This window comes from Pseudomonas sp. GW821-FHT10B02 (assembly GCF_059415665.1).
Genome location: NZ_JBWKNR010000004.1, coordinates 1 through 57,671, shown reverse-complemented (window position 1 = coordinate 57,671; position 57,671 = coordinate 1). Strand labels below are relative to the sequence as shown.

Here is a 57,671-nt window from a genome sequence, read left to right as displayed (position 1 = left end):
CTGGTACTGGCCGTTGGCATTGCCGATCCATTTCGAGGCGCCGACCACCTGATGACCGGTGAGATCGCAGGAAGCCGGTGCCCCTGGCTGCAGGGCGACTTCCGGGGCGCACGGGGCGTCTTTGTAGGACAGGTAACGCACATCGTTGTAGGAGCCGTTGAGGTTCAAGGTCAGGCCGCGGATCGGCACCAGGGTGCTTTCCACTTCAACCCCGCGTGAGCGCACGGAACCTGCGTTGGTCAGGTACTGCACACGGTTGGCTTCGTCGTAGGCGTTGGTCTGGTAGCCATGCACTTCGGTCCAGAACAGGTTGGCGTTGAGCTGCAGACGGCGATCCCAGAGGGTGCTCTTCAAACCCAGCTCAGCGTTGTTGGCGCGCTCGGTACCGACCAGCAACGAGTCAGCACCGGCCACTGGCGCGGTCGCCACCGTCAGGTTGACGCCGCCGGACTTCTCGCCATGGGACAAGGTGGCATAGCCGAGCAGATCATCGGTAAAGCGATAGCTCAGGTTGAGCAGGCCCGAGGGGCTGAAGGTGTACTGGTTCAGATCACCCGAGTCGTACGCCCCCACCCGGCCCTGACGTACAGCGGCCGCAGCGCCGCTGACAGCAGCACCGCCGACGGGGGCTGCGCGATCGACCCAGGCGCTTTTCTCTTCATAAGTGCCACGGATACCGGCGGTGAAGTCCAGGCGCTCGGTCAGGTGCCAGGTGCCTTGGCCGAACAGGGCAAAGCTGTCGGTCTCGATATGGCCCTTGCCGAGCGTGGTGACATTGGCCAGGGCACCAGCCGGGGTGCCATTCCAGATATCCGCCTGGGGGCCGTAATAGACGAACGATTTGTTATCCAGATCGGAGCCGAAGTAATAGGCGCCCAGTACGTAGTCAAAGAAGCCACCGGTGGGTGACGCCAGGCGAAACTCCTGCGAGTACTGCTTGTCGCGCACCGAAACCCCGGAGTTGAACGCCGCAGGCACGTTCAGGCCCTCGTCGTTGCGCGGGGTGAAGTCCCACCAGCGGTAGGAACTGACAGACGTGAGGGTGAAATCGTTGTCCAGGGTCCAGTTGGCCTCAAGCGAGGTCCCGCCCTGGAACACCGTGACCTGTTGATCACTGTCCAGGTTGACCTTGCGCGTGCTGCCATCGATCAGCGTGGCACCTGCCGCCTTGGCCCGGGCTTCGTAGCGATTGACGCCATTGATGGTCGGCCCGGTGCTGTACAGCAAACGCGTGCCGGCACTGGAATCCTCTTCGTTGTAGTCGCCGATCCAGCGCAGGTTGAACTGCTCACTGGGCTTGTACAGCAACTGCCCACGAAAGCCCTGGCGCGAACCGCCATTGAGGGTATGGCCGTCGAACTCGTTCTTGATGTCGCCGTCGCTGCGGGTCCGGTAGGCCGAAATGCGCCCGGCCAAGGTTTCGCTCAAGGGCCCGGACAGGGTGCCCTTGGTCTGGAAGTAGCCATCCTCGCCCACCGAAGTCTCGATGCTGCGCTCGGGGGTAAAGCTCGGCGCCCGGGTGCTGATGTTGATCACCCCGGCGGTGGTGTTCTTGCCGAACAGGGTGCCTTGCGGACCGCGCAGCACTTCCAGTTGTTCGATGTCCATCAGGTCGAACACCGCCATGCCCGGACGGCCGAGGTAGACGTTGTCCAGGTACAGGCCAACGCTGCCTTCCAGGCCATCACTGGCCGGGTTGTTGCCCAGACCGCGAATCGACACGCTGGACTGGCGCGCATGCATGTAGGCGACGTTCACGCTCGGCACCAGTTGCTGCAGGTCTTGTATGCGGTACACGCGCTGGGTTTCCAGCGCCTGGCCATCGATCACACTCATCGGTGTCGGCACGTCCTGGGCACTCTCCTCGCGACGCCGGGCGGTCACGGTGACGGTCTTGAGCTGGCTGTCGCTGGCTTTCACCGCAGTCTGCTGCGGCTCGGCGGCCTGCGCCGGCAACCAGTGCGCACTGCCGGCCAGCAGCAGGGCCAGGGGCAGGCGCTGGAGCCGCCGCGAAGAGAGAGGTGCAAGGCGATGGGTCGGGCTCATGGGCGGCTCCTGGCCAGGAATTCATATTCCTATTGGCTATTTATTTATTAGTTGAAATAGATTTATCGAATAAGAGATGACCTTTATAAGGAGTGCAACGGAGGTAGGGCAAATGCCTTTGGCCGATACTTTTTATGAGAAAAATGCATATGGCGCGCAGGCGCGAACGAGCACCTAGCGCGTGCTAGATGTGGTGTTTGTTGGGGGTTCAGGGAGGGGAAATGCGATCGCGGGGCAAGCCCGCTCCCACAGGTGTTTCACATACCCTGTGGGAGCGGGCTTGCCCCGCGATTGAGGATGACTCAGATATTGGCGACTTTCTGCCAGACCTTGGGCTTGAAGAACAGAGTCTCGCCACGAGCCAACCCGGTCAGGCTGTCATGATCCTTGACCACTTCAGCCTCGATCAGCTCGCTCTGCCCTTCGACCTTAAGGGTCACCCGGGTGGTCGCGCCCAGCGGCCGGATATCACGCACTTCGGCCGCATGGTGCCCCTCAATCTCATGCCGCGACAACGACACTTCATGAGGGCGGAACAGCACGTGGTGACCTTCGCTCAGGTGCAGGCGGTTGGAGTCGCCGAGGAAGTGGTAAACGAAATCGCTGGCCGGGTTCTCGTACACCTCGCCCGGCGAACCGATCTGCTCGATCACGCCTTTGTTCATCACCACGATGCGGTCGGCGACCTCCATCGCCTCTTCCTGGTCGTGGGTCACGAACACCGACGTCAGGTTGATGTCTTCGTGCAGACGCGCCAGCCAGCGGCGCAGCTCTTTACGCACCTTGGCATCGAGGGCGCCGAACGGCTCGTCGAGCAGCAGCACCTTGGGCTCAACGGCCAGGGCGCGCGCCAGGGCGATACGCTGACGCTGACCACCGGAAAGCTGCTCGGGATAACGGTCGCTGAGCCAGTCGAGCTGAACCATGTTCAGCAGCTCATGGACCTTCTCGGCAATCTTGCTCTCGCTCGGCCGCTCGCCCTTGGGCTTCATGCGCAGACCGAAAGCGACGTTGTCGAACACGCTCATGTGACGGAACAAGGCGTAGTGCTGGAACACAAAACCGACGTTGCGATCACGCACGTCGTGCCCGGACACATCCTCACCGTGGAAAACGATATTGCCCTGGTCGGGGGTTTCCAGCCCGGCAATGATCCGCAGCAGAGTAGTTTTGCCGCAGCCGGACGGGCCGAGCAGCGCCACCAGCTCACCGCTGTGGATATCCAGGTTGATGCTGTCCAGAGCCTGGAAAGCGTTGAAGCGCTTGCTGACGTTACGAACTTCGATCGACATGAATTATTCCTCCGCTGCGCTATGGCGCAGACGGTTAATACGGTTCTCGCTCCACTGCTTGAGCAGCAGGATGAAGAGCGCCAGGATCAGCAACAGGCTGGCGACGCTGAAGGCCGCAACGTGGTTGTATTCGTTGTAGAGGATCTCGACGTGCAGCGGCAAGGTGTTGGTCACCCCGCGAATGTGCCCGGAAACCACCGACACCGCACCGAACTCACCCATCGCCCGCGCGGTACACAGCACCACACCGTAGATCAGGCCCCATTTGATGTTGGGCAGGGTCACGTGCCAGAACATCTGCCAGCCATTGGCGCCCAGCAGACGCGCGGCCTCTTCTTCCTGGGTGCCCTGCTCCTGCATCAGCGGGATCAGTTCACGGGCGACGAAGGGCACGGTGACGAAGATGGTCGCCAGGACAATGCCCGGCAAGGCGAAGACGATCTGGATGTCGTGATCCTGCAGCCACGGCCCGAACAGGCCCTGGGCGCCGAACATCAGCACATAGACCAGACCTGCGATCACCGGCGATACCGAGAATGGCAGGTCGATCAGCGTCACCAGGATGCTCTTGCCACGGAAGTTGTACTTGCTCACGCACCAGGCGGCGCTGACACCGAACACCAGGTTCAGTGGCACCGAGATAGCCACAGCGATCAGGGTCAGCTTCAGGGCCGACAAGGCGTCAGCCTCGAAGATCGCTTCGAAGAATGTTCCCAGGCCCATTTTCAGGCCCTGGGACACCACGATAACCAGCGGCAGCAGCAGGAACAGGGCGAAAATCAACCAGCCGAGGCTGATCAGGATCCGCCGCGAGGTCGAGCTGCCACGGCGCGCGGCGTTGGCCGAAGCGGCCGCGCCAAGGGTAGATGCAGACATGGACGTGGCCTCCTTCAAGGGGTTTCGATGCGCCGCTGCAGCAGGTTGATCAGCAGCAACAGGATGAAGGAAACCACCAGCATCAACACGCCGATGGCAGTAGCGCCGGTGTAGTCATACTGGTCGAGTTTGACCATGATCAGCAGCGGCAGGATCTCGGTTTTCATCGGCATGTTGCCAGCGATGAAAATCACCGAGCCGTACTCACCGACACCGCGGGCAAAGGCCAGGGCAAAACCGGTCAGCCAGGCGGGCAACAGCGCTGGCAGCAGTACGTAGCGAAACACCTGCAGCGGTTTGGCGCCCAGGCAGGCCGCGGCTTCTTCGACTTCCCGAGGGATGTCGGCCAGTACCGGCTGCACCGTACGCACCACGAACGGCAAGGTCACGAAGGTCAGCGCCAAAGTGATGCCCAGCGGGGTGTAGGCGATCTTGAAACCCAGGTCGGTGGCGAACTGGCCGACCAGGCCCGCCGGCGCGTACAACGCAGTCAGGGCAATACCGGCCACGGCGGTCGGCAGGGCGAACGGCAGGTCGATCATCGCCTCGATGATCTTGCGCCCCGGGAAGGTGTAGCGCACCAGCACCCAGGCCAGCAACGTACCGATGATGCCGTTGATGATGGCGGCGCAGAGGGCAGTACCGAAGCTCAGCTTGAGTGCGGCGAGGACGCGCGGTGCACTGATGATGGCCCAGAACTGCTCCCAGGTGAGCTGGGCGGCATGCACGAACATGGCCCCCAGCGGTATGAGCACAATCAGACTGAGATACACCAAGGTGTAGCCCAGCGTCAGCCCGAAGCCGGGTATGACGGGGGAGATACGACGTGACATAAAGGTCCCTGGTTGAACGCACGAAGCCCGGGACGAATCCCGGGCCCATGCTGGCTACTGAACGGCGATTATCCTGACGGCCATGGATCACTGGGCCGTGTAGATCTGGTCGAACACACCACCATCATTGAAAAACTTGGGTTGGGCAGTTTTCCAGCCACCGAAGTCTTTGTCGATAGTTACCAGATCCAGTTTCGGGAACTGCTTGGCGTATTCGGCGGCAACTTTTGCGTCACGCGGACGGTAGAAGTTCTCTGCGGCGATTTTCTGCCCGGCCGGGCTGTACAGGTGTTCCAGATAGGCCTTGGCAATCGCTTCGTTGCCCTTCTTCTCGGCATTCTTGTCGACCACGGCCACTGGTGGCTCGGCGAGGATCGACAGCGACGGCACGACGATTTCGAACTTGTCGTTGCCACCGTCTTCCTTGAGGGCCAGGAACGCTTCGTTTTCCCAGGCCAGCAACACGTCACCCTGACCGTTGTTGACGAATGTGATGGTCGAGCCACGGGCGCCGGTATCGAGCACCGGAACGTGCTTGAACAACTCCTTCACGTATTCCTGGGCCTTGGCTTCGCTGCCACCGGCTTTCAGGCCGTAGGCCCAGGCGGCGAGGAAGTTCCAGCGCGCACCGCCGGAGGTTTTCGGGTTCGGGGTGATGACCGAGACGTCTTTCTTGATCAGGTCGCCCCAGTCCTTGATGCCTTTGGGGTTGCCCTTGCGCACCAGGAAGACGATGGTCGAGGTGTACGGGGTGCTGGCTTCCGGCAGGCGGGTCTGCCAGGTGTCCGGCAGGGACTTGCCGAGCTTGGCCACTTCGTCGATGTCGCCGGCCAGGGCCAGGGTCACCACGTCGGCGCGCAGGCCGTCGATCACTGCCCGGGCCTGCTTGCCCGAGCCACCATGGGACTGCTGGATCTTCACTTTGTCATCCGGGTGAGCCTGCTGCCAGTGCTTGATGAACTCGGCGTTGTACTGCTGGTACAGCTCCCGGGTCGGATCGTAGGACACGTTCAGCAACTCGTAGTCCTTGGCGATGGCGGAACCGGCAAACACGGCGCTGGCGAGGGCAGCCAGGGCATAACGGCGGATGGACATGGTGAAGCTCCCGATTGGCTATTTTTTCTAATTAGGGGTATCAGCTGGGCTTGTTGCCGGGGTTCTGCAGGCGGAACTTTTCCTTGCGTTCGATCTGCACGACCTGGGCGTTGTGTACGGTGATTTCCACCGCACCGAAGCGCAGATCGCGCAGAGCGCTCTGGATTTCGCGCAGAATGGTGGCTTCGTCCTGACCGTCAACGCTACGCAGAGATGCGCTCATGCTCGTGCTCCTGTGAATAAGGGATGCCGTGCAGCTGCGTGAAGGGAAGCGACTGCGCCTGGCTTGAAGGCAATCTTAGGGGGCGTTGAATATTCTTAAAAATACTATTTAAGAATTTTTATATAACCAGAATCACAAATCATCGCCGGCAATGCCGGCTCCCACAGAAGGATATTGTGGGAGCCGGCCTTGCCGGCGATGAGGCCCTTAATCCCAGCGCAATTGCTGCGCCGGAACCGGCCGCCCAAACCAGTACCCCTGCCCCAGCTGGCACTCATTTTCGAGCAGAAACTGCGCTTGCTCGGCCTGCTCGATGCCTTCGGCAAGGACCTGCATACCCATGCTTTTACCCAGCGCGACGATCACCCGAACAATCGCCGCATCATCTTCATCCCACGGCAGGCCTGCGACAAAACCCTGATCGATCTTGAGCTTTTGCACCGGCAAACGCTTGAGCCGCAACAGCGACGAGTACCCCGTGCCAAAGTCATCGATAGCCAGGCGCAGCCCCAGTTCACGCAAGCGGTGCAACTGTTCCAGGGCCACTTCAGGGTCTTCCATCACCGCACTTTCAGTCACTTCCAGTTCCAGCATCGCCGGGTCCAGACCGGTCTCATGCAGCACCCTGGACACTTGCTGGTAAAGGTCGCGATGACCAAACAGGCGACTGGAAATGTTCACCGCCACGAACTGCAGCGGCCGCCCGCTGGCCTGCCATTGCACCATCTGTGCACAGGCGTGGTGCAAGACCCAGGTATCGATATCGGCAATCAGGCCGGTGCGTTCGGCAATCGGGATGAACTCACCGGGCGCCACCAGTCCGCGCTGTGGGTGCTGCCAGCGCACCAGCGCCTCGACACCAATCATCGCGCCGCTGTTGAGCTCATGCACCGGCTGGTAATAGACCCGCAGCTCTTCCTGCTCCAGCGCCCGGCGCAGCTCTCCAGCGGTTTCGACCCGCTGCTGGGCATGGGCCGTCAGCTCTTCGGTGTACAACGCGTAACCGGCACGCCCACAGGCCTTGGCCTTGAACAGTGCCGAGTCGGCATTGCGCAGCAGCTGCTCGGCGCTCAGGGCATCGCTGGGGAACAGGCTGATACCAATACTGGCGCTGACGAACAGGCGCTGCTCATCGAACTCGAAGGGTTGCTTCATCGCATCAATGATATTTTGCGCCAGTGCTGCAGCCTGGCCGACCTGCGGGCATTGCTCGGTGAGCACGGCAAACTCGTCGCCACCCAGGCGAGCCAGGGTCACGCCGCTACCGAGCAGCGCCTTGAGACGCTCGCCCACCACTTTGAGCAGTTGATCACCGACATTGTGCCCAAGGCCGTCGTTGATGCTCTGGAAATGGTCCAGGTCCAGCAACAGCAGGGCACAACCGCGCTTGTTGGCCTGGGCCGCGGCCAGCGCCTGTTCGGCGCGGTCGTTGAACAGCAGGCGGTTAGGCAAGTCGGTGAGTGGATCATGGTGGGCCAGGTAGGCCAGCTCGCGCTCGCTGTGCTTGATCGCGCTGATATCGCTGAACACCGCCACATAGTGGCTGAGCTCGCCGCTGTCATCGCGGATCGAGCAGATGGTCTGCCACTGCGGGTACACCTCGCCACTCTTGCGCCGGTTCCAGATCTCGCCGCTCCACTCGCCCTTTTCGGCCAGGGTCGCGTAGATCTCCTGATAGAACACCGGCCCATGCCGCCCGGACTTGAACTTGCTCGGCCGCTGACCGATGACCTCGTCCTTTTCGTACCCGGTGATCTGCATGAACGCCCGGTTCACATGCACGATCACCCCGTCTCGATCAGTCACCAGCACGCCTTCAAGGGTGCTATCGAACACCGCCGCAGCCATGCGCAGACGCTCGCGGTCTTCGCGGCGCAGGCGTGCGCCGACACCGATGAAATTCAACAGGCGGGCTCGGGAAGTGAAGATCAGCAAGGCGCTGCACAGCACCCAGACATAGGCACTGAGCAATTGCCAGCGGGCCAGTTGCTGAGGATTATCGAAAAGACTGCTCAATAATTGATCAGATAGTGCCAGCCAGAGCACAGACAACACCAGATAGAGCGCAGCCATGCGCATGGCGTCTCGAATGGAAGCAGACATAAGGTCCTGACAAGCCCACAAAAAATAATGGGGGATTATAGGGTAGAAACATCCCGTGACCTCCTATCTAAAAGGCCGACTGGTTTTATTTGCCGGTGCAGGGATAATGCTTCCCGCTGTTCCTTATGTTCTAGAGGGCCCTTTCGCCTATGTGGTACCAAGGTTTGCTCAACTTGTCGGCCTGGCAACTGCTGGCAGTTACCCTGGTCATGACCCATGTGACCATCGTCAGTGTCACGGTCTACCTGCACCGCTATTCAGCCCACCGCTCGCTGGAACTGAACGCCGGGCTCAAGCACTTTTTCCGTTTCTGGCTGTGGCTGACCACGGCGCAGAACACCCGCGAGTGGACAGCCATCCACCGCAAGCACCACGCCAAATGCGAGACCGTCGACGATCCGCACAGCCCGGTGATCCTGGGATTGTCCACCGTCCTGCGCAAAGGTGCCGAGCTGTACCGCGAAGAGGCACAAAACCCGGAAACCCTGCGGATCTACGGCAAGAACTGCCCGGAAGACTGGATCGAGCGCAACCTCTACTCGCGCTACAAGCTGGGCGGTATCGCCCTGATGGCGGTCATCGACCTGCTGCTGTTCGGCACCATCGGCATCACCATCTGGGCGGTGCAGATGATGTGGATACCGTTCTGGGCCGCCGGGGTCATCAATGGCCTTGGCCATGCCGTCGGTTATCGCAACTTCGAATGCCGCGACGCCGCTACCAACCTGGTGCCGTGGGGCATCATCGTCGGCGGCGAAGAGCTGCACAACAACCACCACACCTACCCCAACTCGGCCAAGCTGTCGGTCAAGCGCTGGGAGTTCGACATGGGTTGGGCGTGGATCAAGCTGTTCTGCTTCCTGCGTCTGGCCAAGGTGCAGCGCGTCGCGCCGATTGCCCATCGGGTCGAAGGCAAGGGCCAGCTGGACATGGACACCGCCATGGCGATCCTCAACAACCGCTTCCAGATCATGGCCCAGTACCGCAAGCTGGTGATCGCGCCGCTGGTCAAACAGGAACTGGCGCGGGTCGATGACTCGGTGCGCCATCAGTTCCGCCGCGCCAAGCGACTGTTGTCGCGGGAAACCAGCCTGCTGGAAGACCGTCACCACCTGCGCATCCAGACCATGCTCGAACACAGCCAGGCGCTCAAGACCATCTACGAAAAACGCCTGGCCCTGCAACAAATCTGGCTACGCACCAGCGCCAACGGCCACGACATGCTGGCGGCGATGAAAGACTGGGTACACGAGGCCGAAGCCAGCGGTATTCAATCGCTGCGCGACTTCGCGGCGCAGCTGAAAACCTACTCCCTGCGCCCTGCAGTGAGCTGACGCCGTTGATCGGCGCGCTCTTCCCGGGGCGCGCCGTCCGGAACTTCACCGCCTATTCTCACTCTGACAGGCATAACGCCCGCGTGGCGGGCCGGGTCGTGGCCGCCCGCCTCTGTGTGAGAAGTTCCGCGCAAATGGTCAACAAGAAACCGACGTCCCACCCCCACAATGAGCCCCCTGAACTGGCCCAGGCCCTCCTGGCGCTGATGCACGCCCAAGGCGAAGTGGCGCGTCTGAGCGAGCGCGAACAGCTGTTCAGCTCGTTGCTCGATAGCGTCAATGCCGTGCTCTGGGCGTTCGACTGGGAATCACGTCAGGTGCTGTATGTCAGCCCCGCCTACGAGCGAATCTTCGGCCGCCCGGCTCACTTGCTACTGGCCGACTTCAATCAATGGCGCGACAGCATCTACCCCGACGACCTCGACTACGCCGAGCGCAGCCTGGCCGAAGTGCTGGTCAAAGGCGCCGTGGAAGACCGCGAGTACCGCATCATCGATGCCGACGGCAACGTCCGCTGGCTCAGCGACAAGTGTTTTATCAACCAGCAGACCGACAACGAGCATCGGCTGATCGTGGTCGGCATGGCCGAAGACATCACTGAAAAGAAACGCGTCGAAGGCGAGCTGCAGCTGCTGGCAACCACGGATGTCCTGACCCAGAGCAGCAACCGCCGGCACTTCTTCGACTGCGCTCAGGAAGCGTTCGAAGTGGCACGGCGGGAACACACGCCGTTGACCTTCCTGCTGCTCGATATCGATGACTTCAAGCAAATCAACGACACCTATGGTCATCAGGAAGGCGACTATGTGCTGCAGCACATCGCCGACACCGGCAAGGCCGTGTTACGCCATGGCGATCTGTTCGGGCGCATCGGTGGTGAGGAGTTTGCCGCAGTGTTCCCCGGCTGTACGCCACAGGTCGCCGAACAGATCGCCGAGCGCTTGCAGCGGGAAATCCAGCGTCTGCAATTCAGTCATGATCAACAGGTGTTCGGCGTGACCGTGAGCCAGGGGTTGACCGGCATCAGTGAAGTGGATTCATCGCTGGACAGCCTGTTTGCCCGGGCGGATGCGGCGATGTACCAGGCCAAGCGCCAGGGCAAGAATCAGATTGTGATCGGCTAATCGCCGGCAATGCCGGCTCCCACCAGAAGCTCAGTTCAACCCTGTGGGAGCCGGCATTGCCGGCGATTGGCCCTTATGCCTTACGCAACCGCCCAAGCTCCGCCATCCCCACTTTAAGCAACCGCGCCGTCTTGCTCTCGGCCAACGCCTCCAGCCCCTGATCCGCCGGCAACCGCGCCAGTTGCCCGGCCAGGTTCATCACCAGTGCTTCACGCGAATACACCCCACCGCCCAGCTGGTAGATCGCCGCAATCAGCTCGCGCAGCTCCAGCGGCAAGCGCCAGCGAGTGCGTAACGCCGAACCGAACGCCGCACCAAATTCATTCAGCGACAACTCAACGTCGTCCTCATCCAGCTCGCCCCCGGATAAGCGCCACTCCTGCAGGCAACGCAGCAACGCCAGGTCACCCAGACAATGCAGCAGACCGGCGCAGTAACACCGCTCCGGGTCCAGCTCGAGCATCCGCGCCAGCACCCGGGCGTACTCGGCCGCGTGTAGCGACAGCTCCCAGAAGTGCTGGGCCCGCTGCGACAACAACGGGTCACTGAGCTTGGCGCTGCGCTTGAGCGTCAGCCCCAGGATCAGGTTCATGCTCTGCGTGGTCCCGAGCTTGTTCAGCGCCTGCAGCAATGTCTGCACGGCGCCGTCGCGGTGCAGTGCAGCGCTGTTGGCGGCGGCGATCAGCACGGCCGTAACCTGAGGATCGTTGCGGATCTCTTCTTCCAGCGTTTTGAGGTTGAGCCCCTGCGGGTTCAGGCTGCGCTTGATGGCCTGCTGCACATCGGCCAGCAACGGACCGCCATCGGCCGTGGCCCGGCGCCCTTCGAGAAAACGCGTCAGGGTCATACCCGGTTGCAGCGCCGGCACCGGACAGGCGATGTGTTCACCGACCTTGAGCAGCAGCTCCTCCAGGCGATGACGCAAGGCGTCCATGTTCAGGGGCTTGCTCAGGTAAGCCGTAGGTGCGAACGGCAAGGCTTCGCGCACGCTGGCGCTGTCGCTGCGATTACTCATGAGAATGAACGGCAGCGCCGGTTGACGCTGCTTGGCGCGCACATTGCGCAGCAGATCCAGGCCGTCGCCGCCAGGCAGCTCACGCGCGGCAATGATCAGGTCAGGCTGGCACGACAGCGCCGCCAGCGCCTGGGAGCCATCGGCACAGACCTGCACCCGTGCATCGCAACGCACGCTGAGCAGCATCTGGCTGAGCATCTCCCGTACCCAAGGGTCGCCTTCGGCAATCAACACACAAGGTGCTGTAGGTGGGTTGGCAGTGCTCATACTCGACTCTCCGATAATTCACGACACGCAGTCCCGCGTACCTTCCTGGGCGTCTCCTTACTGGCAACCTTAGCCGTCTTGCATTCCTGTAGTCGAAAAAAAACCCGCCGAAGCGGGTTTTTCTTCTACTGCGTCACAGTTTACGCGAGTTCTGCGAAGCACTCTTCGATGATTGCCAGACCTTTGTCCAGTTGCTCATCAGGCGAGGTCAGCGGAACCAGGATACGCAGGACGTTGCCGTAGGTGCCGCACGACAGCAGGATCAGACCCTTGTCACGCGCCTTGGCCACAACCGAAGCAACGGCAGCAGCGTTAGGGGTGTGGGAACCGGCCTTGTCGAACACTTCAACAGCGATCATCGAGCCCAGGGCACGCACGTCACCGATGATCGGGTGCTTGTCCTGGATCTTGCGCAGGCCAGCGACCAGACGCTCGCCAACCGCCTGGCTACGCTCCAGCAGTTTCTCTTCTTCGAACACTTCCATCACGGCCAGGGCCGCGGCGCAAGCGATCGGGCTACCGGCGTAGGTGCCGCCCAGGCCGCCCGGAGCGATAGCGTCCATGTATTCAGCCTTGCCGCAAACACCGGCCAGCGGGAAGCCACCGGCGATGGATTTGGCGAAGGTGGTCAGGTCTGGGGCAACGCCCATCTGCTCCATGGCGAAGAAGGTGCCGGTACGGCCAGCGCCGGTCTGCACTTCGTCAGCGATCAGCAGGATGCCGTGCTGGTCGCACAGGGCGCGCAGACGCTTCATGAACTCTTTAGGCGCAACGTAGAAACCGCCTTCGCCCTGAACTGGCTCGAGGATGATCGCGGCGATGTCGCGTGGCTCGGCGTCGTTCTTGAAGATGCGCTCGATCGAAGCGATCGAGTCGTCAACGCTGACACCGTGCAGTTCGTTCGGGTACAGGGCACGGAAGATGCCGCCTGGCATCAGGCCCATGCCGGCCGAGTAAGGCACGACTTTACCGGTCAGGCCCAGGGTCATCATGGTACGACCGTGGTAGGCGCCGGTGAAGGCGATCACGCCAGCACGGCCAGTGGCGGCACGGGCGATCTTGATGGCGTTCTCAACGGCTTCGGAACCGGTGGTGACCAGCAGGGTTTTCTTGGCGAAGTCGCCAGGCACCTTGGCGTTGATCTTTTCGCACAGCTCGACGTAAGGCTCGTAGGCCAGTACCTGGAAGCAGGTGTGGGTCAGCTTGTGCAGTTGGGCTTCAACGGCAGCGATGATCTTCGGATGCACGTGACCGGTGTTCAGCACCGCGATACCGCCGGCGAAGTCGATGAACTCGCGGCCTTCGACGTCAGTAACGGTGGCGTTTTTTGCCGACTCGGCGAAGATCGGGTGGATCTGGCCAACACCGCGTGGAACAGCGGCGATACGACGTTGCATCAAAGATTCGTTGGTCTTGTTGCTCATAATGTCCTCAATTCGCCACACACAAGGTGGCGCGATTCAAGTCAGAGTGGCCGGTATTCAACTGCTGGCAGCATGCGTTGATCGACTGCTGCAGGGGCCCAGGCCACTGGGTGTACGGTGTAAAAAGGCCAGCGAGACGTCGCTCTCGCGCCTCGCTGGCAGAGGTAAAGCCTTACGCTGCGATCAGATGCTGATGCACAGGTATTTGATTTCCAGGTAGTCCTCAATGCCGTACTTGGAACCTTCGCGGCCCAGGCCCGAGGCCTTGATACCGCCGAACGGCGAGACTTCGTTGGAGATCAGACCGGTGTTGATACCGACCATGCCGTACTCCAGCGCTTCGGCGACACGGAACACACGGCTCATGTCACGGGCATAGAAGTACGAGGCCAGACCAAACTCGGTATCGTTGGACATGGCAATGACTTCAGCCTCGTCCTTGAAACGGAACAGTGGCGCCAGCGGGCCGAAGGTTTCTTCCTTGGCCACTGCCGCGTTGTTCGGCACGTTGACCAGAACGGTCGGCTCGAAGAAGTTGCCTTCGATCAGCTTACCGCCGGTCAGTACCTGAGCGCCTTTGCCGACCGCGTCAGCAATGTGCTCCTGAACCTTGGCGACCGCTTTGCCATCGATCAGCGGACCGGTGGTGGTGCCGTCTTCCAGGCCGTTACCGATTTTCAGCTTGGCCACAGCGGCCTTGAGCTTCTCGGCGAAGGCATCGTAGACGCCGTCCTGAACGTAGATACGGTTGGCGCAGACGCAGGTCTGGCCGTTGTTGCGGTACTTGGAGATGATCGCGCCTTCGACGGCCTTATCCAGGTCAGCGTCGTCGAACACGATGAACGGTGCGTTACCGCCCAGCTCCAGGGAAACTTTCTTGATGTCCTTGGCGCATTCGGCCATCAGTTGGCGACCGATTTCGGTCGAGCCGGTGAACGACAGCTTGCGCACGATCGGGTTGCCGGTCAGCTCGCTGCCGATGTCGCCGGCGCTGCCGGTCACCACGCTCAGCACGCCAGCCGGGATACCGGCGCGGGTGGCCAGCTCAACCAGGGCCAGGGCCGAGTACGGGGTTTGCGAAGCAGGCTTGAGGACCATGGTGCAGCCAGCGGCCAGGGCCGGGCCGGCTTTACGGGTGATCATCGCCGCTGGGAAGTTCCACGGGGTGATCGCCGCAGTTACACCGATTGGCTGCTTGATCACGATCAGGCGCTTGTCTGGCTGGTGGCCAGGAATGGTGTCACCGTAAACGCGCTTGGCTTCTTCAGCGAACCACTCAATAAAGGAAGCGGCGTAGGCGATCTCGCCCTTGGCTTCAGCCAGCGGCTTGCCTTGCTCGGTGGTCATCAGGCGGGCCAGGTCGTCCTGGTGCTCGATCATCAATTCGAACCAACGACGCAGCTTGCCAGCACGCTCTTTGGCGGTCAGTGCACGCCAGGCCGGCAGCGCCTTGTCGGCGGCCTCGATGGCGCGACGGGTTTCGGCCGCGCCCATCTTCGGCACAGTGCCGATGATCTCGCCGGTGGCCGGGTTGTTGACCTTGATGGTCTGACCGTTGTCCGCGTCCAACCACACGCCATCGATGAAGGCTTGCTGGCGGAACAACTGGGCGTCTTTAAGCTGCATGTCGGCTTCCTTAACGGCACCGTACAGACACGGCGCGAATTATTGATTGTAGAAAAAGGATAGCGTTTGAAATCTCAAACGAATCCTAGGAGCAACGAGGAAAAAGGACAATAGGGTGTTCGAAAAAAAGAACAAAAAGCGCTATACGGCGACCTTTTTCGGATCAACGTCACTTATAGACCGGTGTGTGTGCAAAATCGAACACAGCCATTCTGGCGATGGACGCCGACAGTCTAGATGGGTATCATGGCGCCCGCGTTGCACTCGTAGCTCAGCTGGATAGAGTACTGCCCTCCGAAGGCAGGGGTCGTGGGTTCGAATCCCGCCGAGTGCGCCATCTTCCTCTCCCTTTGCTTGCAAAGGTCTGGCGTTTTCGCCACTTCCGCTTACCCAGATTCCAATTCGCCCGGCTGCTCCTGCCAAGCGAACACCCTCCTTTATTACCATCCGCTCTATCCAAATCCCCTGTAAGTCCTGTTGGCTTTACCTCGTTTAAACAATCCGTTTAGAATGATGGCAATATGCCCACCATCAATGGACTGCGGCGCAAGGTTACCCACACCCTCCAGGGAATTTAGGAATGAAAATGCTGAAACACTGTCTGGCTTTGACCGTTGTCGCTTCTCTCGTAGGTTGCCAGGCGACTGGTGAGCAGTATGAATCCGATGTGTTTGACGCCAGCCAGGTGAACACTCAGCAAGAAGCCAAGACCGTGAAAATCCTCACCGTCTCGCCGACCAAGATCAAAGTCAGCAACGAGAAGAACAAAAATGCCGCCATGATGGTTGGCGGTGTTCTCGGTGCATTGGGTGGTGCAGCACTGGGTGCTGGCAAAAACACTGACACCGCTATCGTCGGCGGCGTTGCCGGTGGTGGCGCTGGCGCCCTGGCCGGTTCGATGGTCAACGACACCACCCTGGTTCCAGGCGTGCTGATCGGCTACTCCGAAAGCGGCAAGATCTACACCTCCGCTCAGGTTGGTCGTCCTTGCAACTTCGAAGTCGGTGGCATCTCGCTGATGGTCATGACCATGAGCAACGAGACGCGCATTCAGCCGAATGCTACCTGCCCAGAACCTAAAAAGAGCTGAGGCAACCGGACATGAAGCATATTGTTCTGGGCACCGCCCTCGCGCTGTCTGCCGTGACCGCCTCGGCTGGCCAGTTCGATCAGCTTTACCAGATCGAACAGCAAACCAAGCAGAAAGAAGCAGCCCTGGAAACCGAGCGCCTGCGTCAGGCCGCTGCGGCTCAGCAGCGCGCTGAGTCCCGCGAAGCCGCTGCCCGCCAGCAGCGCGCTGCCTCGCAGCGTGCCGCCGCGCAAGCCGCCGCCGAACGCCAGCAAGCGCAGGCAGCCGAGCACAAGCGCGTGCAGACCCGTGAAGAAGGCTTCGAAGACGAGTTGCGCGCACTGGAGCTGGAAGAGCGTCGCCTGCAGCTGCAAGCGAAAAAAGCTCAGGTTGCACGGGCCAACGACTACATCGATGCCGAGCTGCGCGACAGCGCCGCGCGCACCGACGTGATCCAGTCCAACGCCGACTCCGCACGTAACGTGACCTCGGGCACCAAGTCCTTGCTCGAAGATGCGGGCAAGGCCGAGGTCAATCGCTCCAACAGCCTGTTCGGCAAGTAATCATCACAGGGCTCCCCGGCAGTGATGCCGGGGTCGACCTTTGCGGAGACAACATCATGCTGCGTCTGTTTATGCTGGTAGCGGCTGGCCTGCTGCTGAGCGGTTGTTTCAAGGAAGAAGCCAAGTTTCCCACCGTCGACCTGCATGGTCGCCTGGTGGTTGATCAGGAAATGACCACCTCGCGTCAGGCCCAGGGCATCCAGGGCGAGTACTTCAAGCGCGTGCTCAGCGTTAACGGTCAGGACATGGACTTTGGCGCCTTCGTCCAACAGTACTGCCCAGACAGCAACACCCGTAACGAAACCTGCATCAAGGCCTTCCGCATCAAGAAGATCGATGATGTCAGCGGTGCTACCCGGTTCTTGCCTAACGGGCTTTGATCGGCGCGGCAGTCGCGAAAGGCTCAGGTGAAAACCTGGGCCTTTTTTGTTTGTCTTGGTGTTCCACAGTGTCAGATTTTGTTTCGAACTTTCGAAAATGCTGGCTGATGTGACGTCCTAGGAAATACCCTACCGAGTCTGTCGATACCCGTCTGCTTGTCCATGGGAACTCGTACCTCTAGGCTTCTGCTCGTCACCGAAAACTCGGTGATCGGGCGTGGTAACCCGGGTTGCGATTTATTCTTGTGCAGTCAATGGCGGCTGTACGCGGGAGGCCTTCGGGCCTGCTGGGATAGCTCGCACCCGGTTTACCACCCCGTGTACAGCTGCCACCCATTCGTGTGGTAACGATGCTGGTGTCAGCTCCAACTAGCGAGCATTGACATGAAGAAAATTGTTCCCGATCCACCACTGGATCAATCCATCACCACCGCCCACACCGTCTTTGGCAATTGCGAAGCCGGCCACTCTCCGCTGTTCGCCGTCTGTTCCGGCATCGCCGCTCACGACGCGCTGGTGCACGCCTCTTTATATCTGAGCTGTGCCTACGACACCGGCTACAAAGCCTTCGACAACATCGATCCGGCCAGCAAGAACTTTCTCTGGTCGACCCTGCATTCGGTGGAAATGGCCAAGGGCCTGGTTGATGCGCTGCTTGATGGCATAGAAGATCGACCCACGGGTCAACTCGCCAGATAACACGGTAGGAGCGGGCTTGCCCCGCGATCCGATGTGGCTGACAGCCCGCAATCGCGGGGCAAGCCCGCTCCCACCGGGGTTACAAGTACCATGACGTTTTTCAATCGACTCGATGCCGCTTTCTCCCTTGCTCTGTGGCCATCTGTACACGATTCTGTAGGTATCTGCCGTCATCCACTCCCAGCATCGCAGAGGCGTCTATGAAAACCGTGGCACAGCTCCTGAAAACCAAAGCCCAGCAGCACCATCAGGTTCATACCATTGGCCCGGAGCAGATGGTGCTCGATGCACTGCGGCTGATGGCCGAGAAGAACGTCGGCGCCTTGCCGGTGGTCGAGGGAGGCCAGGTGGTGGGGATCGTCAGTGAGCGCGACTACGCGCGCAAGATGGTGCTCAAGGGTCGCTCGTCAGTAGGCACGCCGGTCAGCGCAATCATGAGCGCGCCGGTGATCACGGTGGGCCCGCAGCAGAACATCGATTACTGCATGAACATGATGACCGACAGTCACCTGCGACATCTGCCGGTAGTGGAGAACGGTGAGTTGCTGGGCTTGCTGTCGATCGGTGACCTGGTCAAGGAGGCCATCGCCGAGCAGGCCAACATGATTGCGCAGCTGGAACAGTACATTCGCGGCGATTGACTCGCCGCGACATCCCTCAGCGGTATTCGGTCTCCAGCTCATCGAGCTGGTGGTCGAAGCTGCGCAGGCGCGCCGACCAGGTGTACACCAGCACTTCCAGATCGCGGTTGAGCACCGCGCCTCCGCGCCCGCTGCTTTGCTGCGAATCGCACAGGTCCAGTTGATAGCGCTCGCGGGCCATGGCGGTGGCCACGGTGGAGAGTTCACGGGCGTTGTCCAGCCAGTGACGGCGCAGGTCGTGGGTTTCCTTGTCGAGCTCGCGGCACTGGCGTTTCAGGGCTTCGAGGCTTTGCTCCAGTGGCGTGCCTTCAAGCTCGCCCATGACTTCCTGGAAGGTCCGCCCCGGTTGCCAGTAGCTGCCCCAGAAGTAGCGGTCGAACACGGTTTCGACCCGGCGCAAGGCAACCTTGGTGTTCCAGATCGCCACCAGTGTGCGACCCTGGGCCAGCTGGCGTTTGCTGACCCGCAACTGCTGCCAGGCAATCCAGGCCAGGGCCGTCAGCGCCAGTGCCCCGATCACGCCAGCGGCGGCGTAGAGAAACACCAGGGCCTGGTTCAGTTGATAGCTTTCTTTGACACCATAGAAATAACCGGCGGTCAGCAGGCCCAAGGCGGTCACGGCACACCAGAAACCGACGGCATAGGGATCTTTCATTGCGCTATCCCCCTGTTGTTTTTTCCTGAGCATAGCAACGCCAAACGCCGGTATCAGTGCCACTCAGCGTTTATTTCGCAAGGCCTCATTGAGCTGGTCGAACATCACCGCCCAGTCGGCATCTTCCTCGATACTGTCCTTGAGAAAGGTCTTTTGCGCGTCCGTCCAGAAGGGGGCATCGACCAGTTTGATCTCGTTCTTGAGCGGTGAATGACTGGTGATGAACTGGTCTATGCCGACAGGATCGTCGGGCAGTCCCAGCTGTTTGAACAATTCCGAAAACTTGTGATTGGGTGCTTCCATGGGTCACTCCTTAGGGCCAGACCGGTCGTCCACGACGCCAGCCTGGCAGTGGGTTGATCATCAGCAAACCTCACGCACTTCGGCGTTCGGCACCAGTTTCAGGTACTGCGTCATGTTCATGTGAATCAGGTGGTCGTGATCGCCGGCCTCGACATAGATATCCCCCTGGCGAGTCAGCGTCGGGTCCACCAGCATTTTGATCGAATACGCATCACCCAGCGCCGGGATGGCGCCACGCTCACAATCGCCGAACAGGTGAGGCAGGTTGCTTTCAATCGTCATGTGCCACTGGCCGGTGGCCTGTACCTTGCTCATGTCCAGGTGACGGTTGGCGGGCAGTACAGCCATCAGGTAGTTGCCATGGCGGTCGTCGAGCATGACCGACTTGGCTACTCTTTCAGCGGGTACCCCGGCCATACGCGCCGACTCAAGGCTGGTGGATGAGTGCGCGTGAGGAACGATGTCATAGTCGCAGCCGGCCTTGTCCAGGCATTGCTGCAGGGTTTTTGCCATACGCATGATGCACCTCCGGATATAGCTCCCCCACTTCTGAAGTTTAGGCCGTGCTGCTGTGGGCAGCGGACTAAACTTATTGGACACGCACAAACCGGGTGAATTCAGGTGATCGCTCGCTGGTGTCGGCATCTGCTCTTGCTGCTCTTGCTCGGCACGCTGCCTGGTGGCCAGGCGGCGCCCGGCCAATCGGTACTGGTGCTGAGTATTAACGACGCCATCGGACCGGCCAGTGCCGATTATCTGATTCGTGGTCTGCATCAGGCCGAAACCGACCAGGCACAACTGGTGGTGATCCGCCTCGACACCCCGGGCGGGCTGGACAGCTCGATGCGCGAGATCATCAAAGCGATCCTGGCCAGCCCTGTGCCGGTAGCCAGTTTCGTCGCCCCTGGCGGCGCCCGGGCGGCCAGCGCCGGCACCTATATTCTTTACGCCAGCCACGTCGCAGCGATGGCCCCGGGCACCAACCTCGGTGCTGCTACCCCGGTGCAGATCGGCGGCCTCCCCGGCACGCCGAAAGACCCTGGCGCTCCCCCGGCAGCACCGACGGGCGACAAGCAACCGGCGCCGAGCGAACAGGACACCTTGACCCGCAAACAGATCAACGACGCCGCCGCCTATATCCGTAGCCTGGCGCAGATGCGCGGGCGCAATGCCGACTGGGCCGAGCAGGCCGTGCGTGAAGCGGTCAGCCTGCCTGCCAACGAGGCTTTGCGCCTGAAGGTGATCGACCGGGTCGCCAACGATCTGCCCGACTTGTTACGCCAGCTCGACGGCAAGTCCCTTGAAGCTGCCGGGAAAACCGTGCAGTTGCAGACTGCCGCCGCGCCGGTGATCGAGCGCCAGCCAGACTGGCGCACGCGCTTGCTGGCGGTGATCACCAATCCCAGCGTTGCGCTGATCCTGATCATGATTGGCATCTACGGCCTGATGTTCGAGTTCATGAGCCCCGGCTCCGGGGTCGGCGGCGTGATCGGCGGCATCTGTCTGTTGCTGGCCCTGTATGCCTTGCAGCTATTACCGGTGAGTTACGCCGGGGTAGCGCTGATTCTGCTCGGCGTGGCTTTCATGATTGCCGAGGCGTTCATGCCCAGCTTTGGTGTGGTCGGTTTTGGCGGCATCGTCGCCTTTGTCGTGGGTGCGGTGATCCTGATGGACACCGATGTACCCGGTTTCGGCATTCCGCTGCCGCTGATCCTGTTCCTCGCGCTGTTCTCGGCACTGCTGCTCGGCGGTGTGCTGGGCATGGCCATGAAAGCGCGCAAGCGCGCGCTGGTCAGTGGCGATGCCGGGCTGGTCGGCAGCCTGGCCACGGTGATGGCGGTCAATGACAGCGATCCGTACATCGGCTCGGTGCAGGTGCAGGGTGAACAGTGGCAGGCCTACAGCCAGACGCCGCTGCAGGTGGGGCAACACGTCCGGGTGATCTCACGCAAGGGCGTACTTCTGGACGTCAGCGCCGCAGCAGACGCTGTGGCGCAAGGAGACTGAAGATGTTTTTCGAACTGGGCATTGGTGCGTTGCTGGCATTTGCTGCCGTGTTGTTACTGTCGGCGTTTCGCATTCTGCGTGAGTACGAACGGGGCGTGGTGTTCCAGCTCGGGCGCTTCTGGCGGGTCAAGGGGCCGGGGTTGGTGCTGCTGATTCCCGGGGTTCAGCAAATGGTCCGGGTCGACCTGCGCACCGTGGTCCTCGATGTGCCGCCGCAAGATGTGATCACCCGCGACAACGTCTCGGTCAAGGTCAATGCCGTGCTGTACTTTCGCGTGCTTGATCCACAGAAGGCGATCATCCAGGTCGAAGACTTTCTCATGGCCACCAGCCAGCTGGCGCAGACCACCTTGCGCGCGGTGCTCGGCAAGCATGAGCTGGATGAACTGCTGGCTGAACGCGAGCGCTTGAACCTGGATATCCGCCAGGTACTGGACGCGCAAACCGACGCCTGGGGCATCAAGGTGGCCAACGTCGAGATCAAGCATGTCGACCTCAATGAATCGATGATCCGCGCCATTGCCCGCCAGGCCGAAGCCGAGCGCGAGCGGCGGGCCAAGGTGATTCACGCCGAAGGGGAGCTGCAGGCCTCGGAGAAACTGATGCAGGCGGCAGAAATGCTCGGGCGCCAATCGGGGGCCATGCAGCTGCGGTATATGCAGACCCTGGGCACGATCGCCGGGGACAAGTCGTCGACGATCGTCTTTCCGTTGCCGATCGAGATGCTCAAGGGGTTTGTGGATAAATGAAACCGGGGCCGTAGCCTATCGCCGGCAAGGCCGGCTCCCACAATATAAGACCACTTGTGGGAACCGGCGTTGCCGGCGATGCAAGGCACAGCCTTGCTATTTCGACCAGCCGCCCCCTAACGCCAGAAACAACCCGATCTGCCCCATCGCCACCTGAGTATTGGCCATGGCCAGTTGCGCACGCATATCGGTATAGGTCCGCGTCGCCTGCAGATCAGCCAGGAACGACTCGCGTCCGGCCTGGTAGAAACGGTGGGTATGATCTGCCGCCTGCTGCGCCGAGCGCTCGGCATCCGCCAAGGCATCACGCCGCTCCAGCAATGCGCTGTACTGCGCCAGGCTGGTCTGGGTTTCGCGGATGGCGTTGAGTACCACTCCGTCGAAATGCGCCAGCGCCGCCTGGGTCGAGGCCTCGGCCTCGCGGATGCGCGCACGCGAACCGTTGGTTGGCACGGTCCAAGTCAGCGCCGGGCCAAAGCCCCAGCGGTTGGTCGCCGGTTCACCGAGGTTTTCCAGAATACCGATGGTGCCGACCTGGGCACCGATGCTGATGTCCGGATAAAGCTGACCGGTAGCCACGCCGATGGTCGCCGTGGCCGCCGCCAGGCTGCGCTCAGCCTGACGGATGTCCGGACGCCGCTTGAGCAGCGCGGCACCATCGCCCACCGGCAACACTTGGGCGATGTGCGGCAACTCGGCGCAATCGGCGGTGCCGGCTGGCAACTGCGCAACCGGTTTGGCCAGCAGCATCGACAGGGTATACAAGCCTGCCTCGCGTGCAGCCTGGTAGCGCGGCAGCTCGGCACGCAGCGACTTGAACTGGGTTTGTGAACGGGTCACCTGGGTTTCATCGCCACGCCCGGCGTCGCGCAGACGCTGGACCAGATTCACGCTCTGCTCCTGCAGATCCAGCGACTCGCGCGCGATGTGGTATTCCTCGTTGGCCGCGCAGACCTGGGTGTAGGCACGCACCACGTCGGCCACCAGGGTAATCCGCGCGGTATCGGCAGCGGCCTGGGTCGCGTCGGCATTGGCCTGGGCAGCTTCGACGCCACGCTTGAGGGTGCCCCAGAGGTCAAACTGGTAGGACGCGCTGATGATGGCTTCGCCGATGTTCGCCACCGGTACCTTCTCCGGCAGCAGGAAGGCTTCACCGGACTCCTGCAAGCGTTGCGCACCCAGTTTCACCCCGCCGTTGAATCCGCCCTGGGCTTGAGCTTCTTCGACCTGAGCACGCGCCCGGGCGATATTGGCCGCCGCAATGCGCAATTCGGTGTTGGCCGCCAGGGCCTGGCTGACCAGCGTGTTCAGACGCTGATCGTGATACAGATGCCACCAGTTCTGCGGCACCGGCGCAGACACCACACTGCTGGCATCCTGACGCAACTCACCCTGCAGGTCGGCGCGCTGCATCGCCGCCTCCTTGGGCAGTGAGTAATCCGGCCCAACCATCTGGCAGGCCGACAACAGCAGGCTCACGCCGAGCAGCGACAGACGTTTCATTGGCCGTTACCGTCAATGATCGACACGGTCGCAGTCCGCCCGGCGATCATGCGAAAGTCCGCCGGCACTTCATCGAAGGCGATCCGCACGGGGATCCGCTGGGCCAGACGCACCCAGCTGAAGGCCGGGTTGACGTTGGGCAGCAGGTTGGCACCGCTGGTGCGGTCACGGTCTTCGATACCCGCCGCAAAGCTTTGCACATGCCCACGCAGGCGGGCGTTGTCGCCCATCACGCGGATATCCACAGCCTGGCCGATGTGGATACCACCGAGCTTGGTTTCTTCGAAATAGCCATCGACGTGATAGGACGCGCTGTCGACCACCGCCAGCACCGGCTTGCCGGCGCTGACAAACTCGTGGGCACGCGGTGCGCGGTCGTTGAGGTAACCATCCACCGGGCTGCGCACCACCGAGCGGTCGAGGTTGAGTTGAGCAGCGTCCACCGCGACCTGGGCTTCGGCCAGCGCCGATTGCGCGCGGGCCTCGCGGGACTGGCTCTCTTCCAGTTGCTCTTGCGCCACCAGGTTGCCCAGGCCACGGTTACGCCGTGCCTCACGCTGAGCCTGGGCCAGGGTTTCCTTGCGCTCGGCCAGGGTCGCCTGGGCGTGGCGCAGCGCCAGCTTGAAACGGTCCTGGTCGATGGTGAACAGCACGTCGCCACGCTTGATCACCTGGTTGTCGCGGACCTCGACCTGCTGGATCAGCCCGGACACGTCCGGGGCGATCTGGATCACATCGGCACGGATATGCCCGTCCCGCGTCCAGGGGGCGAACATGTAATACATGACCATCTGCCAGACCAGTACGGTCGCCAGCGTCACTACCAGCAGGGTCAGGACCACGCGGCCCAGGGTCAACAAGGGTTTTTTCATGGCAGCATCAGGTTTCGGCAAAAGTGGTCGACCGTGCCGAGCAGCACGGCGTAAAGCGCAACGTTGAACAACGCCCGGTGCCAGACCAGACGGTAGAAATGCATACGGGTAAGCACCGCGTGCACCCCGAGAAATAACAAGTAGGTGAGGACCATCATCACCAGCAGCGTGGGCAGGAACACCCCGCTGATATCCAGTTCACCGATCACAGGGGCGCTCCATCGATGCCGTAAGGCAGTTGCGGCTGGTCGTCAGAGGGTTCCAGCACCACCTCGACACCTGGCAGCAGCGCCAGGCGCAAGCCGCTCAAGGCATGCAGCAGGTGCACGCGGGCGTCGGCGCTATCCGCCAGGTCATTGAGGTTCAGGGCGCGGCGCGCGCGCTCCATGCTCTGCAGCAGTACTTCGGGGGCATGCAGGCGGCGACGGGCGTCGAGGCAGGCCTGAAAGTGTTCACCGACCTCCTCCACCACCCGCTCCAGGCGCTGGCGTGGCAGCGCGCCGACCCGTGGCATATAGGCCAGCAGGTCGAGCAGGTTCAGGCCCACACGCAGATCGCGCAAGGCGCTGCCGGTGTCCTGGCCGGTCTGGTTCAGGCGCGGCAGGTGCTGCATCAGGCGGTCGAGCATCTGCACGCCGAGGCGCCGGTGTTCGGCCAGGGTCGCAGGCCGGGTCATGCCGACGATGTCGTGCCAGCTGAAACGCGTCAGGCGCTTGGCCGCCAGCTCGACGCCGAACGGGCGCATCACCAGGGTCCAGATGAAGGCGAACAACAGCCCCACCGGCCCGGCCAGGTTGGAGTTGATGAAGGTCAGGAAGTTAGCGTCGTAGGCGCCCTGGATACTGATGAACGAGGCGGTGTTGACGATGGTCAGCAAGGTGCCGAGGTAGAACTGCGGCTGTACCGTCAGGGTACCGACGCAGATGAAGGGCACGGCAAAGGCCAGCACCAGCATCGGGAAGTCGTGCAGGTTGGGCAGCACCAGAAACAGGTAGAGGCTGGCGAACACCACCGACACCGCCGTCCAGAAAAAGAAGCGGTAAATCTGCGGCGCCGGGTCGTCCATCGCCGCAAAGAAGCTGCAGGCCACGGCCGCCAGAATCACCGCGCTACCGCCGTCGTTCCAGCCCGAGAGAATCCACAGGGTGGTGGCGGCGATGATGGCGGTCACGGTGGAGAATACCGAGTAGAGCATCAGGCCACGGTCGAAGAACGGAGTCAGCCGCCCCAGACGCCAATGCCGGTACACCGCGCGCCAGGGCGACAGGTCTTCATTGCGGATGGCGTGTTGCAGGCTGCAGCAGTCCTGCCACAGATCGACCCACTCGGCCAGGCGGTAGAGCGCGTTGGACAGCAGCAACGCAGCGCGCTCGTCGAGGGCAGCGGCGCTGGGCTGCATCGCTTCGAGCTGTGCCCGCAGGGTTGACCAGCGGCTCGGCGCGGCGTCGCTGGCGGTGCTTTGCAACCATTCACGGGCCTGCTCCAGTAACGGCTGCAGCTGAGAGGCCTGGGCCGGCGCACGCGCTTCGAGGGCCACCAGGGCGTCGTCCAGTGCATCGACCACCGGCAATAGGTGGATCATGCGGCCACGCAGTTCGCGGGCATTTTTCACCGTCTGCGGACGCGCGCCCTCATGGGACAGCTGGCCAATCATCAGCTCCAGCGAGTTGAAGGTGGCAACCATTGCCGCACGCGAGGTGCCGACGCTCTCGGCCGAGACGCTACGGGCCAGGAAGGTGTCGCTGTAGCGAATCGCTTCGTTGAACCAATTGCCGGTGGCCCCCACCAGCACTGGCGTCAGGCGCCGCGGCCAGAAGATCGCCCCGACCACCGCAGCACAGACGATACCCAGGCAGATTTCCTGGGCCCGCGACGAGGCGATGTCGAACACCCTCAGCGGATCGTCGACCACCGGCAAGGCAATCATCGGCAAGGTGTAGCCGGCCAGCATCAGGGCATAGCTGTTGGCAGTGCGCAGGTGCAGCGAGAGAAACAGCAAGGTGCCGGTCCACAGGGCAATGGCCACGGTCAGCAGCACCGGCGTCTGCACCAGCAGCGGCACCATGAACACCGCGCCAGCGGCGCCCAGCAAGGTACCCATGGCGCGGTACAGCGCCTTGGAGCTGGTGGGGCCGACAAACGGGCTGGAGACGATGTACACCGTGGCCATGGCCCAGTAAGGCCGTGGCAGTTGCATGAGCAAGGCGATGTACAGGGCAATCATCGATGCCGCGAAGGTGCGCACGCCGTAAAACCAGTCGCGCGCGGGCGGCATGGAGCTGAAAAAGTCCTTCACGAAGACACTCCCGGGGTGCGCTGTGCGGCCTGTTCGAAGGCCCGCAGCACACGCAGGGTGGCCAGCAGGTCGGCTTCATCGATGCCCTGCAGCACCTCCCGGCGCAAACGCACCAGCTCGCCCTCGATGGTTTCCGCCAGTACCCGGCCACTGCGGGTCAGGCTCAAGGCTTTGGCCCGGCGGTCCACCGGGTCTTCGCTGCGGCAGACAAACCCGGCGTTGCACAGCTGGTCGAGCAGGCGCACCAGCGACGGGCTTTCCAGCCCGGCCGCCTGGGCCACCGCCACCTGATGCACACCGTCGCCCAGGCGCACGATCATCAGCAACGGCATGGCACAGGCTTCGGAAATACCGTAGCCGGCCAAGGTCGCCTGGCAGATCCGCCGCCAGTGCCGACCGGCCACCACCATACCGCTGCTGATGTTCAGGTGCAGTGCATCGAGAGTCATGAAGGGAGGGTCATCGCTATATTCATAGTTTGCTAACTATCAATATTCTTCGATCATCGCCCCCGCCGTCAAGCGCGGCTGACGAGCGCCATGCTCAGGGTTGCAGTTGATCTTCCAGCTTCATGGTCAGGGCCAGCGAACTGCCCATGGCGATGGCCTGGTCACGCCAGAACAGGTAGCGCAACGCGTTCTGCGACACACTGAAGTGCACCGCCAGCTCTTCGGCGGCTTGCATCACCCCGGCCACGGCCGCCAGTTCCAGCCAGTACACACCGGCCTTCTGGTCGGCTGCCACGGTCTGCCCGTGCAGCAGCCGGTAGCCGACTTCAAAACGGCAGCGCGCCTCGCCGCGCTGGGCGCCGCGCAAGAACCAGTGGTAGGCCATGTGCAGGTCGACCTTCCACTCCTGCACGTCGCTGTCGCAGATTTCTTCTTCGTAGAGATCGCCCAAAGCTGCGGCCGCCTGTTCCAGACCGCGCTCGAAGGCTTGCTGGTAATACTCGGCCGCACTGGCATAGGCGACCTCCACACCCTTGCCGAAATAATACTGCTGGCCCAGGTTGAACCAGGCCGGCGCGCTGCCCTGCAACGCCGCCATGCGTAGCAGGTGCCCGGCCAGCGTCGGGTCGGCGCGCCAGTACTTGCCGTTGAGCCAGATCCAGCCCAGGTCGTTGAGTGCCGCGACACTGCCATCCAGGGCCTGGGCCCGCAGATCGCTGTACAGCGCCTGCAGGTCGCTGGCCTCCTCGAGACGGCTGATCAGGATGAAGCTTTCACCCAATGCTGCCCGCTGGCTGGGTATGCCCACACCGGCGTACAACCGCTCCAGTTGGCTGGAACGGCCAGACACCGCAATGATGCGCTCGGGAAGCAGACGCTCGAGCAGTGGGAAAATATTGCTGGCAGCTGACATGTTCATCCTCATTGAACAACCCGCCGAAACGAAGGCAGGAGTAATGAGGCGTGATTCTGCGCAAAGCCACGACAAAACCTGTCGCGAACGATTCGGTTGAGGCAAATCAACTACTTCATCCTTGATTCGATAGATAAATGGCCAATTGCCATATCTTTCCACTAGGAACATGCTACAACCGCAAGCCTAGACAAGGACGCCACACTTTGCCCTCCGCCACGACCCGCGCCACGCTCAGCCGTCAATGGGAGTTATTGCGCCAACTGCCCAGCCGTTCACCCGGTACCACCAGTGCCGAGCTGGTAGCCCGCCTGAAAGACGCCGGCTTTACCATCAGCAAACGCACCATTGAACGCGACTTGAACGAGCTGTCGCTGATTTTCCCGTTGGAGCGCAACGACAAGAGCATTCCCTATGGCTGGCACTGGGCGGCCAATGCCGGTTTTCATCAGTTGCGCGTGCTCAACAACGCCAGCGAAGGCCTGCGCGACTTTGATCTGCAGGCCTATCTGCGCAGCGATGCCCTGCAGTTTGGTGATACCGACAAGATCGAGTTGCAGGCCTGGATCAGTGACAACCTGGCGCGCCTGGTACGTGAAACCCCGCTGTCGGCGGACATGCACGTCACCCAGCTGGAGCACGGCCACTGCCTGCGTGCGACGGTGAGCAACGGTTGGCAACTGCGCTGGTGGTTACTCAGCCAGGGCGACGGCCTGATCGTCGAACAGCCCCTGGCCCTGCGCCAGCAGATCGCCGAAACCCTGAGCAACGCCGCAGCGCAGTACCAGACCGCCTGAGCCGGTCAGCGCTGCATACCCCAGCGGCGCACGGTAATGCGCTCCAGGTTGTTGAACACCAGGCTCTCCACCAGCAGGCCGATCAGGATCACCACGGCCAGCCCGGCGAAGACTTTGTCGGTGTACAGCTCATTGCGGTTCTGAAAGATGTACCAGCCCAGTCCGCCTTTGCCACTGGTGGCGCCGAACACCAGTTCCGCGGCAATCAGAGTGCGCCAGGCGAAGGCCCAGCCGATTTTAAGACCCGAGAGAATCGACGGCAGCGCCGCCGGGATCAGGATGTGCAGCACCAGGCGCAAGCCGCGCAGACCATAGTTGCGCCCGGCCATGCGCAGGGTTTCCGACACACCGAGAAACCCGGCATAGGTGTTCAGGGCCAAGGCCCAGAGCACTGAATGCACCAGGACAAAAATCAGGCTGTTGTCGCCCAGGCCGAACCAGAGCAAGGCCAGCGGCAGCAGGGCAATGGCCGGCAACGGGTTGAACATCGAGGTCAAGGTGCTGAGCAGGTCACGGCCGAACTGGGTCGAGACCGCCAGGGTGGTCAGGCCGAACGCGAGGACAATACCCAGCAGATACCCCTTGAGCAGCACCACCAGGGAAACGCCGACCTTGGCCGGCAATTCGCCGGTGATCAGGCCGTCGTACAGGGCCACTGCGGTCTGCAGGAAGCTGGGCAGCAGCAGGTCGTTAGCCTGGTAGCGAGCGATAGCTTCCCAGGCCACCGCCAGCAGCACCAGGATCAGCCCCTTGCGCAGCCAGGCCTGTTGCCACAAGCGCTGGCCCAGAGGTAGCTCACGCTCGATCGGCACGCTGAGCAGCGGCTCGAGAACGACTTCGTATTCCTGACGCGGCGTAACAGATGTGGTCATGGCAATTCTCCCGGTCAGTAGGCAATACGAATGTCGGCAAAATCCACTGCCGGGTCGTGCTCGGCATGCGCGTCATCGTTGAACAGCAAGCGATGGATGCGTCGCGCCGAGGCCTGAAAATCATTGGCGCCGAGGCTCTGCAGGTCGTACTGGTGACTGTGGATTTCGGCGCGTACCCGCCCGGGATGAGGCGACAGCAAAAGGATGCGATTGCCCACCACCAGTGCTTCTTCAATCGAGTGGGTGACGAACAGCAAGGTGAAACGCACCTCTTCCCAAAGCAGCAGCAGCTCTTCCTGCATCTTGCGCCGGGTCAGGGCGTCGAGGGCGGCGAAAGGTTCGTCCATCAACAGGATTTTCGGCTGCATGGCCAATGCGCGAGCTATCGCCACTCGGGCTTTCATGCCGCCTGACAAGGTATGCGGGTAGGCATCGGCAAAACCGCCGAGGCCGACTTTATCCAGGTAATGCAAGGCACGCGCTTCGGCCTCCTTGCGCTTGAGCGTGGCGGACGCCAGCAACGGGAACATCACGTTCTGTTTAACGGTTTTCCACGGTGGCAGTTGATCGAACTCCTGGAACACCACGATCCGGTCCGGGCCCGGGCCATGCACCGCCTGCCCCTGCAGACGGATCTGCCCTTCCTGCGGCGCGATAAAACCGGCGACCGCCTTGAGCAGCGTCGACTTGCCGCAACCGGAGGGGCCGAGCAGGACAAAGCGATCAGCCTTGTCCACTTCGAAACTGACCTGGTGCGTGGCCCGCACCACGCGTTGCGCGGTGCGGTACTCCAGGCTGACGTTATCCACCTGCAGCAGCGGCGGCGTGGCGACGCTGCTCAACTTGCTGACCGTGTGGCCTTGCAATGGGGTGTTCATGCGCTTCAGCTCCCTTGCAGCGGTTTCTCGTCCTGGAAGAAGTAGTCTTTCCAGGAGTCGGGTTTGTGCTTGATCGCGCCCACGCGGTAGAGGAACTCGGCCAGCGGGTAGGTGTTTTTCGGCGTGACGCTGAACTCGTACTGCGGGTTGTCGATGATCTTGAGCAGCGCTTCGCGGTCGATCTTGGCCTTGGTCACGCGGATGTAGGTATCGGCCGCGGCCGCCTTGTCGTTCTGGGCGAAATCCGCGGCCTCGGCCAGGGCGTCGACAAAGGCCTTGTAGGTTTTCGGGTTGTCCTTGCGGAATTTCTCGGTGGCGAACAACACGGTTGGCGAGTTCGGCCCGAGCAAGTCGTAGGTGTTGAGCACGACGTGCACGTCCTTGTTGGCCAGTACCTGGTCCTGGAACGGCGGGTTGGAGAAGTGCGCGTTGAGCTCGGTACCACCGGCCAGCAAGGCGGCGGTAGCGTCAGGGTGTGGAACGGCCAGGGTGTACTTGTCGAGGCGGTTGTACTCCTTGTCCCCCCACTGCTTGGCCGCAGCGTACTGGAGGAAACGCGACTGTACCGAGACCCCCACAGCCGGCAGCGCAATACGGTCCTTCTCGCTGAAGTCGGCGATGGTCTTTACATTGGGATTGTTGCTGACCAGGTAGTAGGGAAAGTTACCCAGCGACGCCACGGCCTTGACGTTCTGCCGCCCCTGGGTGCGGTCCCAGATGGTCAGCAGCGGGCCGACCCCGGCACCGGCGATATCGATCGAGCCGGACAGCAAGGCATCGTTGATCGCGGCGCCGCCGGACAGTTGCGTCCAGTCGACCTTGATGTCGATGCCCTGCTCCTTGCCGTGTTTCTCGATCAGGCTCTGATCGCGAACCACGTTGAGCAGCAGATAAACGATGCCGAACTGTTCGGCGATACGGATTTCACCTTCGGCCTGGGCGGTTGCCGGGGCTACCAGGCTGCCGGCGAGCAGGCTGACACCCAGACCGATACTGGCCGCCAGGCGGCTGATTGACTTGCGCATGCTGTACTCCTCGATACGTGTCAGAACGGGGCATCGCCCTGGATGGTGGTGCGGTACAGCTTGCGGCGCAGGTGCGCAGGGCAGCCGGCGGCCAGGTGGATCAGCGAACGGTTGTCCCAGAACACCAGGTCACGTGGCTGCCACTGGTGGCGGTAGATGTTCTGCTCCAGCACGCTGTGGGCATGGAGTTCGGCGAGGATCTGCCGGCTTTCGTCTTCGGGCAGGCCAACGATGCGGGTGGTAAAGCCTTCACTGACGAACAGGGCCTTGCGGCCGTTCTCCGGGTGCGTGCGCACCACCGGGTGAATCACTTCCTGCACTTGGGCCAGTTGCTCGGCCGTCAGCGTCGGGCGCCAGTTGCCTTCGAATTTTGTTTCGCTGTAGCGCGCGGTGTAGGAGTGCGCCGCGCTACGATCTTGCACGGCGGTGCGCAGGGCTTCAGGCAAGCCGTCCCAGGCCTTGTGCATGTCGGCGAACAGGGTGTCGCCACCTTCGCTCGGCAGCTCCTGGGCATGCAGCATCGAGCCCAGGCTCGGCAGTTCCTTGTACGACAGGTCCGAGTGCCAGAACTTGCCGGCATCGCCCAGGCCGATGTTCTGGCCGTTCTCGACAATGTTGGAGACGATGAGGATTTCCGGGTGTCCGGCCAGCAGGAACTGCTTGAGCACATGGATCTGCAGCACACCGAAGCGGCGGCTGAAGGCAATCTGTTGTTCCGGGCTGATGTGCTGGTCGCGAAACACCAGCACATGGTGGTCGAGGTGCGCGCGGTGAATCCGGGCGAAGTCTTCGGTGGTGACTGCACGGGACAGGTCCAGGCCGATGATTTCGGCACCGACGGCACCGGAGAAAGGACGAATTTCGAAGCGTTGTTGTTGTGCGCTGTCGACAGGTGACAAGACGCTGGAGGCCGCTGACATGATTCACTCCCACGCAGAGCGCGCCCAAAGGTGCGCGCATCGATCAGAAACTCACGGGGTTCCGTGTTGGTTCGGTCGTGCGGCGCGCCGATTGGTCGGCAGGTACGCAGGGAAGTGACTATAAAGTCATAAGAGTGATAATTTAAATATCTTTATTGAATAAGCATATGGTGGGCTTCGGGCCCTCATCGCGGGGCAAGCCCGGCTCCTACAGCGTGGGAGCCGGCCTTGCCGGCGATGGCAACAACGCGGTGCCGGATCAACGCTCGCGCAGCGCTTCGGCCCGGGCACGAATGATCGGCTTGAGCAGGTAGCTCAGCACGCTCTTCTTGCCAGTGATGATATCCACCGAGGCGACCATGCCCGGAATGATCAACAACGGATTTTCATCCGTGCCCAGGTGACTGCGATCGGTACGCAGCTTGATCACGTAGAAGGTGTTGTTGTCTTCATCGGTAATGGTGTCGGCGCCGATCTGTTCCAGCTTGGCTTTCAGGCCGCCATAGATGGTGAAGTCATAGGCAGTGAACTTGACCATGGCTTCCTGGCCGGGATGCAGGAAAGCGATGTCTTGCGGGCGGATACGCGCTTCAACCAGCAGGGTGTCATCCAGCGGTACGATTTCGACCAGGTCGCTGCCCGGCTGAATCACACCGCCGACAGTGTTGACCAGCAGCTGCTTGACGATACCGCGCACCGGTGAGGTGACCAGGGTCCGGTTGACCCGGTCATCCAGGGCCTTGCCAGTGGCTTGCGCCTTGCTCAGGTCGGTGCGCGCCTCGTTGAGCTGAGTGAGGGCATCGCTGCGAAACTTGCCACGGGTCTCATCGATCTTGCGCTCGACTTCCTTGATCGCCGATTCGGCCCGCGGGATGGCCAGCGAGGTGGCATCGAGCTGACCGCGGTTTTCCACCTCGGCACGCTTGAGGCGCAGTACTTCAACCTGCGAGATTGCGCCCTGGGCCACCAGCGGCTCGGACATGCTGATTTCCTGACGCAGCAACTGCAGGCTGTTGCGGTACTGGGCTTGCTTGGAGCTGAACTCGCGCAGTTCCTGCTGGCGCTGCACCAGTTGCTCCTGCAAGCCACCAATTTCGCTCTGCAATTGCTGACGACGGCTCTGGTACAAGGCGTCTTCGTTGGCCGCCTGGCTAGGCGCAGCCTTGCGAATCTCTTCGTCGATCTTCAGCGGACGGTCTTCGACCTCGGCACTCAGGCGCTCTACACGCAAGGCCATGGCCAGGCGATCCGCCTCGGTCTCGCCGACATTGGATACGAAACGGGTATCGTCCAGACGCAGCAAAGGGTCGCCCGCTTCGACGATCTGGCCTTCTTTGGCAAAGATCTGCGCAACGATGCCGCCTTCCAGGTTCTGGATTTTCTGCAGCTTGGACGACGGAATCGCCTTGCCCTCACCACGGGTGACTTCGTCGATGATCGCGAAGTTGGCCCATATTCCAAGGAACAGGAAGAACGCGATTACGCCCCAGATGGTCATGCGTACGATGCGCGGCGCATCCTCGATGAGGGCCTTGTTGACCTCGGGCAGTGGCTGGCCATTGAGCGACTCGGAGCCTTTGAAGTACTTGCGCAGGCTGTTCTTGACCTGGCCCATATCGATCTTATGCAACACTGATCTGCCCCTTCTTCAGCGCATCCATGACGGCGGCTTTCGGGCCATCCGCAACAATCTGTCCGCGGTCGACGACGATCAAGCGATCGACCAGAGACAACAACGATGCCCGGTGGGTGACCAGGACCACGGTCTTGCTTTCAATGACGGCTTGCAGGCGCTGCTTGAGGCGCTCTTCGCCGGTGTTGTCCATGGAGCTGGTAGGCTCGTCGAGCAGCAGGATCTGTGGGTTGAGCAACAGCGCCCGGCCCAGGGCAACGTTCTGGCGCTGACCGCCCGAGAGGTTCTGGCCGCGCTCGCCGACCTGCAATTCATAGCCTTGCGGATGCAAGCGGGCGAATTCATGGACACCTGACAGTTCCGCGGCCTGCAGGACCATTTCGTCCTCGACGTAACGCGCACCGCTGACCAGGTTGTCACGCAGGGTGCCGGCCATCAGCTGGATATCCTGGGGCACATAGCCGATGTTGTGGCGCAGTTCACTGACGTCGATCTGGCGGATGTCCACGCCGTCGACCAGCAGCGAACCGCCGTCGGCTTCGTACAGGCCGACGATCAACTTGGCCAGCGAGCTCTTGCCCGAGCCGCTTCGGCCGATGATGCCGATTTTCTCACCCGGCCGGATGCTCAGGCTGACGCCTTTGAGCGCCAGGTTCTGCTGGTTCGGGTAGGTGAAATCAATGTTGCGGAACTCGATTGCACCCTGCAGCACCTGGCGGCTCAACGGGCGCTCTTCGAAGTTGCGCTCTTGCGGCAGTTCCATCATCTGATCGGTCGAAACCATGGTGACCTTGGCCTGCTGGTAGCGGGTCAGCAAACCGGACAGTTGCGCCAGCGGGCCGAGGGCACGGCCACTGAGCATGTAGCAGGCAATCAGGCCACCCATGCTGAGGTTGCCGGCAATGATCTGGTAAACACCGGCACAGATCAGCGCCACCCCGGCCAGTTGCTGGATCAGCAAAGTGATGTTCATCGCCAGGCCCGACAGCACCTTGACCCGCAGCTCCAGACGGCTGAGGGTGCCGATGGTCTGCTCCCACATGTACTGGCGTTCGCTTTCGGCGTTGTTGACCTTGACCGCATCAAGACCGGCCAGGGTTTCGATCAGGCTCGACTGGCGTTCGGACGCCAGGGCCATGGTCCGCTCCAGCGTCGCCACCAGGGGCTTCTGCAAGGCGTAGCCAATGCCCAGGGCGAGCGGGAAGGCAATGATCGGAATCCACACCAGATGGCCGCCGATGATAGCGATCACCAGCAGGATCAGCAGGGTAAACGGCAGGTCGATCAGGCTGGTCAGGGTCAGCGAGGCGAGGAAATCGCGCAGGCCCTGGAATTCGTGGATGTTCTGGGCAAAGCTGCCGACCCGCGCCGGGCGGTATTTCATCGCCATGCCGACGATACGCTCGAACAGCGTGGCGGAGATGATCAGGTCGGTCTTTTTCCCGGCAAGGTCAAGGCACAGGCTGCGCAGACCCTTGAGGATCAGGTCGAAGATATAGGCGCCGCAGATACCGACAGCCAGCACCCACAGGGTCGCGGTCGCCTGGTTGGGCACCACGCGGTCGTAGACGTTCATGACGAACAGCGGCGCGGCCAGGGCGATCAGGTTGATCACCAGGCTGGCGGCGATGGCGTCGATGTACAGCCAGCGGCTGCGCTTGAGCGTGTCGCGGAACCACGAGCGGGCGCGGGGAATCAGGTTGCCGTGGTTGACGTCGAACTTGTGCTGCGGCTGCGCGAAGAACACCCGCCCACTGTAGTCACTCTGCAACGCCTCGCGACTGACATGCACCTCGCCGCCATCGCTCTCGCTGAGCAACAGCCGCGCGGTGTCGTCATTTTCCCAACCGAGCAGTACCGTGCTGCGACCGTCCTTGAGCAGCAGCATCGCCGGCATGGCGATGCCCGGAATCTGCTCCAGCTTGCGTTGCAACAGACGCCCCTGCAGACCGGCACGGGCCGCCGCACGCGGCAGCAGCTCCGGGCTCAGGCGCTGGGCCGGCAACGGCAGGCCGGTGGTCAGCATCGCCCGGCTGGCGGGCTTCTGGTGCAACACGCAGAGGGACAGCAGGCTGTCCAGCAACGGATCATCGTGCTGACTGCGTGGATCATGGCTGAGTTGGACTCGACTGACTTCTGATTCCACGCGGTTTCTCTTGATGATTGCGGTTGGAGATTAAGGTGAACCTCAGTTCATGCCTGGCAGGCTGACCTTCGGTTTCATATCGTTTTGCACAACGGAGGCCATCGGCGCGACAACGCCCTGGCTCTTGAGCAGCTGGCCAATGGTCGCCTTGATTCGATATTGAGTAAACACTTGGCTGTTCTTCACCTCGGCCAGGCGACGCTGGGCGGTGAAGAGCTCGTTTTCACTATCGAGCAAGTCGAGCAACGTCCGCTCGCCCAGGCTGAATTGCTTCTGGTAGGCGCTGCGCACGTTGTTGCTGTAGTCGACGTATTGCTGGGCAATAGGCAATTGCGCGTTGGCGTTGTCCATAGCATTCCATGCCAGGCCTAATTCTTCATTGAGCTGGCGCAAGGCATTGTTACGAATGTCCAGCGCCTGGTTGGTCTGGTACGACTTGGATTCCAGATCGGCCTTGTTACTTCCACCGTTATACAGGTTGAAGCTCATACGCAGCATAGCCTGCCATTCGTTGTTGTGGCCGTTCATGCCATCAATATCGTTATCGGCCGTCCGTCCGAGTTCTGCATCGAAACGTGGATAGAACGTAGACTTTGCCGCCTCGTATTGTTTTTCCGCCGCCGCGATATCGGACTCCGCCGAACGCAGGATCGGGCTGCTTTCGACCATTTGTTGCCGGGCTTCGTCGAGGTTGGCTGGCAGCAGGTCGATAAACGGCGCAGGAGCGCTCAGCTCATCCGGCATCTGGCCAACCACGCTCAGGTAGTTGGTCTTGGCGTCTGCCAGGTTGGTCTGCTCGGTAATCAGGTTGTTACGGGCCTGGGCCAGACGCGCTTCGGCCTGGTCGAGGTCAGCCAGACGCCCCACGCCGCGGGCAGTACGCAGCTTGATCTGGTCGTAGATGCGTTCGTGACTGCGCAGGTTGTCTTCAGCCAGGCGCACCATTTCGCGACGGGTGAGGACGTCGAGGTAAACCTGGGCGACGGTCAGCGCGGTGCGCTCGGAGGCACCGAGCAAGGAGTAAGCGCGCGAGTTAACGGTGGCTTGTTGACGCCCTACTTCGCTGGAGGTGGCAAAACCGTCAAAAACCATTTGCCGCAGACGCAGGCTGGATTCACCACGGTTGAGGGTTTCCCAACGGTTGCCCGTGCTCGGACTGTCGGTCCCTTCGCGCCCGTAACCTGCCAGCACATCGACCTTCGGCAGATAGCCGCCCTTGGCAGCACGCAGCTGGTAGTCGGCCGCAATACGGCTGTTGACCCCGGCCTGGATTTCCGGATGCACCTCAAGGGCTTTTTGCATGGCTTCAGGCAGGCTTTGTGCTTGAACGAAACTGGCAGCAAGGGCGAAAGGAAGAGCAGTGAACAATGACGCGCGCATGAGACGTTTTTCCTAGGGACCTCTTGTCCCAGATCACAGCAAAAGGACGTTGCTGCATTCGAAAATGGCAACCAGCTTGACGTTCTGTCGGAAACTTCCGGAGGGGTACTCGAGCGTACGTAGGAAGGGTGGCAGCCGCTTAAATATCAATGTGACATTACGGTGTTGATTGTTTAGGATGGCGGCAGGAAGGTCAATAGTTTGGCATAAAGTTAATAGCCAAAAAATATAGACAAATATTTGACGGATGTAGCGTCAAAATAACATTTGAATCATTTCCATCGGAAAGCGGCAAATCAGCGCCGACTGGGCATGGAAGCCAACTGAACGGGTATTCGGAGAGTCCAATGAGCAGCGTTGTTGCCATCGTCAAAAGCATTGTTGGTCAAGTCATCGCCGTATCCCCGGAAGGGGCTCGGCGCGTCCTCATCGAAGGTGACCGCCTGCTTGCTGGCGAGCAGGTGCTGACCGGCCTGGCGGGCGCTGTAACCCTGGAGTTGGCCGACGGCCGCACGCTGGACCTGGGGCGCGATACGCAATGGAGCGCCGATGCGCCAGACAGCAGCACCGACCTTTCGGCTGCCACCGCGCAGGCCGCGCCTTCGGTTGAAGAATTGCAACAAGCTATTGCTGCTGGTGCCGACCCGACCACCGAACTGGAAGCCACCGCGGCCGGCCCTTCGGCTGCAGGCTCTGGTGGTGCTGCCGGTGGTGGCCACAGCTTCGTCATGCTGGATGCCACGGCAGGCTCGGTTGATCCGACCATTGGCTTCCCGACTGCCCCTATCGGTTTTGCCACAGATGACAACCGCCTGGATCTGGGCGGCCTGGACGATGCCAATAACGCGAACACCACCACGCCTACGCGCGAATCCGGCCTGACCCTGACCGCCACGCCGTCGATCACCGAGGCCGGTGGTGTGATCATCTACACCGCTACGTTGGGCCAGCCGCCGCTGACTGACCTGACCGTGACCCTGTCGAACGGCCAGGTCATCGTCATCAGCGCCGGGCAGACCACCGGCAGCGTCAGCGTGACCATTGCACCAAACGACACCGTGTACGTGGATGGCAGCGAGATTTCTGCGACCATTACCGGCACCAGCGGTGGCGCCGGCCTGATCATCACCCCGGACACCACCCCGGCGGTTACCCAGATCACCGACACCGTCGACACCACCACGGTCACCCTGAGCGCGAACCCGAGTATCACCGAAGGTGGCGTGATCACCTACACCGCCACCCTGACCAACCCGGCCCAGACGCCGGTGACCGTCACCCTGTCCAACGGCACCACCATCACCATCGGCGCGGGCCAGACCAGCGGCACCGTCGATGTCCAAACGCCAGCGAACGACGTCTACAACAACGGCAGCAGCGTCAGCACTACCATCACCGGGGCCACGGGTGGCAACTTCGAAAGCCTGGTGCCGGACCCGAACCCGGCCGTTACCACCATCACCGACTCGCTCGACAACACCGGCCTGAGCCTGACGGCCACCGGCACCGTCGCCGAGGGCGGTCAGATCATCTACACCGCGACCCTGACCAACCCGGCCGGCACCCCGGTAACGGTGACCCTGAGCAACGGCGCGGTGATCACCATTGCCGCTGGCCAGACCGAAGGCAGCGTCAGCGTAGCGGCACCTGGCGACGACGTGTACATCGATGCCGGCAGTGTTGGCGTGACCATCGACAAGGCCGATGGCGGCAACTTTGAGAACCTGGTGGTCAGCGAAGTACCGGCGGTAACCGAGGTCACCGACACCATCAACACCTCAACCGTCACCCTCACCGCGACCCCGAGCGTCGCTGAAGGCGGCGTGGTGACCTACACCGCTTCGGTGACCGCACCGGTTACCGGTTCGGCACTGGTCATCAACCTGGCCAATGGTCAGCAAATCACTATTCCCGTTGGCCAAAGCAGCGGTTCGGTCGAGTTCGTTGCACCCGACAACGTCCACACCACCAACCCGGACCTGACCAACAGCATCACTGGCACCACTGGCGGCAACTTCGAGAAGCTGGAAACCACCGGCAATCCGGTGACCACTGTGACCGATGGTCCGGATACCGAGGCGTCTACCGGTCTGTCCCTGAGCGCTACTGGCAACGTTGAGGAAGGCGGCCAGATCACCTACACCGCGACGCTGACCAACCCGGCTGGCACGGCCATGACCGTGACCCTGAGCAACGGGGCGGTCATCGAGATCAAGGCCGGCGAGACCAGCGGCACCGTCACTGTCGATGCGCCTACCGACGACGTCTACCTCGACGCCGGCAAGGTCGAAGCCACCATCGAGAGCACCGACGGCGGTGACTTCGAAAACCTGGTGGTAGACACCACTCCAGCCGTGACCGATGTCGCGGACACCTACGACACCTCGACGGTCAAACTGACCGCCGACGTCACCACCATCGGCGAAGGCGGCGTAATCACCTACACCGCCACCGTCAGCTCTCCGGTTACCGGCACCCCGCTGGTGATCACCCTGGCCAACGGTCAGAGCATCACCATCCCGGTTAATGCCACCTCCGGTACCGTGCAGTACACCGCGCCGGATAACGTGCACACCAGTAACGCCGACCTGACCAACAGCATCACCGGCACCAGTGGCGGCAACTTCGAGAAGCTGGAAACCTCGGGTGAAACCACCATCACCGTGACCGATAGCCCGGACACTCAGAACGAGACCGGTCTGTCCCTGAGCGCTACTGGCAACGTTGAGGAAGGCGGCCAGATCACCTACACCGCGACCCTGACCCACAAGGCCGGCACCGACATGACCATCACCCTGGATAACGGGGCGGTCATCGAGATCAAGGCCGGCGAAACCCAGGGCAGTGTGCTCTTCGATGCACCGACGGACGACGTCTACCTCGATGCCGGCAAGGTCGAAGCAACGATCGAGAGCACCGATGGCGGTGACTTCGAGAACCTGGTGGTAGATACCACTCCAGCCGTGACCGATGTCGCTGACACCTACGACACCTCGACGGTCAAACTGACTGCCGACGTGACCACCATCGGCGAAGGCGGCGTGATCACCTACACCGCCACCGTCAGCTCTCCGGTTACCGGCACCCCGCTGGTGATCACTCTGGCCAACGGCCAGAGCATCACCATCCCGGTCAATGCCACCTCCGGTACCGTGCAATACACCGCACCGGATAACGTCCACACCAGTAACCTGGACCTGACCAACAGCATCACCGGCACCAGTGGCGGTAACTTCGAGAAGCTGGAAACCTCGGGTGAAACCACCATCACCGTGACCGATAGCCCGGACACTCAGAACGAGACCGGTCTGTCCCTGAGCGCGTCCAAGTCGGTCGAGGAAGGCGGCCAGATCACTTACACCGCCACCTTGACCAACAAGGCTGGCACCGACATGACCATCACCCTGGACAACGGGGCGGTCATCGAGATCAAGGCCGGCGAAACCCAGGGCAGCGTGCTCTTCGACGCACCGACGGATGACGTCTACCTCGACGCTGGTAAAGTCGAAGCTGTGATCGAGAGCACTGATGGCGGTGATTTCGAGAAGCTGGTGGTGGACGCCACTCCAGCCGTTACCGATGTCGCTGACACCTACGACACCTCGACGGTCAAACTCACTGCCGACGTGACCACCGTGGGCGAAGGCGGCGTGATCACCTACACCGCCACCGTCAGTTCCCCGGTTACCGGCACCCCGCTGGTGATCACTCTGGCCAACGGCCAGAGCATCACCATCCCGGTCAACGCCACCTCCGGCACCGTGCAGTACACCGCACCGGATAACGTCCACACCAGCAACCTGGACCTGACCAACAGCATCACCGGCACCAGCGGCGGCAACTTCGAGAAGCTGGAAACCTCGGGTGAGACCACGGTTACCGTGACCGACGGTCCAGGCACCGAAGACACCACAGGTTTGTCCCTGACCGCGACGCTAAATGTCGATGAAGGCGGCCAGATCACCTACACCGCGACCCTGACCCACAAGGCCGGCACCGACATGACCATCACCCTGGACAACGGGGCAGTCATCGAGATCAAGGCCGGCGAAACCCAGGGCAGTGTGCTCTTCGATGCACCGACGGACGACGTCTACCTCGACGCCGGCAAGGTCGAAGCCACGATCGAGAGCACCGATGGCGGTGACTTCGAGAACCTGGTGGTAGATACCACTCCAGCCGTGACCGATGTCGCGGACACCTACGACACCTCGACGGTCAAACTGACCGCCGACGTGACCACCATCGGTGAAGGCGGTGTGATTACTTACACCGCCACCGTCAGCGCCCCGGTTACCGGCACTCCGCTGGTGATCACCCTGGCCAACGGCCAGAGCATCACCATCCCGGTCAATGCCACCTCCGGTACCGTGCAATACACCGCACCGGATAACGTGCACACCAGCAACCTGGACCTGAGCAACAGCATCACCGGCACCACTGGCGGCAACTTCGAGAAGCTGGAAACCTCGGGTGAAACCACCATCACTGTGACCGATAGCCCGGACACTCAGAACGAGACCGGTCTGTCCCTGAGCGCTACTGGCAACGTCGAGGAAGGCGGCCAGATCACTTACACCGCCACCTTGACCAACAAGGCTGGCACCGACATGACCATCACCCTGGACAACGGGGCGGTCATCGAGATCAAGGCAGGCGAGACCCAGGGCAGCGTGCTCTTCGACGCACCGACGGATGACGTCTACCTCGACGCTGGTAAAGTCGAAGCTGTGATCGAGAGCACTGATGGCGGTGATTTCGAGAAGCTGGTGGTGGACGCCACTCCAGCCGTTACCGATGTCGCTGACACCTACGACACTTCGACGGTCAAATTGACTGCTGATGTGACCACCATCGGTGAAGGCGGCGTGATTACCTACACCGCCACCGTCAGTTCCCCGGTTACCGGCTCACCGCTGGTGATCACCCTGGCCAACGGCCAGAGCATCACCATCCCGGTCAATGCCACCTCCGGTACCGTGCAATACACCGCACCGGACAACGTCCACACCAGCAACCTGGACCTGACCAACAGCATTACCGGCACCACTGGCGGCAACTTCGAGAAGCTGGAAACCTCGGGTGAAACCACGATCACCGTGACCGATAGCCCTGCCACCCAGAACGACACCGGTCTGAAATTGACCGCAACCACGTCGGTCGACGAAGGCGGCAAGATCACCTACACCGCCACCTTGACCAACAAGGCCGGCACCGACATGACCGTCTCCCTGGACAATGGCAAGACCATTACCATCAAGGCGGGCGAGACCACCGGTACCGTCACCATTGATGCGCCAGGCGATGACGTCTACCTCGATGAGGGGAATGTCGGCGCGAAGATCACTGGCACCAACGGCGGAGACTTCGAGAGCCTGGTAGTCGACGGTTCCACTGCGGTCACCAAGGTAACTGATACCATCGACACCACCACCCTGAAACTGACGGCAACCCCGTCGGTCGATGAAGGTGGCAAGATCACCTACACCGCCACCCTGAGCAACCCGGCAGGCACCCCGGTTACCGTGACCTTGAGCAACGGCAAGACCATCATCATCGCCGCCGACAAGACCTCCGGCAGCATCACCATTGATGCGCCAAGCGACGATGTGTACATCGATGCAGGCGACGTCAGTGCGACCATCACCGGTGCCAACGGTGGCAATTTCGAAAAACTGGAGATCAGCGACAAGCCCGCTGTCACCCACGTGGCCGATACCACCAACACCACTACGGTCGGCATCACCGGCACTACCTCGGTTGCCGAAGGTGAGTCCGCCAACTACACCCTGACGCTGTCCAGCAAGGCTGAAACTGACGTCACCATCACGCTGCGCTACACCGGTACCGCCAAAGATGGCTCGGACTTCACCGGCGTGGCCACCGTGACGATTCCGAAAGGCAGCAATACCGGCACCTTCAGTGTGCCGATCCTGCGTGACGGCATCGCCGAAGGCGCTGAGTCCTTCAATGTGCAGATCAGTTCGGCTACCGGTGGCAACTTCGAAAACCTGGTGGTTGGCGACAATGGCAGTGTGACCACCACCATTGTCAGCAACGAAGCGCCAGTCGCCGCCGGCGGCGCCGTGACCGGCACCGAGGATACCGACCTGGTGCTGACCTGGGCCAACTTCGGCATCACCGATGCCGACACCCCGGCCGCCAATCTGGGCCTGACCATCACCAAACTGCCTGCCGATGGCGTGCTGCAGTACAAGGATGGCGATGTCTGGAAAACCCTGACCAAGGCCGATGTCGACGCTGCCAAGACCTTCAGCAAAGCCGACATCGATGCCGGCAAACTGAAGTTCGTACCGGATCACAACGAGTCGGGCATCAACGCCAACGGCGGCAACGGTGTGGGTGACCAGAAGGCTGACTACGCACAGATCCAGTTCAAGCCAACCGACGGTCAGGGCATGGGCAACGAATCGACCCTCAAGGTCGATATCACCCCGGTCGCCGACGCGCCAAGCCTGATCATCGGCAGCAACAACGTCAACTCGATCGGTCTGGTCAAGGAAACCTGGAACAGCCTGAAAGGTCTGGGTACCAACGGTAACGGCATCACCGGTGATGCGTTGAAGACTGTCTTCGATAACGCCGGCAACCCGAATAGCAGCTCGACGGTGACCAACGCCCAGTCCAATGGCAGTGTGACCGGCGGTTCGGGTTCGAAGACCTCCGGCCTGATCTTCCTGGAAGCCGGCAAGACCTACAGCTTCAGCGGTGTCGGTGACGACAGCCTGCTGATCACTATCGGCGGCAAGAATGTGGCGTCGGCCACCTGGGGTGCCGGTGGCGGTATCAGCGGCTCATTCACGCCGAGCATCAGCGGTTACTACACTCTGGACATCTATCACGCCAACCAGAGCGGCCCTGGCAGCTATGACGTCAACCTGTCGGTCAATGGCGGCACGCCGGTCGACCTGAGCAACAGCAACATCCCGATGTACCCGAACGCCAACGAGCTGAGCAATGCTGGCGTTACCGTCGGCGAGCTGCACGGCGACAATGGCGAAGGTTACTACCAGGGCTACAAGCTCAACGAAGGCGCTGAGAACGGCACCGTCAAGCTGGTGGGTATTTCCACCGGCCTGACCGATACCGACGGATCGGAAAAGCTCAGCATCAAGCTGGGTGGTATTCCGGAAGGTTCGATCCTCAGCGATGGCGCTGGTCACACGGTTACCGTCGGCAAGACGGAGGTGGATGTCACCGGCTGGAACCTGAACGGCCTGAGCATCAAACCACCGGCCTACTACCATGGCCAGTTCGACGTCACCGTCACCTCGACTGCAACCGAGAAGGCCAATAACGACACCGCCTCCACCCCGGGCACGATCACGGTTACCGTCTACCCGGATACCTACCTCCCCGGCAACCTGACGGCGGAGAACGACAACAAGACCCTGGGCACCGAGAACGACATCGTGGTTGCCGACGTCAACGGCCTGCATGTAGTACCAGGGCAGGACTACAACCTGGCGTTCATTGTCGATACCTCGGGCAGTATGGAGAAGTCGGGCGTCGACGCGGCGAGAAAATCCCTGGAGTCGGTGTTCAAGACTCTGGCCAACAGCGTCAATGGTGCGCAGTCCGGTACGGTGAATATCCTGTTGGTGGACTTCTCCGAGAAGGTCAACACCACCGTCTCGATCGATCTTGCCGACAAGGACGCCCTGAAGACGCTGCAAAAAGCGCTCGACAACCTCAAGGCCGGCGGCAGTACCAACTACGAAGATGCATTCAAGACCACGGCCAACTGGTTCCAGAATCTCAAAGATGCCGGCAGCACCGGTAGCAACCAGACGTTCTTCATCACCGATGGCGAACCGAACGTGTATCAGCGGGGTGAGAAGACCAACCCGACATTCGCGTACTCCAACTACACGATGGATGATGCACTCAGGGACCTCAAGTACAAATCGGGCGACGTAATCAGAGATTACAAGGTGGGTGATGACAACCGGATCAGCATCGACAAATCCGGGTACCTCACCGCCGAGTATCGCTCTGGCAAATACTGGTACACCGATTACAACGCCTCTGGAAAACTCAATGCGCAAGGCGATGGCACCTTTGAGCTGTCCTATGCGGAATCGGGCTCCTATTGGGCCGGCGTCAACGCCAAAGAGGCATTCCTGCTGCTGGCCAATCTCTCGAGCGTTGAAGCGATCGGTCTGAATAACGGCGTCAACGCCAACGCCCTGCGGCCATACGACACCGACGGCAAACCGCAGACCAACATCGACCCGAGCAAACTGGCCGAGGCCATTCTCGGCCATACCGAGGCCACCAAACCGGGCAACGATGCGCTCGCGGGTGGCGATGGCAACGACATTCTGTTCGGTGACCTGGTCAGCTTCGACGGCATCGCCGGTAACGGCGTTGAAGCCATGCAGGCTTATGTGGCCGGCAAGCTGGGTGTGAATCTGGGCGATGTCGACGGCCGGGTGCTGCATCAGTACATCACCGAGCACGTCAGCGAGTTCGATGTGTCACGCGCCAATGATGGTGCCGACACCCTGCTGGGCGGCGACGGCAATGACATCCTCTTCGGCCAGGGTGGCGACGACTACCTCGATGGCGGCAAGGGCAATGACATTCTGCTCGGTGGCAATGGCAGCGACACCTTGCTCGGCGAAGAGGGCAACGACTTGCTGTTTGGCGGTGAAGGTAAGGACTTCCTGACCGGCGGCAAGGGTGATGACATCCTCACCGGTGGCAGCGGCGCTGATACCTTCATCTGGAAAGCCGGCGACACGGGCAAAGATGTCATCAAGGACTTCAAGCCTGCCGAAGGTGACCGTCTGGACCTGAGCGACCTGCTGCAGGGCGAGAAGGCCAGCACCATCGACAACTTCCTGAAGATCACTACGGTCAATGGCGAGTCGACCTTGCAGGTCAGCTCCGAAGGCAAGCTCAACTCCGCCGGTGGCCTGGCCAACGCCGATGTGACGATCAAGCTGGAAGGCGTCAACTGGGCCAACACCACGATCAACTCGCTGGTGACCGGTGCCGACCCGACCATCAAGATCGACCACTCCAACAGTTGATCCATAGCCTGCGCCAGCCGCTGTCCGGCTGGCGCAACGCTGCGGACTTTCCCTGTACCGTGTCACAGCGCATACTCGCTGGCCGGGCTTCACGCCCGGCCAGCTTGGCCTATGCTGCTGACTGCGGATACGGACTGACACTTCAGAGGGATACCCCATGTTCTACGTGCAACGCGATGCACAGGGCCAGCTAGTCCGGGTAGAGGCCGCACCCTACGCCGAGTACACAGAGATGCTGCCGGCCGACCATGCCGAGGTTCAGGACTGGTTTGCCGACGACGTGGTCGAGAACAGCCTCAAGCAACTCAAGCAAAGCGACCTGGACATGATCCGGGTGCTTGAAGACCTGATTGAAGTACTGACCACCAAAGGCGTGATCAGCATCACTGACCTGCCACCCGGTGCTCAGGCCAAGTTGCTCAGCCGCTCAAATGCCCGCCAGGTGCTGGGCGGGCTGACCAACCTGATCGATGACAGCGAAGAGAACGGCGGCCTGATCTGAACAGTGCAGGCCCGCTGCGGGCCTGCAGCCACTTGCCTCAACGCCAGGGTGCCGGCTCGCCCACCAGACGTCCCTGAACGCCCTGGATGCCCATCTCGCGCAATACTTTCAGCTCACCTTCGGTTTCGACCCGCTCGGCAATCAGCGGCAGGTCGATGCTGTGTGCTGCGCGCTGGATCGCTTCGATGAACAGGCGCTTGTGGCGCTCCTGGTCGATAGCGCGAATGTAGCTGCCGTCGATCTTCAGGTACGCCAGCCCCAGATGAGCCAGGTTGCCGATCATGCTGAAGCGTCCGCCAAAGCGTTGCAGGCTCAGGCTGAAGCCAAGCGCACGCAAGCGCCGGGTCAGTTGCTCCAGCACGGCCTGATCGGGCAGCTGCTCTTCGCCGAGTTCCAGCGTCAGGCGCGGCCCCAGTGCCGGATGCTGGCCGAGCAGCTCATAAACCCGCTGCAATGCACCCGGATCGGCCAGGGTGGCTGCCGACAGGTTCAAGGCCAATGATTCGGTGTGGTTCTGCATGTGCTTGAGCACCTGCTCAAGCATCAGCACATCAAGCCGCGCCGACCAGCCGAAGCGCTCCAGCCAGGGCAGGAAACGTCCGGCGGCAATCGCCTGCCCCTGAGCATCCAGTACCCGCGAAATGACCTTGTAGTGCAACACCTTCTCCGGCGCATCGCTGGCCACCACTGGCTGGAAGAACAGCTGAAAGCGCCCTTGCTGCAGCGCTTCATCGAGCAGTTGGTGCCAGGCATGGTGCGTATCGCCCGCCTGCGGCGCAGTACCTTGCTCCAGGCAGACCCAGCCCGGCTCTACCTGGTTCTCGGCCCGGGCCAGGGCCTCGTCTGCGAGTTTCAGCAGGGCCTGAGGTGCATCACCCGGACTGTAGGGCGCCATGCCGATGCAGGCCACCGGCGTGACGTCGGTGGCGCCGGTGTCGGCCAGGCTCTGCAGGGTCACTTCCAGGGCCTGGGCCAGCTGCACCGCTTCTTCGTGCACCAGGCCGGGCGCCAGCACGGCGAACTCACCACCACGGCTGCGGGTGATCAGGTTGTTGGTTTCCGGATAGTTGGCGCAGGTGCGCTGCAACTGCTGGCCGACGGCCTGAAGCAATTGATCGGTGCGTTGACCGCCAAGGCGCTGGTTGAGCCCGGCCAGGTCCTTGACCCGTAGCAACAACAGGTAACCCGGCCGGGCCTCTTCGATATTGCTGACCTGGGCGTTGAGCTGCATCTCGAAATAGCGCCGGTTGGCCAGGCCGGTCAGGCTGTCCTGATAAGACTCGACCCGCAGTTTTTCACTGCGCTCGGCCTGTTCCTTGAACAACGCCTTGAGCTTCTCGACCATCTGGTTCATGGCCTGGACTACCCGCCGCAGTTCAGGGGTGCTCGGCAGATCGGGCAGGCTGAGGAACTCACGGCGGGCAATGGCGTGAGACTGCGCCACCATGTAGTCCAGCGGCTTGAGCTGGCGACGCAGCAGCAGGGCACCGAGCACCGCGCTCAAGGCACCACACAACAGCAACCAGCCCAGGCTGCCCAGGGCGCTCTGCCACAGCTTGGCCAGGGCGAACATCGGATGGCTGACCACCTCAACCCGCGCCGCCTGCTGCCAGCCACGGCTGACAATCGCATCGCCACCGGCAGCTTCAAGGCCGATCAGGCGAATGAACCACGCCGGTACACCGTTGGCATCAGCCTCGGCATGCCGCTCCACCAGCACGGCACTGGAGCCCAGGTCGATGACCTTGATGCTCGAGTAGTAGCCGCTGTCGAAAATCGAACTGACCATCAGCTCGACCATCGCCGGATCATCGATGTTCGGTGTCAGCGACAGCGCCAGCGCCGTGGCCGCATCCTGGGCGTGCGAGCGCAGCTGGTTGACATACTGGCTACGCGAACTTTCCAGGCTGACCATGAAGCTGCCGCTGAACGCGACTACCAGGAACAGGCAGATGGCAAGCAGCAATTGTTTGAACAGTGACATCTGTGCTCCTTTAGTAAACCGGTTCGGCCGGGAAACCTTCGGCCTGCATCTTTTTCAATAGATCCTGCCAACGCGACAAGCGTTTGGTGTCGCCGACTTTCTTATTGCCCGCAGCACCGGTCAGCCACAGGCCTTCACCGTTGAAGGAATAGACCGGCAACAAGTCGGCACGCTCATTGGCGGGCTTGATCGCGTCCATCAGGCTGTCGAGCACCAGTGGCATGGCATTGGGGCTCGAGTAGTAGGTCAGGACCATGTGCGCGCGATTCTGGCGCAGCGCCTTGACGTAGGTGATGCGCAGTTTTTCCGCCGGGACCCCCATGCGTCGCAGGCTGAAGTACTTGGCGATAGCATAGTCCTCGCAATCGCCCTGGCCCTTGATCAAGGCCTGTATCGGCGTTGCCCAGTAATCGACCTCACGCCACAGATCGATGTCTTCGACATAGCGCAACTGGTGATTGAAGAACAGGTTGACCCGTTTGAGCTGCTCGGCATCGCTGCCCTGCTTTTCTGTCGCCAGCATGTTCTGCCAAGCATCGATACGGCCTTGTCCCGCGCCTAGCGGCCCGTACAGCGACTGGGCACGCCGGCTGATCTGGGAAAAATCCCAATCGGCCTGCAGGCTGCCCAACAGCAGGCAGCCGAACACCACGGCAAGGCCCAGCCGACGCATGGTCAAGTGAACAGCCCAACGTATCGCCAATGCGAAAACCTGCGCAGACCTGTGGAAAAGTATCGATGGTGCGGCCTTGCCCATTAAAAAACAATGGCACCTTGCAATCACCGCAATATCAACCAGCCTGTCTATTGGCAGCCTCCCGGCCCCAGTACGTCGGCTCGACTTCCCTTGGAGAAAAACTTCATTCACGATAGCAACTACTGCCGCAGTAGCGCGGTTTGACAAGGGCTCCTGCGCTAACTAGGGTGATTGGATCCAATGATCAAAGCAATTAGACATCAAGGACAATGTAAAGCGTGACCGAAAAATCCAGACCTCTGAGCGAAATACTGGGCAGCGAGCAAGTGCCGCCGCACCTGGCTCGTAGTGTGATTGAAGAGCGGTTGCGCAGCGCCATTCTCGATGGCCGCCTGCCACCCGGTCGGGCCCTGCGCCAGCAGGAGCTGGCGACGTTGTTCGGGGTCAGCCGCATGCCGGTGCGTGAAGCGCTGCGCCAGCTTGAAGCGCAATCGCTGCTGCAGGTAGTGGCGCACAAGGGCGCCGTGGTCGCGCCGCTGATCGGTGAAGATGCCGTAGACACCTATGCGTTGCGAGTGCTGCTGGAATCCGAAGCACTGCGTCAGTCGATTCCTCTGCTCGATGCTGACGATATCGCCCTCGCCCGCAGCTACATCAGTCAACTGGAAAACGAAACCCGGCACGCTGAAATCGGCCGCCTGAACCGCCTGTTCCACATGAGTCTGTACAGCAAGGCCTCGAACAAGAAGCTGCTGCACCTGATTGAAGTCGAGCTCAACGAAGAAGAACGCTTCCTGCGCTTTCACCTGTCCTCGATGGGCCTGGGTAAACTGACCCAGGACGACCACAACGGCTTGGTCGATGCGGCCAACGACAAGTCGGTCGATGATGCCATCAGGGTGCTTGAGCGCCATCTGAACACCGCAGCAAAAACCATCAAAGCCTACCTGAACAGTCGACCGGTAGAGTGATCCCGAGCCTCTGAGCTACGGACGGGCAGCCATCATCCTGGTGTGATGGCTGCCCAGACCTTCTGTCTTTCCCCCTGCCCCTTCAGCCAGACATGGCAGCGTCCGCGTTTTCGGCACACTCTAGTTCGCGCAACGACCGCTGATCGCCTTTCAGGCGGGCCAGGCCGTTTGCTCGTCCAGAACATGCAGAAGGAGCCAGTCGCCGGGCAAGGACCGATACCGATCAGCTGCCCACCGAACCAACACCCCGATAGCCCTGCCCCAGTAGTGCTCCGAGTGAGGCATTCGCTCATGCTGTTTTAATTCTGACCCTTAATTGTCGGAAGGAGCACTTACATACCAATAAAACCTTCACGGAGAGTTTTATACAACACACTTATATTTAAAAAACATACAGCGCAAATATATTCAACAAACTTATTGCGCCAAACTCGAAAGTTGTTCTAACTTTTAAATCGCCAGCCACAAGCGAGCCACAACCAGCTTGCGCACCCTGTAAACACCTGCCGTCATGGGCCCTGGCAAAACACCCGAAGCATTTTTATCGACTTTGCAATCGAGACACCTGCTCGACTGGAAATAGATAAAGCGCTGTAACAAATAAACAGCCGGGTACTTACCAAGTACTGATGAGGGAACATTATGACCACGTTTGAATCGACACTGGCGCATTACAAAGAACAACTTTCCAGCCATCCGATTTTTGCCGAGATCCATTCATTACCGGTACTTCAACGGTTCATGGAAACCCATGTGTTTGCCGTCTGGGACTTCATGTCACTGACCAAGCGCTTGCAACAGGAACTGACCTGCGTTGCTCTGCCCTGGCTCCCCCCGCAAGACCCGAAAGCCGCACGCCTGATCAATGAGATTGTACTGGGCGAAGAATCTGATGAGCGCCTCGAACAGGGTCATTACAGCCACTTCGAGCTGTATCTGGACGCCATGCGCGAAGTAGGCGCCAGCACCCAGGCCATCGAACGCTTCGTCAGCCTGCAACGTGAAGGCATCGGCTACGCCAGCGCGTTGCAACAGGCCGGAGCCAGCGATGCAGCCCGGCAGTTTGTCTGCCACACCCTCGACATCGCCCTCAATGCTCCGGCGCACAGCGTGGCCGCAGCGTTCCTGCACGGGCGGGAAAGCGTCATCCCGGGGATGTTCCAGCGCATCCTTGATGACTGGGGCATCAGTGGCGAACAGGCACCGACTTTTCGCTACTACCTGCAACGGCATATCGAAGTGGATGCCGAAGACCACGGCCCGGCCGCCGAGCAATTGCTCGCCCGTCTGGTCCAGGACGATCCACAACGTAAGCAGCAGGTGTACCAGGCGGCCATTGCGGCGGTGCAAAGCCGTATTGCCCTGTGGGATCGCTTGCTTCTGTCGATGCGCACTCTCCAGGTCGAGGTGAGTGTATGAACGCCTCTGACTATCAGTCCTTCGCCGAGACCTGGGAGAACCGGGCAACCATCCGCACCCGGCCCAGACGCATGGTCGAAGATGATCAGCGCCTGATCTACCCGCTCAGCCGCCAGCCGCTGGTGCTGACGGCGAGTTTTCTGCGTGAATGCCCGCAGTTGCGCGACCTGGCCCTGGTGCACAGCCTCTACAAGTTCATCAACGATGTGGTGATCTTCGAAACCGAAATCGTTGATCGCACCGCCCGCCGAATCGCCAAGGACCGCTTCGCCATCCGCTTTCCCTTCGCCTGTCGCTATGACGCGATGACAGTGGTTGTCGATGAGGACTACCACGCCTTGGTGGCGATGGACTTCATGCAACAGACCATTGCCCTGACCGGCATTGAACCGATCAGCCTGCCCGATGAAATCGAACTCAGCCGCGCCATCCCGGCGGCACTGGCCCTGGCGCCAGCCCACCTGCGCGACGCTCTGGAGCTGATCTGTGTCGGCATTGCCGAGAACACCCTGACCGACGACGTGGCCGCCTTCGCCCGCGATGACACGGTCAAGCCCTCGGTCAAAGGGCTAATGGCCGACCACCTGCTCGATGAAGGACGTCATTCGATGTTCTGGGCACGCTTGACGCGGATCTATTGGCAAAGCGCCGCAGAGCAAGATCGCCGGTGCATCGCCGAAATCCTTCCGGTGTTTCTCGAGCAGTACCTGACCAACGAGATCCAGAAAGCCTTCGACTTCACCCTGATCGATCACCTGCCCGTAGCTCCTTCGATACGCCAGGCGTTGCGTGTGGAAGTGCTCGCCATGGCCTACCCGATCAATCACCAGCATCCGCTGCTGGGCAACATCCTGCGCTTTCTGCGCAGCAGCTCGATGCTCGATTCGCCTTGCGTGCAGCGCGCACTGGCGCACTACCTGCCCGAGCCAAGGAGGGACTCATGAGACGTCTCGAAATTCTGTTGGTCGGCGCCAGCCCGGCGCTGACCCGTGTCTGCCAAGCGTTGGAACAACAGGGCCATGGCGTCTCCCAGGCCAGCAGCGCCCAGGCGTTGGCGCAGCACACAGGGCAGCCTGGACTGGTCATCGAAGATGGCAGCCTGACGCTTGATTCAGCCGCCTGGCGCAACCTGCACGTGTGCGCGCTACTGAGTCTGCGCCTGGGTGCCAGCCAGTTGCCCGGTCATGAGCTACCGCGGCTCGATTTGTTGTGCTGGACCGGCAGCGCCACCACCCAGCGCCTGATCGAACGTCAGGCACTGACAACTGACCCGTCGGGCAACGGCCAGCAATTACGTGTGCAAGCAATGGACGCCCTGCAGGCGTTGATCGCCCTGCATGTCAGCCGGTTCGCCCGTAACCCTGAGCATCTGCTTGAAGCCACAGCCATCACCTCAGGCCAGCATGACTGCGAGCACAGCCTGGACTGGCTGGAGCAGCTGGCGTTGTTTCACCGCTTCAACCAGACCACGGACCTGGCGCTGCTGGAGCAAGCCGAAGTCTCGCTGATCGAACAGCTGGAGCGCAGCCTATGTAGCCATGCGCACAAGCCCGCACTGAACCTGGATGGCCAGCGCATCAACTATCGGCAACTGCACACGCAAGCCGCCGCCATCCAGCAACAGCTGCTGCGTATGCTACCTGCCGCTGCCGACCCGCATCACAGCAGCGTGATTGGTGTCTGCCTGGGCAAGTCGTCAGCGCTCTACGCCAGCCTGCTCGCCGTGCTTGGTTGTGCCGCGGTGTATCTGCCGCTGGACCCAAGCCAACCGGCGCAACGTCTGAGGCACATTCTGCGCGACGCCAGGGCCAGTGCGTTGCTGCATGATGGCCAGTTCGATGCTGATGACCCCTGTCTGCCGACGCTGAACGTGCATCAGTTGCCTATCGATCTGCAAAGCCTCCCACCGCCGCTGATGCGCCAGCGCCCGGCCATGGATGCCCCCTGCGCGGCGATCTATACCTCGGGCACCTCCGGCCAGCCCAAGGGCGTACTGCTTAGCCAGCGCAACCTCAGCCACTTCCAGGCCTGGTATGCCGCGCATGTTCAGCTCAACCAGCACAGCCGGGTGCTGCAATTCTCGACCATAGGCTTCGATGCTTCGCTGCTGGATGTTCTGCCGACGTTGATTTGCGGCGCCGAGCTGGTGGCCCCCAGCGAAGACCAGCGACGTGACCCGCAGCAACTGCTGACGCTGATCCGCCAGCAAGAGGTCAGCCATGCCTTCCTGCCGCCCGCGCTGTTGAGCATCCTGCCACTCGACCAGCCGCTGGGCCTGAGCCACTTGATCACCGGTGGCGATGTCTGTGAACCAGCGGTGATCGCTCAACTGGCCGGACAGTGTCAGTTGCACAACATCTACGGGCCGACCGAAGCCACGGTGCTGGCGACCACCCGGGTCTTCCAGGCAGGCGATAACCCCCGCAACCTGGGGCGTCCCATCGCCAACACCCAAGTGTTGATCCTGGACCAGGACCTACAACCCGTTCTCGAGCAACAGCCCGGTGAGCTGTACATCGATGGCCTCGGCGTCGGCCTGGGCTATCTCAACAACCCCGCCTTGAGCGACGAGTGTTTTCTGCAGCTGACATTGGCCGACGGCATCAGCCGGCGTCTGTACCGCACCGGTGATATCGGCAAATGGAGCGCTGATGGCATCGAACTGTGTGGCCGTCGCGACAATCAGGTGAAGATCCGCGGCTTTCGCGTCGAGCCCGAAGAGATCGAGCATTGTCTGCGCAACAGTGGGCTGTTCCGCCAGTTGGCAGTGGTCATCGATGATCAACGGCGAATCCTGGTCTTCGCCGCCCAACCCCAGAGCACGCCGGATGATGTCGCCTTACGCGAATATGCCGAACTTCATCTGCCCGACTACATGCGTCCGGCTTTCTACCAGCTGCTAGCGCAGATGCCCTACACCGCCAACGGCAAAGTCGATCGCCAGGCGCTGCTGAAGCTGCCTCGGGGGTTACTACAGACCGAACAACGTCTGCCCCCGAGCAACCCCACCGAAACACGTCTGCGGGCCTTGTGGAGCGAGCTGCTGGGCTTGTCCGAAGCGGAAATCGCTACCGTCGACAGTTTTTTCAATCTGGGCGGCCATTCCATCCTGCTGTCGCGCTTGTTGCTGGAGGTGCGCGAACAGTTCGGCTGCGGTATCCCGATCAACCGCTTTATCGAGATGCCGACCGTGCAACGCCTCGCGCAGCTGGTCAGCCCGCAAGCACCGATCAGCAGCGCTCTCGATCCCCGGGCCGAACGCGATGCCCGTCGTGAGCTGCAACTGGTCGTTCAACCCATGGCGCGACTGGGCGATGTGCACAAGGTGATTGTCACCGGCGCCAATAGCTTTCTCGGTGTTCACCTGGTCGAAGCCTTACTGCAATGGGGTGCCAGCGAAGTCGCCTGCCTGGTCCGGCGCAATGAGCAGCAATCAGCCCATGAGCGCTTCCTTCAGGCCCTGGAAGAAAACCGGCTAAGTTCACTGGACCTGAGTCGGGTGAAGGTATTCGACGCCGACTTGCGCCTGCCGCAACTGGGCCTGAGCGATAGCGATTACGACTACCTCGACAGCCAGTACGGTGCCCTGCTGCACAACGCAGCGCAGGTCAACCATGTGCTCGACTACCAGACCCTGGCCGCCGACAACATCGAGCCGCTGTTCGAATGCCTGCGCCTGTGCGAAGGCCGGCGCAAGAAGATCTTCAACTTTATCTCGACTTTGTCGGCCTGCAGTGCCATCGACAGCGACGGTCAGGTACTGGAACAAGAACCGGCGCAAACGCCGCCCATCTACCTGCGCAACGGTTACAACCTGAGCAAATGGGTCGGCGAACGCATTCTCCAGCGCGCTCGCGCCGAGGGCGTGTGGGTCAACCTGTATCGCCCCGGGAACATCAGTTTCAACAGCCGTACCGGCGTCTGCCAACCCCAGCGCAATCGCCTGATGTTGATGCTCAAAGGATCGTTGCAACTGGGCCAGGTCCCGGCGCTGGAGCTGAACTTCGACCTGATGCCAGTGGATTTCCTCGCTCGTTTCATCGCCTTCCACAGCAGCCGCTACCAGGCCGGCCACGCCGTGTTCAACCTGCACAATCCCGAGCCGCTCAGCTGGTGCGACTACGTTCAGGCCTTTCGCGAGCACACACCCCCCTTCGAGCTGGTCAGCGTGGCGCAGTGGCAACGCCAGCTGCGGCGAGTCGATCGGGACAACGCGTTGTTCGACGTACTGGGCTTTTACCTCGACGGCTTCGGCGACGACATCGGCGATATCTCCAACATCCAGCACCGCAACGCCCGCGCCGGCGTCGAGCGCATGGGCGCCCGCTACCCGGCCAAGTCGCCAGAACTACTGCAGCGCGGCTGCCAGTACCTACGCGACATCCGTTTCATCTGACCCCTTCAACCCACGCAGGAGATCCACAGCATGCAAGTACTTCAACCCGATACCTTGATCCGCAATCCGCACGGCTGCCAGGTAGTTGCCAGCGTCGAGATCGCCGCGGACGCCGCCAGCGTCTGGAACATCGTCGGCAACTTTGCCGGCTTCCCGGTGTTCATCCCGGCGCTTGCCCACATCGACATGACCGGTAGCGGCGTACGCTCGGTGCGCAAAAAGCTGTTCAAGGACGGCAACGTGGTCATCGAGCAGCTCAATGCCCGCGACGAGCAGGCCATGTACATGACCTGGAGCCTGATTTACACCAGCCTGAACATCGGTAATCTTTGGGCGGCCATGCAGGTCGAGGCGGTGGATGAGCGCCGTGCCCGCGCTACCTGGACCATCCAGGCTGAGCCTTACACAGGTGGTAGCGACGCCCTGCCGGGGTTTCAGGCGTTTCTTCAGGGCTTTGCCGATGACGCGCTGAACAATGTACGCAACCTGCTGAGCTGAAGCTGTAGGCCAGAAATGACAAAACCCCTGTCTGCAATGCAGACAGGGGTTCTGGAATTGAATCTTGACGATGACCTACTCTCACATGGGGAAACCCCACACTACCATCGGCGATGCATCGTTTCACTGCTGAGTTC

At 61.4% G+C, this 57,671-nt stretch carries 45 protein-coding genes, 1 tRNA gene and 1 rRNA gene (1 of these 47 running past the window's edge); 18 read left to right on the top strand and 29 right to left on the bottom strand.

The window, feature by feature from the left end:
• The 7 genes from AC07OF_RS08075 to dibA form a co-directional block, all read right to left on the bottom strand.
• Window positions 1-2,046: the 5' portion of a TonB-dependent receptor gene (locus tag AC07OF_RS08075; RefSeq protein WP_495072744.1), read on the bottom strand. Its footprint begins 297 nt before the window's first position; only the first 2,046 of its 2,343 coding nucleotides appear in the window; it begins with the start codon at window positions 2,044-2,046; its stop codon lies off the left edge, out of view.
• 302 nt (window positions 2,047-2,348) lie between these two features.
• Window positions 2,349-3,338, bottom strand: coding sequence for a sulfate/molybdate ABC transporter ATP-binding protein (locus AC07OF_RS08070; protein ID WP_157190731.1), 990 nt, complete (start codon window positions 3,336-3,338; stop codon window positions 2,349-2,351).
• A 3-nt stretch (window positions 3,339-3,341) separates the two neighbouring features.
• Window positions 3,342-4,214, bottom strand: coding sequence for a sulfate ABC transporter permease subunit CysW (gene cysW / locus AC07OF_RS08065; protein WP_038605430.1), 873 nt, complete (start codon window positions 4,212-4,214; stop codon window positions 3,342-3,344).
• Between the two features lie 14 nt (window positions 4,215-4,228).
• Window positions 4,229-5,047 carry a sulfate ABC transporter permease subunit CysT gene (cysT, locus tag AC07OF_RS08060; RefSeq protein WP_038605428.1) on the bottom strand — a complete coding sequence of 273 codons (819 nt, stop codon included), beginning with the start codon at window positions 5,045-5,047 and terminating at the stop codon, window positions 4,229-4,231.
• Between the two features lie 87 nt (window positions 5,048-5,134).
• Window positions 5,135-6,142: a sulfate ABC transporter substrate-binding protein gene (locus AC07OF_RS08055; protein WP_157190730.1), complete on the bottom strand. Its 1,008-nt coding sequence runs from the start codon at window positions 6,140-6,142 to the stop codon at window positions 5,135-5,137.
• Between the two features lie 40 nt (window positions 6,143-6,182).
• Window positions 6,183-6,365 (bottom strand): sulfur starvation response protein OscA, encoded by a 183-nt coding sequence (oscA, locus tag AC07OF_RS08050; protein WP_007941032.1) that lies wholly within the window; start codon window positions 6,363-6,365, stop codon window positions 6,183-6,185.
• Between the two features lie 207 nt (window positions 6,366-6,572).
• A complete protein-coding gene (gene dibA, locus AC07OF_RS08045) occupies window positions 6,573-8,468 on the bottom strand; it encodes a phosphodiesterase DibA (protein ID WP_157190729.1) in 1,896 nt (631 codons plus the stop codon).
• A 149-nt stretch (window positions 8,469-8,617) separates the two neighbouring features.
• Here dibA and desA point away from each other — a divergent pair, with 149 nt between their 5' ends.
• Both desA and AC07OF_RS08035 read left to right on the top strand, forming a co-directional pair.
• Complete coding sequence (desA, locus tag AC07OF_RS08040; protein ID WP_157190728.1) at window positions 8,618-9,802, top strand: delta-9 fatty acid desaturase DesA; 1,185 nt, start codon at window positions 8,618-8,620, stop codon at window positions 9,800-9,802.
• Window positions 9,803-9,936: 134 nt separating this feature from the next.
• Complete coding sequence (locus AC07OF_RS08035) at window positions 9,937-10,926, top strand: GGDEF domain-containing protein (protein ID WP_157190727.1); 990 nt, start codon at window positions 9,937-9,939, stop codon at window positions 10,924-10,926.
• A 73-nt stretch (window positions 10,927-10,999) separates the two neighbouring features.
• Here the strand turns inward: AC07OF_RS08035 and AC07OF_RS08030 are convergent, their stop codons facing one another.
• From AC07OF_RS08030 to gabD, 3 genes are all read right to left on the bottom strand, one after another.
• Complete coding sequence (locus AC07OF_RS08030) at window positions 11,000-12,208, bottom strand: response regulator (protein WP_157190726.1); 1,209 nt, start codon at window positions 12,206-12,208, stop codon at window positions 11,000-11,002.
• 140 nt (window positions 12,209-12,348) lie between these two features.
• Complete coding sequence (gene gabT / locus AC07OF_RS08025) at window positions 12,349-13,632, bottom strand: 4-aminobutyrate--2-oxoglutarate transaminase (RefSeq protein WP_038605410.1); 1,284 nt, start codon at window positions 13,630-13,632, stop codon at window positions 12,349-12,351.
• A 183-nt stretch (window positions 13,633-13,815) separates the two neighbouring features.
• A complete protein-coding gene (gene gabD / locus AC07OF_RS08020) occupies window positions 13,816-15,258 on the bottom strand; it encodes an NADP-dependent succinate-semialdehyde dehydrogenase (protein ID WP_038605409.1) in 1,443 nt (480 codons plus the stop codon).
• A 260-nt stretch (window positions 15,259-15,518) separates the two neighbouring features.
• On the opposite strand from gabD, the gene AC07OF_RS08015 reads away from it, so the two are divergent.
• The 6 genes from AC07OF_RS08015 to AC07OF_RS07990 all read left to right on the top strand — a co-directional run bounded on the left by AC07OF_RS08015 (window position 15,519) and on the right by AC07OF_RS07990 (window position 18,610).
• Window positions 15,519-15,595 (top strand) — tRNA-Arg (locus AC07OF_RS08015).
• A 243-nt stretch (window positions 15,596-15,838) separates the two neighbouring features.
• Window positions 15,839-16,348, top strand: a complete 510-nt coding sequence (locus AC07OF_RS08010; protein ID WP_045181170.1) for a hypothetical protein — start codon at window positions 15,839-15,841, stop codon at window positions 16,346-16,348.
• 11 nt (window positions 16,349-16,359) lie between these two features.
• Complete coding sequence (locus tag AC07OF_RS08005; protein ID WP_495072743.1) at window positions 16,360-16,890, top strand: DUF5384 family protein; 531 nt, start codon at window positions 16,360-16,362, stop codon at window positions 16,888-16,890.
• 56 nt (window positions 16,891-16,946) lie between these two features.
• Window positions 16,947-17,270 (top strand): hypothetical protein, encoded by a 324-nt coding sequence (locus AC07OF_RS08000; RefSeq protein WP_157190724.1) that lies wholly within the window; start codon window positions 16,947-16,949, stop codon window positions 17,268-17,270.
• 384 nt (window positions 17,271-17,654) lie between these two features.
• Window positions 17,655-17,969, top strand: a complete 315-nt coding sequence (locus AC07OF_RS07995; RefSeq protein WP_157190723.1) for a DUF3077 domain-containing protein — start codon at window positions 17,655-17,657, stop codon at window positions 17,967-17,969.
• A 200-nt stretch (window positions 17,970-18,169) separates the two neighbouring features.
• Window positions 18,170-18,610 carry a CBS domain-containing protein gene (locus AC07OF_RS07990; protein WP_157190722.1) on the top strand — a complete coding sequence of 147 codons (441 nt, stop codon included), beginning with the start codon at window positions 18,170-18,172 and terminating at the stop codon, window positions 18,608-18,610.
• A 16-nt stretch (window positions 18,611-18,626) separates the two neighbouring features.
• Here the strand turns inward: AC07OF_RS07990 and AC07OF_RS07985 are convergent, their stop codons facing one another.
• From AC07OF_RS07985 to AC07OF_RS07975, 3 genes are all read right to left on the bottom strand, one after another.
• A complete protein-coding gene (locus AC07OF_RS07985) occupies window positions 18,627-19,265 on the bottom strand; it encodes an NADH:ubiquinone oxidoreductase subunit N (RefSeq protein ID WP_157190721.1) in 639 nt (212 codons plus the stop codon).
• A gap of 63 nt (window positions 19,266-19,328) precedes the next feature.
• The gene (locus tag AC07OF_RS07980) at window positions 19,329-19,568 is read right to left on the bottom strand and encodes a DUF2789 domain-containing protein (protein ID WP_157190720.1); all 240 of its coding nucleotides are present in this window, start codon (window positions 19,566-19,568) and stop codon (window positions 19,329-19,331) included.
• A gap of 60 nt (window positions 19,569-19,628) precedes the next feature.
• On the bottom strand, window positions 19,629-20,087 hold the full coding sequence (locus tag AC07OF_RS07975) for an aminoacyl-tRNA deacylase (RefSeq protein ID WP_038605387.1): 459 nt from the start codon (window positions 20,085-20,087) through the stop codon (window positions 19,629-19,631).
• Window positions 20,088-20,189: 102 nt separating this feature from the next.
• Here AC07OF_RS07975 and AC07OF_RS07970 point away from each other — a divergent pair, with 102 nt between their 5' ends.
• Window positions 20,190-21,575, top strand: coding sequence for an NfeD family protein (locus AC07OF_RS07970; RefSeq protein WP_157190719.1), 1,386 nt, complete (start codon window positions 20,190-20,192; stop codon window positions 21,573-21,575).
• Between the two features lie 2 nt (window positions 21,576-21,577).
• On the top strand, window positions 21,578-22,324 hold the full coding sequence (locus AC07OF_RS07965) for a slipin family protein (protein ID WP_157190718.1): 747 nt from the start codon (window positions 21,578-21,580) through the stop codon (window positions 22,322-22,324).
• A 96-nt stretch (window positions 22,325-22,420) separates the two neighbouring features.
• Here AC07OF_RS07965 and AC07OF_RS07960 read toward each other — a convergent pair whose 3' ends face one another.
• From AC07OF_RS07960 to AC07OF_RS07935, 6 genes are all read right to left on the bottom strand, one after another.
• Window positions 22,421-23,827 carry an efflux transporter outer membrane subunit gene (locus AC07OF_RS07960; protein WP_157190717.1) on the bottom strand — a complete coding sequence of 469 codons (1,407 nt, stop codon included), beginning with the start codon at window positions 23,825-23,827 and terminating at the stop codon, window positions 22,421-22,423.
• Entirely contained in the window at window positions 23,824-24,699 is an 876-nt protein-coding gene (locus tag AC07OF_RS07955; protein ID WP_038605378.1) for an efflux RND transporter periplasmic adaptor subunit, read from the bottom strand. The genes AC07OF_RS07960 and AC07OF_RS07955 overlap by 4 nt, the downstream gene beginning before the upstream one ends.
• Entirely contained in the window at window positions 24,696-24,908 is a 213-nt protein-coding gene (locus AC07OF_RS07950; protein ID WP_157190716.1) for a DUF1656 domain-containing protein, read from the bottom strand. Before AC07OF_RS07950 ends, AC07OF_RS07955 begins: the two co-directional genes overlap by 4 nt.
• On the bottom strand, window positions 24,905-26,995 hold the full coding sequence (locus AC07OF_RS07945; RefSeq protein WP_157190715.1) for an FUSC family protein: 2,091 nt from the start codon (window positions 26,993-26,995) through the stop codon (window positions 24,905-24,907). The genes AC07OF_RS07950 and AC07OF_RS07945 overlap by 4 nt, the downstream gene beginning before the upstream one ends.
• Window positions 26,992-27,444, bottom strand: a complete 453-nt coding sequence (locus AC07OF_RS07940) for a MarR family winged helix-turn-helix transcriptional regulator (RefSeq protein WP_157190714.1) — start codon at window positions 27,442-27,444, stop codon at window positions 26,992-26,994. The genes AC07OF_RS07945 and AC07OF_RS07940 overlap by 4 nt, the downstream gene beginning before the upstream one ends.
• Before the next feature lie 94 nt (window positions 27,445-27,538).
• On the bottom strand, window positions 27,539-28,357 hold the full coding sequence (locus AC07OF_RS07935) for a tetratricopeptide repeat protein (RefSeq protein ID WP_157190713.1): 819 nt from the start codon (window positions 28,355-28,357) through the stop codon (window positions 27,539-27,541).
• Window positions 28,358-28,563: 206 nt separating this feature from the next.
• Here AC07OF_RS07935 and AC07OF_RS07930 point away from each other — a divergent pair, with 206 nt between their 5' ends.
• Complete coding sequence (locus AC07OF_RS07930) at window positions 28,564-29,154, top strand: WCX domain-containing protein (RefSeq protein ID WP_157190712.1); 591 nt, start codon at window positions 28,564-28,566, stop codon at window positions 29,152-29,154.
• Between the two features lie 5 nt (window positions 29,155-29,159).
• On the opposite strand, the gene AC07OF_RS07925 is transcribed toward AC07OF_RS07930, so the two are convergent.
• The 7 genes from AC07OF_RS07925 to AC07OF_RS07895 form a co-directional block, all read right to left on the bottom strand.
• Entirely contained in the window at window positions 29,160-30,026 is an 867-nt protein-coding gene (locus AC07OF_RS07925; RefSeq protein WP_157190711.1) for an ABC transporter permease, read from the bottom strand.
• A gap of 14 nt (window positions 30,027-30,040) precedes the next feature.
• The gene (locus AC07OF_RS07920) at window positions 30,041-30,904 is read right to left on the bottom strand and encodes an ABC transporter ATP-binding protein (protein ID WP_476446344.1); all 864 of its coding nucleotides are present in this window, start codon (window positions 30,902-30,904) and stop codon (window positions 30,041-30,043) included.
• 5 nt (window positions 30,905-30,909) lie between these two features.
• Window positions 30,910-31,929 (bottom strand): ABC transporter substrate-binding protein, encoded by a 1,020-nt coding sequence (locus tag AC07OF_RS07915; RefSeq protein WP_157190709.1) that lies wholly within the window; start codon window positions 31,927-31,929, stop codon window positions 30,910-30,912.
• 20 nt (window positions 31,930-31,949) lie between these two features.
• On the bottom strand, window positions 31,950-32,849 hold the full coding sequence (locus tag AC07OF_RS07910; RefSeq protein ID WP_157190708.1) for a TauD/TfdA dioxygenase family protein: 900 nt from the start codon (window positions 32,847-32,849) through the stop codon (window positions 31,950-31,952).
• Window positions 32,850-33,108: 259 nt separating this feature from the next.
• Window positions 33,109-34,464, bottom strand: a complete 1,356-nt coding sequence (locus AC07OF_RS07905) for an HlyD family type I secretion periplasmic adaptor subunit (RefSeq protein ID WP_198325420.1) — start codon at window positions 34,462-34,464, stop codon at window positions 33,109-33,111.
• A 7-nt stretch (window positions 34,465-34,471) separates the two neighbouring features.
• Entirely contained in the window at window positions 34,472-36,628 is a 2,157-nt protein-coding gene (locus AC07OF_RS07900; protein ID WP_157190706.1) for a type I secretion system permease/ATPase, read from the bottom strand.
• 42 nt (window positions 36,629-36,670) lie between these two features.
• Window positions 36,671-38,008 carry a TolC family outer membrane protein gene (locus AC07OF_RS07895; protein WP_157190705.1) on the bottom strand — a complete coding sequence of 446 codons (1,338 nt, stop codon included), beginning with the start codon at window positions 38,006-38,008 and terminating at the stop codon, window positions 36,671-36,673.
• 347 nt (window positions 38,009-38,355) lie between these two features.
• Between AC07OF_RS07895 and AC07OF_RS07890 the strand changes: the two genes are divergently transcribed.
• Both AC07OF_RS07890 and AC07OF_RS07885 read left to right on the top strand, forming a co-directional pair.
• Window positions 38,356-47,067 (top strand): retention module-containing protein, encoded by an 8,712-nt coding sequence (locus AC07OF_RS07890; protein WP_495072742.1) that lies wholly within the window; start codon window positions 38,356-38,358, stop codon window positions 47,065-47,067.
• Window positions 47,068-47,224: 157 nt separating this feature from the next.
• Window positions 47,225-47,569 carry a hypothetical protein gene (locus AC07OF_RS07885; RefSeq protein ID WP_038605348.1) on the top strand — a complete coding sequence of 115 codons (345 nt, stop codon included), beginning with the start codon at window positions 47,225-47,227 and terminating at the stop codon, window positions 47,567-47,569.
• Between the two features lie 37 nt (window positions 47,570-47,606).
• Here AC07OF_RS07885 and lapD read toward each other — a convergent pair whose 3' ends face one another.
• Complete coding sequence (gene lapD, locus AC07OF_RS07880; RefSeq protein ID WP_157190704.1) at window positions 47,607-49,553, bottom strand: cyclic di-GMP receptor LapD; 1,947 nt, start codon at window positions 49,551-49,553, stop codon at window positions 47,607-47,609.
• 10 nt (window positions 49,554-49,563) lie between these two features.
• Window positions 49,564-50,226, bottom strand: coding sequence for a cysteine protease LapG (gene lapG, locus AC07OF_RS07875; protein WP_408635414.1), 663 nt, complete (start codon window positions 50,224-50,226; stop codon window positions 49,564-49,566).
• A gap of 302 nt (window positions 50,227-50,528) precedes the next feature.
• Here lapG and AC07OF_RS07870 point away from each other — a divergent pair, with 302 nt between their 5' ends.
• The 5 genes from AC07OF_RS07870 to AC07OF_RS07850 all read left to right on the top strand — a co-directional run bounded on the left by AC07OF_RS07870 (window position 50,529) and on the right by AC07OF_RS07850 (window position 57,534).
• Complete coding sequence (locus AC07OF_RS07870; protein ID WP_038605341.1) at window positions 50,529-51,221, top strand: GntR family transcriptional regulator; 693 nt, start codon at window positions 50,529-50,531, stop codon at window positions 51,219-51,221.
• A 642-nt stretch (window positions 51,222-51,863) separates the two neighbouring features.
• Window positions 51,864-52,640 carry a DUF3050 domain-containing protein gene (locus AC07OF_RS07865; RefSeq protein WP_495072741.1) on the top strand — a complete coding sequence of 259 codons (777 nt, stop codon included), beginning with the start codon at window positions 51,864-51,866 and terminating at the stop codon, window positions 52,638-52,640.
• Window positions 52,637-53,584: a diiron oxygenase gene (locus AC07OF_RS07860; protein ID WP_495072740.1), complete on the top strand. Its 948-nt coding sequence runs from the start codon at window positions 52,637-52,639 to the stop codon at window positions 53,582-53,584. The genes AC07OF_RS07865 and AC07OF_RS07860 overlap by 4 nt, the downstream gene beginning before the upstream one ends.
• A complete protein-coding gene (locus AC07OF_RS07855) occupies window positions 53,581-57,036 on the top strand; it encodes an amino acid adenylation domain-containing protein (RefSeq protein ID WP_495072739.1) in 3,456 nt (1,151 codons plus the stop codon). The genes AC07OF_RS07860 and AC07OF_RS07855 overlap by 4 nt, the downstream gene beginning before the upstream one ends.
• A 30-nt stretch (window positions 57,037-57,066) precedes the next feature.
• A complete protein-coding gene (locus tag AC07OF_RS07850; RefSeq protein WP_495072738.1) occupies window positions 57,067-57,534 on the top strand; it encodes an SRPBCC family protein in 468 nt (155 codons plus the stop codon).
• A 62-nt stretch (window positions 57,535-57,596) separates the two neighbouring features.
• Here the strand turns inward: AC07OF_RS07850 and rrf are convergent.
• Window positions 57,597-57,671, bottom strand: a 5S ribosomal RNA gene (gene rrf, locus AC07OF_RS07845); the annotation flags it as partial.

What these genes read in the sequence shown, in the direction of transcription:
- AC07OF_RS07990 (WP_157190722.1), top strand. Translation starts at nt 18,170, where the DNA reads ATGAAAACCGTGGCACAGCTCCTGAAAACCAAAGCCCAGCAGCACCAT.
- lapD (WP_157190704.1), bottom strand. Translation starts at nt 49,553, where the DNA reads ATGTCACTGTTCAAACAATTGCTGCTTGCCATCTGCCTGTTCCTGGTA.
- AC07OF_RS08030 (WP_157190726.1), bottom strand. Translation starts at nt 12,208, where the DNA reads ATGAGCACTGCCAACCCACCTACAGCACCTTGTGTGTTGATTGCCGAA.
- AC07OF_RS07850 (WP_495072738.1), top strand. Translation starts at nt 57,067, where the DNA reads ATGCAAGTACTTCAACCCGATACCTTGATCCGCAATCCGCACGGCTGC.
- lapG (WP_408635414.1), bottom strand. Translation starts at nt 50,226, where the DNA reads ATGCGTCGGCTGGGCCTTGCCGTGGTGTTCGGCTGCCTGCTGTTGGGC.
- AC07OF_RS07915 (WP_157190709.1), bottom strand. Translation starts at nt 31,929, where the DNA reads ATGCGCAAGTCAATCAGCCGCCTGGCGGCCAGTATCGGTCTGGGTGTC.
- AC07OF_RS08055 (WP_157190730.1), bottom strand. Translation starts at nt 6,142, where the DNA reads ATGTCCATCCGCCGTTATGCCCTGGCTGCCCTCGCCAGCGCCGTGTTT.
- AC07OF_RS08000 (WP_157190724.1), top strand. Translation starts at nt 16,947, where the DNA reads ATGCTGCGTCTGTTTATGCTGGTAGCGGCTGGCCTGCTGCTGAGCGGT.
- cysT (WP_038605428.1), bottom strand. Translation starts at nt 5,047, where the DNA reads ATGTCACGTCGTATCTCCCCCGTCATACCCGGCTTCGGGCTGACGCTG.
- AC07OF_RS07860 (WP_495072740.1), top strand. Translation starts at nt 52,637, where the DNA reads ATGAACGCCTCTGACTATCAGTCCTTCGCCGAGACCTGGGAGAACCGG.
- AC07OF_RS07920 (WP_476446344.1), bottom strand. Translation starts at nt 30,904, where the DNA reads ATGAACACCCCATTGCAAGGCCACACGGTCAGCAAGTTGAGCAGCGTC.
- AC07OF_RS07865 (WP_495072741.1), top strand. Translation starts at nt 51,864, where the DNA reads ATGACCACGTTTGAATCGACACTGGCGCATTACAAAGAACAACTTTCC.
- cysW (WP_038605430.1), bottom strand. Translation starts at nt 4,214, where the DNA reads ATGTCTGCATCTACCCTTGGCGCGGCCGCTTCGGCCAACGCCGCGCGC.
- AC07OF_RS07935 (WP_157190713.1), bottom strand. Translation starts at nt 28,357, where the DNA reads ATGTCAGCTGCCAGCAATATTTTCCCACTGCTCGAGCGTCTGCTTCCC.
- AC07OF_RS07955 (WP_038605378.1), bottom strand. Translation starts at nt 24,699, where the DNA reads ATGAAAAAACCCTTGTTGACCCTGGGCCGCGTGGTCCTGACCCTGCTG.
- AC07OF_RS07975 (WP_038605387.1), bottom strand. Translation starts at nt 20,087, where the DNA reads ATGCGTATGGCAAAAACCCTGCAGCAATGCCTGGACAAGGCCGGCTGC.
- desA (WP_157190728.1), top strand. Translation starts at nt 8,618, where the DNA reads ATGTGGTACCAAGGTTTGCTCAACTTGTCGGCCTGGCAACTGCTGGCA.
- AC07OF_RS07925 (WP_157190711.1), bottom strand. Translation starts at nt 30,026, where the DNA reads ATGACCACATCTGTTACGCCGCGTCAGGAATACGAAGTCGTTCTCGAG.
- dibA (WP_157190729.1), bottom strand. Translation starts at nt 8,468, where the DNA reads ATGTCTGCTTCCATTCGAGACGCCATGCGCATGGCTGCGCTCTATCTG.
- AC07OF_RS07980 (WP_157190720.1), bottom strand. Translation starts at nt 19,568, where the DNA reads ATGGAAGCACCCAATCACAAGTTTTCGGAATTGTTCAAACAGCTGGGA.
- AC07OF_RS07895 (WP_157190705.1), bottom strand. Translation starts at nt 38,008, where the DNA reads ATGCGCGCGTCATTGTTCACTGCTCTTCCTTTCGCCCTTGCTGCCAGT.
- AC07OF_RS07910 (WP_157190708.1), bottom strand. Translation starts at nt 32,849, where the DNA reads ATGTCAGCGGCCTCCAGCGTCTTGTCACCTGTCGACAGCGCACAACAA.
- gabT (WP_038605410.1), bottom strand. Translation starts at nt 13,632, where the DNA reads ATGAGCAACAAGACCAACGAATCTTTGATGCAACGTCGTATCGCCGCT.
- AC07OF_RS07940 (WP_157190714.1), bottom strand. Translation starts at nt 27,444, where the DNA reads ATGACTCTCGATGCACTGCACCTGAACATCAGCAGCGGTATGGTGGTG.
- oscA (WP_007941032.1), bottom strand. Translation starts at nt 6,365, where the DNA reads ATGAGCGCATCTCTGCGTAGCGTTGACGGTCAGGACGAAGCCACCATT.
- AC07OF_RS07960 (WP_157190717.1), bottom strand. Translation starts at nt 23,827, where the DNA reads ATGAAACGTCTGTCGCTGCTCGGCGTGAGCCTGCTGTTGTCGGCCTGC.
- AC07OF_RS08070 (WP_157190731.1), bottom strand. Translation starts at nt 3,338, where the DNA reads ATGTCGATCGAAGTTCGTAACGTCAGCAAGCGCTTCAACGCTTTCCAG.
- AC07OF_RS08010 (WP_045181170.1), top strand. Translation starts at nt 15,839, where the DNA reads ATGAAAATGCTGAAACACTGTCTGGCTTTGACCGTTGTCGCTTCTCTC.
- AC07OF_RS07855 (WP_495072739.1), top strand. Translation starts at nt 53,581, where the DNA reads ATGAGACGTCTCGAAATTCTGTTGGTCGGCGCCAGCCCGGCGCTGACC.
- AC07OF_RS07885 (WP_038605348.1), top strand. Translation starts at nt 47,225, where the DNA reads ATGTTCTACGTGCAACGCGATGCACAGGGCCAGCTAGTCCGGGTAGAG.
- gabD (WP_038605409.1), bottom strand. Translation starts at nt 15,258, where the DNA reads ATGCAGCTTAAAGACGCCCAGTTGTTCCGCCAGCAAGCCTTCATCGAT.
- AC07OF_RS07890 (WP_495072742.1), top strand. Translation starts at nt 38,356, where the DNA reads ATGAGCAGCGTTGTTGCCATCGTCAAAAGCATTGTTGGTCAAGTCATC.
- AC07OF_RS07985 (WP_157190721.1), bottom strand. Translation starts at nt 19,265, where the DNA reads ATGAAAGATCCCTATGCCGTCGGTTTCTGGTGTGCCGTGACCGCCTTG.
- AC07OF_RS08005 (WP_495072743.1), top strand. Translation starts at nt 16,360, where the DNA reads ATGAAGCATATTGTTCTGGGCACCGCCCTCGCGCTGTCTGCCGTGACC.
- AC07OF_RS07965 (WP_157190718.1), top strand. Translation starts at nt 21,578, where the DNA reads ATGTTTTTCGAACTGGGCATTGGTGCGTTGCTGGCATTTGCTGCCGTG.
- AC07OF_RS07995 (WP_157190723.1), top strand. Translation starts at nt 17,655, where the DNA reads ATGAAGAAAATTGTTCCCGATCCACCACTGGATCAATCCATCACCACC.
- AC07OF_RS07905 (WP_198325420.1), bottom strand. Translation starts at nt 34,464, where the DNA reads ATGGGCCAGGTCAAGAACAGCCTGCGCAAGTACTTCAAAGGCTCCGAG.
- AC07OF_RS08035 (WP_157190727.1), top strand. Translation starts at nt 9,937, where the DNA reads ATGGTCAACAAGAAACCGACGTCCCACCCCCACAATGAGCCCCCTGAA.